The sequence below is a fragment of the Methanococcoides burtonii DSM 6242 genome (assembly GCF_000013725.1).
GTDB lineage: Archaea > Halobacteriota > Methanosarcinia > Methanosarcinales > Methanosarcinaceae > Methanococcoides > Methanococcoides burtonii.
In genome coordinates this window covers 284,824-342,494 of the sequence record NC_007955.1, presented here as the reverse complement: position 1 = coordinate 342,494, position 57,671 = coordinate 284,824, and the positions used below count along the sequence as shown (strand labels likewise).

The 57,671-nt window shown below is 38.8% G+C and carries 51 protein-coding genes, 1 tRNA gene and 3 pseudogenes (2 of these 55 only partly in view); 16 read left to right on the top strand and 39 right to left on the bottom strand.

Going from position 1 to position 57,671, the window contains the following annotated elements; all coding sequences use genetic code 11:
• The 16 genes from MBUR_RS01835 to MBUR_RS01765 form a co-directional block, all read right to left on the bottom strand.
• Positions 1-1,870: the 5' portion of a chemotaxis protein CheA gene (locus tag MBUR_RS01835; RefSeq protein WP_011498518.1), read on the bottom strand. The gene continues 824 nt to the left of window position 1, outside the view; only the first 1,870 of its 2,694 coding nucleotides appear in the window; the start codon lies at positions 1,868-1,870; its stop codon lies beyond the left edge, outside the window.
• Positions 1,860-2,915, bottom strand: coding sequence for a protein-glutamate methylesterase/protein-glutamine glutaminase (locus MBUR_RS01830; protein WP_011498517.1), 1,056 nt, complete (start codon positions 2,913-2,915; stop codon positions 1,860-1,862). Before MBUR_RS01830 ends, MBUR_RS01835 begins: the two co-directional genes overlap by 11 nt.
• Positions 2,916-2,929: 14 nt before the next feature.
• The gene (locus MBUR_RS01825) at positions 2,930-3,292 is read right to left on the bottom strand and encodes a response regulator (RefSeq protein ID WP_011498516.1); all 363 of its coding nucleotides are present in this window, start codon (positions 3,290-3,292) and stop codon (positions 2,930-2,932) included.
• Between the two features lie 17 nt (positions 3,293-3,309).
• Positions 3,310-4,110 carry a CheF family chemotaxis protein gene (locus tag MBUR_RS01820; RefSeq protein WP_011498515.1) on the bottom strand — a complete coding sequence of 267 codons (801 nt, stop codon included), beginning with the start codon at positions 4,108-4,110 and terminating at the stop codon, positions 3,310-3,312.
• Positions 4,107-4,568: a chemotaxis protein CheW gene (locus tag MBUR_RS01815; protein WP_232221928.1), complete on the bottom strand. Its 462-nt coding sequence runs from the start codon at positions 4,566-4,568 to the stop codon at positions 4,107-4,109. Before MBUR_RS01815 ends, MBUR_RS01820 begins: the two co-directional genes overlap by 4 nt.
• A gap of 59 nt (positions 4,569-4,627) precedes the next feature.
• A complete protein-coding gene (locus tag MBUR_RS01810) occupies positions 4,628-6,586 on the bottom strand; it encodes a methyl-accepting chemotaxis protein (RefSeq protein ID WP_011498513.1) in 1,959 nt (652 codons plus the stop codon).
• A gap of 547 nt (positions 6,587-7,133) precedes the next feature.
• Positions 7,134-7,295, bottom strand: a complete 162-nt coding sequence (locus MBUR_RS14070; protein ID WP_011498512.1) for a hypothetical protein — start codon at positions 7,293-7,295, stop codon at positions 7,134-7,136.
• A gap of 241 nt (positions 7,296-7,536) precedes the next feature.
• Positions 7,537-8,481 (bottom strand): hypothetical protein, encoded by a 945-nt coding sequence (locus tag MBUR_RS01805; RefSeq protein WP_011498511.1) that lies wholly within the window; start codon positions 8,479-8,481, stop codon positions 7,537-7,539.
• 1 nt (position 8,482) lies between these two features.
• Positions 8,483-10,102: an archaellar assembly protein FlaJ gene (gene flaJ / locus MBUR_RS01800; protein ID WP_011498510.1), complete on the bottom strand. Its 1,620-nt coding sequence runs from the start codon at positions 10,100-10,102 to the stop codon at positions 8,483-8,485.
• A gap of 14 nt (positions 10,103-10,116) precedes the next feature.
• Positions 10,117-11,949, bottom strand: coding sequence for a type II/IV secretion system ATPase subunit (locus MBUR_RS01795; RefSeq protein WP_011498509.1), 1,833 nt, complete (start codon positions 11,947-11,949; stop codon positions 10,117-10,119).
• Between the two features lie 31 nt (positions 11,950-11,980).
• Entirely contained in the window at positions 11,981-12,697 is a 717-nt protein-coding gene (locus tag MBUR_RS01790; RefSeq protein ID WP_011498508.1) for an ATPase domain-containing protein, read from the bottom strand.
• Between the two features lies 1 nt (position 12,698).
• Positions 12,699-13,172, bottom strand: coding sequence for a flagellar protein FlaF (locus tag MBUR_RS01785; RefSeq protein WP_011498507.1), 474 nt, complete (start codon positions 13,170-13,172; stop codon positions 12,699-12,701).
• Between the two features lie 4 nt (positions 13,173-13,176).
• On the bottom strand, positions 13,177-13,650 hold the full coding sequence (locus tag MBUR_RS01780; protein ID WP_011498506.1) for a hypothetical protein: 474 nt from the start codon (positions 13,648-13,650) through the stop codon (positions 13,177-13,179).
• Positions 13,632-14,396, bottom strand: a complete 765-nt coding sequence (locus MBUR_RS01775) for a hypothetical protein (protein ID WP_011498505.1) — start codon at positions 14,394-14,396, stop codon at positions 13,632-13,634. The genes MBUR_RS01780 and MBUR_RS01775 overlap by 19 nt, the downstream gene beginning before the upstream one ends.
• 117 nt (positions 14,397-14,513) lie before the next feature.
• Positions 14,514-15,074, bottom strand: coding sequence for an archaellin/type IV pilin N-terminal domain-containing protein (locus tag MBUR_RS01770; RefSeq protein ID WP_011498504.1), 561 nt, complete (start codon positions 15,072-15,074; stop codon positions 14,514-14,516).
• A gap of 14 nt (positions 15,075-15,088) precedes the next feature.
• Positions 15,089-15,661 carry an archaellin/type IV pilin N-terminal domain-containing protein gene (locus MBUR_RS01765; protein ID WP_011498503.1) on the bottom strand — a complete coding sequence of 191 codons (573 nt, stop codon included), beginning with the start codon at positions 15,659-15,661 and terminating at the stop codon, positions 15,089-15,091.
• An 881-nt stretch (positions 15,662-16,542) separates the two neighbouring features.
• Between MBUR_RS01765 and MBUR_RS01760 the strand changes: the two genes are divergently transcribed.
• Together MBUR_RS01760 and MBUR_RS01755 are read left to right on the top strand one after the other, a co-directional pair.
• Positions 16,543-16,731 carry a CxxC-x17-CxxC domain-containing protein gene (locus MBUR_RS01760; protein ID WP_011498502.1) on the top strand — a complete coding sequence of 63 codons (189 nt, stop codon included), beginning with the start codon at positions 16,543-16,545 and terminating at the stop codon, positions 16,729-16,731.
• Positions 16,732-17,472: 741 nt separating this feature from the next.
• Positions 17,473-17,778 (top strand): hypothetical protein, encoded by a 306-nt coding sequence (locus tag MBUR_RS01755; protein WP_011498501.1) that lies wholly within the window; start codon positions 17,473-17,475, stop codon positions 17,776-17,778.
• A 68-nt stretch (positions 17,779-17,846) separates the two neighbouring features.
• On the opposite strand, the gene MBUR_RS01750 is transcribed toward MBUR_RS01755, so the two are convergent.
• Positions 17,847-18,851 (bottom strand): hypothetical protein, encoded by a 1,005-nt coding sequence (locus tag MBUR_RS01750; RefSeq protein ID WP_011498500.1) that lies wholly within the window; start codon positions 18,849-18,851, stop codon positions 17,847-17,849.
• Positions 18,852-18,996: 145 nt separating this feature from the next.
• Complete coding sequence (locus MBUR_RS01745) at positions 18,997-20,286, bottom strand: hypothetical protein (protein WP_011498499.1); 1,290 nt, start codon at positions 20,284-20,286, stop codon at positions 18,997-18,999.
• 400 nt (positions 20,287-20,686) lie between these two features.
• On the opposite strand from MBUR_RS01745, the gene MBUR_RS13705 reads away from it, so the two are divergent.
• Both MBUR_RS13705 and MBUR_RS12795 read left to right on the top strand, forming a co-directional pair.
• Positions 20,687-20,830, top strand: coding sequence for a hypothetical protein (locus MBUR_RS13705; RefSeq protein WP_157196616.1), 144 nt, complete (start codon positions 20,687-20,689; stop codon positions 20,828-20,830).
• A gap of 78 nt (positions 20,831-20,908) precedes the next feature.
• Positions 20,909-21,190 (top strand): hypothetical protein, encoded by a 282-nt coding sequence (locus MBUR_RS12795; protein WP_052286177.1) that lies wholly within the window; start codon positions 20,909-20,911, stop codon positions 21,188-21,190.
• A gap of 40 nt (positions 21,191-21,230) precedes the next feature.
• Here MBUR_RS12795 and MBUR_RS01735 read toward each other — a convergent pair whose 3' ends face one another.
• Positions 21,231-22,169, bottom strand: coding sequence for a UbiA family prenyltransferase (locus MBUR_RS01735; RefSeq protein WP_011498498.1), 939 nt, complete (start codon positions 22,167-22,169; stop codon positions 21,231-21,233).
• A gap of 262 nt (positions 22,170-22,431) precedes the next feature.
• On the opposite strand from MBUR_RS01735, the gene MBUR_RS01730 reads away from it, so the two are divergent.
• Together MBUR_RS01730 and MBUR_RS01725 are read left to right on the top strand one after the other, a co-directional pair.
• Positions 22,432-23,733: a phenylacetate--CoA ligase family protein gene (locus MBUR_RS01730; RefSeq protein ID WP_011498497.1), complete on the top strand. Its 1,302-nt coding sequence runs from the start codon at positions 22,432-22,434 to the stop codon at positions 23,731-23,733.
• Positions 23,734-23,807: 74 nt separating this feature from the next.
• Positions 23,808-24,656 (top strand): methanogenesis marker 8 protein, encoded by an 849-nt coding sequence (locus tag MBUR_RS01725; protein WP_011498496.1) that lies wholly within the window; start codon positions 23,808-23,810, stop codon positions 24,654-24,656.
• Between the two features lie 76 nt (positions 24,657-24,732).
• On the opposite strand, the gene MBUR_RS01720 is transcribed toward MBUR_RS01725, so the two are convergent.
• From MBUR_RS01720 to MBUR_RS14595, 4 genes are read right to left on the bottom strand one after another with little or no spacing between them, the layout of a single operon-like run.
• Positions 24,733-25,131, bottom strand: a complete 399-nt coding sequence (locus tag MBUR_RS01720; protein WP_011498495.1) for a formylmethanofuran dehydrogenase — start codon at positions 25,129-25,131, stop codon at positions 24,733-24,735.
• Positions 25,132-26,376, bottom strand: coding sequence for a formylmethanofuran dehydrogenase subunit B (locus MBUR_RS01715; protein ID WP_011498494.1), 1,245 nt, complete (start codon positions 26,374-26,376; stop codon positions 25,132-25,134). It abuts the gene before it with no gap.
• A 16-nt stretch (positions 26,377-26,392) separates the two neighbouring features.
• Positions 26,393-26,851 carry a (Fe-S)-binding protein gene (locus tag MBUR_RS01710; RefSeq protein ID WP_011498493.1) on the bottom strand — a complete coding sequence of 153 codons (459 nt, stop codon included), beginning with the start codon at positions 26,849-26,851 and terminating at the stop codon, positions 26,393-26,395.
• A gap of 54 nt (positions 26,852-26,905) precedes the next feature.
• A complete protein-coding gene (locus MBUR_RS14595; protein ID WP_011498492.1) occupies positions 26,906-27,631 on the bottom strand; it encodes a ferredoxin-thioredoxin reductase catalytic domain-containing protein in 726 nt (241 codons plus the stop codon).
• Positions 27,632-27,754: 123 nt separating this feature from the next.
• Between MBUR_RS14595 and MBUR_RS01700 the strand changes: the two genes are divergently transcribed.
• Positions 27,755-27,952, top strand: coding sequence for a hypothetical protein (locus MBUR_RS01700; protein WP_048063146.1), 198 nt, complete (start codon positions 27,755-27,757; stop codon positions 27,950-27,952).
• Between the two features lie 106 nt (positions 27,953-28,058).
• Here MBUR_RS01700 and MBUR_RS01695 read toward each other — a convergent pair whose 3' ends face one another.
• From MBUR_RS01695 to MBUR_RS01680, 4 genes are all read right to left on the bottom strand, one after another.
• A complete protein-coding gene (locus MBUR_RS01695; protein WP_011498491.1) occupies positions 28,059-28,985 on the bottom strand; it encodes a NosD domain-containing protein in 927 nt (308 codons plus the stop codon).
• 22 nt (positions 28,986-29,007) lie between these two features.
• On the bottom strand, positions 29,008-30,159 hold the full coding sequence (locus tag MBUR_RS01690) for a COG1470 family protein (protein WP_011498490.1): 1,152 nt from the start codon (positions 30,157-30,159) through the stop codon (positions 29,008-29,010).
• A gap of 108 nt (positions 30,160-30,267) precedes the next feature.
• The gene (locus MBUR_RS01685; protein WP_011498489.1) at positions 30,268-31,248 is read right to left on the bottom strand and encodes a hypothetical protein; all 981 of its coding nucleotides are present in this window, start codon (positions 31,246-31,248) and stop codon (positions 30,268-30,270) included.
• Between the two features lie 300 nt (positions 31,249-31,548).
• A complete protein-coding gene (locus tag MBUR_RS01680) occupies positions 31,549-31,803 on the bottom strand; it encodes a winged helix-turn-helix domain-containing protein (protein ID WP_048063144.1) in 255 nt (84 codons plus the stop codon).
• A 287-nt stretch (positions 31,804-32,090) separates the two neighbouring features.
• Here MBUR_RS01680 and MBUR_RS01675 point away from each other — a divergent pair, with 287 nt between their 5' ends.
• Positions 32,091-32,423, top strand: coding sequence for a CGGC domain-containing protein (locus MBUR_RS01675; RefSeq protein WP_011498487.1), 333 nt, complete (start codon positions 32,091-32,093; stop codon positions 32,421-32,423).
• 219 nt (positions 32,424-32,642) lie between these two features.
• Complete coding sequence (locus MBUR_RS01670; RefSeq protein ID WP_011498486.1) at positions 32,643-33,323, top strand: DUF169 domain-containing protein; 681 nt, start codon at positions 32,643-32,645, stop codon at positions 33,321-33,323.
• Between the two features lie 121 nt (positions 33,324-33,444).
• Here MBUR_RS01670 and MBUR_RS01665 read toward each other — a convergent pair whose 3' ends face one another.
• From MBUR_RS01665 to MBUR_RS12790, 3 genes and pseudogenes are all read right to left on the bottom strand, one after another.
• Complete coding sequence (locus tag MBUR_RS01665) at positions 33,445-34,008, bottom strand: c-type cytochrome (RefSeq protein ID WP_011498485.1); 564 nt, start codon at positions 34,006-34,008, stop codon at positions 33,445-33,447.
• A gap of 114 nt (positions 34,009-34,122) precedes the next feature.
• Positions 34,123-37,307, bottom strand: a pseudogene (locus MBUR_RS01660) (type I restriction endonuclease subunit R).
• A 240-nt stretch (positions 37,308-37,547) separates the two neighbouring features.
• On the bottom strand, positions 37,548-37,862 hold the full coding sequence (locus tag MBUR_RS12790; RefSeq protein ID WP_052286176.1) for a hypothetical protein: 315 nt from the start codon (positions 37,860-37,862) through the stop codon (positions 37,548-37,550).
• A 104-nt stretch (positions 37,863-37,966) separates the two neighbouring features.
• Between MBUR_RS12790 and MBUR_RS01650 the strand changes: the two are divergent.
• A pseudogene (locus tag MBUR_RS01650) lies at positions 37,967-38,950 on the top strand (transposase); the annotation flags it as partial.
• A 47-nt stretch (positions 38,951-38,997) separates the two neighbouring features.
• On the opposite strand, the gene MBUR_RS01645 reads toward MBUR_RS01650, so the two are convergent.
• Both MBUR_RS01645 and MBUR_RS01640 read right to left on the bottom strand, forming a co-directional pair.
• Positions 38,998-40,122 carry an IS256-like element ISMbu6 family transposase gene (locus MBUR_RS01645; protein ID WP_011498484.1) on the bottom strand — a complete coding sequence of 375 codons (1,125 nt, stop codon included), beginning with the start codon at positions 40,120-40,122 and terminating at the stop codon, positions 38,998-39,000.
• 273 nt (positions 40,123-40,395) lie between these two features.
• Positions 40,396-40,731: a DMT family transporter gene (locus MBUR_RS01640; protein ID WP_052286174.1), complete on the bottom strand. Its 336-nt coding sequence runs from the start codon at positions 40,729-40,731 to the stop codon at positions 40,396-40,398.
• A gap of 116 nt (positions 40,732-40,847) precedes the next feature.
• On the opposite strand from MBUR_RS01640, the gene pncB reads away from it, so the two are divergent.
• Positions 40,848-42,065, top strand: a complete 1,218-nt coding sequence (gene pncB / locus MBUR_RS01635) for a nicotinate phosphoribosyltransferase (RefSeq protein ID WP_011498483.1) — start codon at positions 40,848-40,850, stop codon at positions 42,063-42,065.
• Between the two features lie 11 nt (positions 42,066-42,076).
• On the opposite strand, the gene MBUR_RS01630 is transcribed toward pncB, so the two are convergent.
• The 5 genes and pseudogenes from MBUR_RS01630 to MBUR_RS14250 all read right to left on the bottom strand — a co-directional run.
• A complete protein-coding gene (locus MBUR_RS01630; RefSeq protein ID WP_011498482.1) occupies positions 42,077-42,784 on the bottom strand; it encodes a zinc ribbon domain-containing protein in 708 nt (235 codons plus the stop codon).
• A gap of 12 nt (positions 42,785-42,796) precedes the next feature.
• Positions 42,797-43,609, bottom strand: a complete 813-nt coding sequence (locus tag MBUR_RS01625; RefSeq protein WP_048063143.1) for a PrsW family glutamic-type intramembrane protease — start codon at positions 43,607-43,609, stop codon at positions 42,797-42,799.
• A 49-nt stretch (positions 43,610-43,658) separates the two neighbouring features.
• On the bottom strand, positions 43,659-44,045 hold the full coding sequence (locus tag MBUR_RS01620) for a zinc-ribbon domain-containing protein (RefSeq protein ID WP_048063142.1): 387 nt from the start codon (positions 44,043-44,045) through the stop codon (positions 43,659-43,661).
• A gap of 18 nt (positions 44,046-44,063) precedes the next feature.
• Positions 44,064-44,396 (bottom strand): zinc-ribbon domain-containing protein, encoded by a 333-nt coding sequence (locus tag MBUR_RS01615; protein WP_011498481.1) that lies wholly within the window; start codon positions 44,394-44,396, stop codon positions 44,064-44,066.
• An 80-nt stretch (positions 44,397-44,476) separates the two neighbouring features.
• Positions 44,477-45,229: pseudogene (locus tag MBUR_RS14250) on the bottom strand (ISH3 family transposase); the annotation flags it as partial.
• A gap of 408 nt (positions 45,230-45,637) precedes the next feature.
• Between MBUR_RS14250 and MBUR_RS01605 the strand changes: the two are divergent.
• The 3 genes from MBUR_RS01605 (at position 45,638) to MBUR_RS01595 (ending at position 53,431) form a co-directional block, all read left to right on the top strand.
• Positions 45,638-48,169 carry a bifunctional aconitate hydratase 2/2-methylisocitrate dehydratase gene (locus tag MBUR_RS01605; protein WP_011498480.1) on the top strand — a complete coding sequence of 844 codons (2,532 nt, stop codon included), beginning with the start codon at positions 45,638-45,640 and terminating at the stop codon, positions 48,167-48,169.
• A gap of 338 nt (positions 48,170-48,507) precedes the next feature.
• Positions 48,508-49,986, top strand: a complete 1,479-nt coding sequence (gene tnpC, locus MBUR_RS01600; RefSeq protein ID WP_011498479.1) for an IS66 family transposase — start codon at positions 48,508-48,510, stop codon at positions 49,984-49,986.
• Between the two features lie 445 nt (positions 49,987-50,431).
• Positions 50,432-53,431, top strand: a complete 3,000-nt coding sequence (locus MBUR_RS01595) for a PGF-pre-PGF domain-containing protein (RefSeq protein WP_198003777.1) — start codon at positions 50,432-50,434, stop codon at positions 53,429-53,431.
• Positions 53,432-53,833: 402 nt separating this feature from the next.
• On the opposite strand, the gene MBUR_RS01585 is transcribed toward MBUR_RS01595, so the two are convergent.
• Together MBUR_RS01585 and MBUR_RS01580 are read right to left on the bottom strand one after the other, a co-directional pair.
• Positions 53,834-53,919, bottom strand: a tRNA-Ser gene (locus MBUR_RS01585).
• An 89-nt stretch (positions 53,920-54,008) separates the two neighbouring features.
• Positions 54,009-54,731: a peptidylprolyl isomerase gene (locus tag MBUR_RS01580; RefSeq protein WP_048063139.1), complete on the bottom strand. Its 723-nt coding sequence runs from the start codon at positions 54,729-54,731 to the stop codon at positions 54,009-54,011.
• Between the two features lie 397 nt (positions 54,732-55,128).
• Between MBUR_RS01580 and MBUR_RS01575 the strand changes: the two genes are divergently transcribed.
• Both MBUR_RS01575 and MBUR_RS01570 read left to right on the top strand, forming a co-directional pair.
• A complete protein-coding gene (locus MBUR_RS01575; protein ID WP_011498476.1) occupies positions 55,129-56,799 on the top strand; it encodes a sensor histidine kinase in 1,671 nt (556 codons plus the stop codon).
• Between the two features lie 238 nt (positions 56,800-57,037).
• Positions 57,038-57,671, top strand: partial view of a homocysteine biosynthesis protein gene (locus tag MBUR_RS01570; protein ID WP_011498475.1) — the 5' end (the start) only. Its footprint extends 869 nt past the window's final position; only the first 634 of its 1,503 coding nucleotides appear in the window; the start codon lies at positions 57,038-57,040; its stop codon lies beyond the right edge, outside the window.

Sequence of the window (57,671 nt, the reverse complement as noted above, 5' to 3'; positions counted from 1 at the left end):
GAACCAGAGGATCACTTATCTCGTCAAGGATGGTTCGATCCAGTTCAGTCTCCTGACCTTCGATTTCAAAAGCAATGTCTTTTCCGAATTTTCGGCTTAGATCTCTCACCATTCGGGGGAACTTTTTGAATACTTTTTCGATCTTGACCATCCTGATCATCATCACTTCATCTTGCAAACTTGTGATGGATTTATCCAGAATTGAAGTGGCTTCCTCAAGTTCGGGTATCTTATGTTCCTGGGAAATTTGAAGAAGGCAACCTTTATTGATAACAAGTTCTCCAACAAGGTTCATTATACTATCAATATTTGAAACTCGAACCCGTATTGTATCTTGTCTTTTGTTTCCAACATATCCTTTTTTAGTAGTATCCTGTATGACAGTATCATTTTCTTGAGTTGATTCTGTATTCCTGAAATCTACTACTTCTTGCTGGTTCTTTTCCTCTACCATTATTTCTGGAATTTCGTCTTGCTTTTCAATTTCCTCTGCAATTATTTCCGGAATTATTTCTTGCTTTTCAAATACCTCTGCCACTATTACCGGTGTTTCTTCTTGCTGGTTACTTCCCACTCCCAGAACACTTGAATTAGTATTTCTTGTAAAAATATTTATTAATTTCCATAATTTGTCTCTAAATCGATCCATACGACTTTCATTGTTTTGAATAGTGGTACCGAATATTTCGTGCTCCTCTTCAATATCTTCATTATTGAGGACATCTTCCTTTAGAGAATTATTTTCATTTTGAGAAATGTTTTTCATCTCTTCCAGATTAAGAGAATCTATTGTCTCAGGGACTTCTTTCTTGCAGGAAATAATTTCAAAATTTGCAATTTCAGAAATTTTGTTCATTACCCCTTCTACTTTCTCCGCATCTCCCCGGATGAATGCTTTAAGCGAACCCTTGAAAGTACTGTCGATCTCTTCTTCTATGGGTTCAGTTTTTATTACCTGCCCCACTTCTTTCAATGATTCTATAACCAGTATTGCTTTCAGTTCCTTTATGTCAGAATCATGAGCAATTATTACATTGAGTATGAGATTATGTTCTTCCTTATCCTGAGATTCGGTGATACTTGAGCCACCATTTTCTGGAAAGCTATCGTCACATTTTGTCTTATTTTCTTCTTGTTCACAGGAGATAATTTCAAAATGATCAATTTCAGAGATTTTGTTCATTACCTCATCCACTTTCTCCGCATCACTTTGGATGAATGCTTTAAGAGAACCCTTGAAAGTGTTATCGATCTCTTCTTCTGTGGGTTCAGTTTTTATTACCGATCCCACTTCTTTCAATGATTCAATTATTAATATTGCTTTCAATTCCATTATGTCAGAATCAGGAGATATTTTTACATTGAGTATGAGGTTATGCTCTCCGGCCTTCTTATCACAGTTCATACATTCTTCTGAAATACAATTTATCGTTTCTTCAGCTTCCTGAATTTCTATTATTTCGGGAACACAATTTACAGCTTCTTTCTGCTCTTGATCTTTGTATATTTCAAAAGCACTTAATAGATCATCGATTTTGATATCATCATTACCTTCACTTTCAATTTTCCCAACCATTTCATTTATTCGATCCACAGTTGAAAGCATTATATCTATAAGGTTACCATCGATCGTGATCTCGTTACATTTAATGCCACTTAAAACTTCTTCCATCCTGTGGCATAATCTTTCAAGCGATGCATATCCGAGGAATCCTGCCATTCCTTTAATTGTGTGTGCCACTCTGAATATTTCATCCAAGGCAGCAGTATCACCATTTTCTAGATCTACAAAGGCCTGATTGAATATCTCAAGATACTCATTGACTTCCTGAAGGAAATCATCCTTGTAAGCATCCATATCAGTTTCCATTGCATTTCACCTCTATCATCCTAACAATTTGTTCAGGTATTTCAAAAATAGGTTTTACAACATCAATCGCTCCGGCTTCGATAGCAGCCTTTGGCATCCCAAAAACAACGCAAGTATCTTCACTGCATGCTATGGTGGCTCCATTTGATTCATTTATTTTTTTGAATCCGGATGCTCCATCGACCCCCATTCCCGTAAGTATTATGGCGACTGAGTTATTCCCATACACTTTAACGAAACTTTCTACAGTTACATCGACAGAAGGCATAACAGCATGCATCGGTTTACCTTTTATGATTTTTATTCTAGTTACATCCAAGGCCTTCCGAATTTCCATGTGATATCCGCCAGGAGCGATATAAGCAACTCCAATTTTTACTTTCTCATTATTTTCAGCTTCTTTTACTTCAAGTTCTGATATAGCATCCAATCTTGCAGCTAGCTGGCTGCAAAAATTACCTTCTGGCATATGCTGTACTATAAAAACCGATGCTGGTAGATCACCTGGCAATCTTGGAATTATTTGTTCAAGAGAAGAAGGGCCACCTGTAGAAGAACCAATTAGTATTCCCAGATTTTGATCAGGACAATTCCAGTTTCCATTTATTACTTCACCCTTGAATTTTTTCAGGTTAAGTAATCGTATAATATTTACATTTGAATTGTAGAGATTGCGAACTTTTGTTACTAGCTCATTTTCGATCTTACTTATCTCTTGTAAGCCACTGGGTTTTGTTATAAAATCAATTGCTCCAAGTCTCAAAGCTTCCAGAGCTTCTATTGAACCTTTCTTGGTGAGAGAGCTAAACATTATAATGGGTATCGGAGTTGTTTTCATTATAGCTTTAACAGCTGCCAGCCCATCCATGATGGGCATATTAACATCCATTACTATAACTTCCGGCTTTAACTTATTTGTATTTTCAACGGCTTCTTTGCCATTTTTTGCAGTCCCGATAACTTCTATATCGTCAGCACTCTCAAGCATATCTCTTATTGCCCTTCTCATTAAGGCAGAATCATCAACAACAAGAGTTTTGATCATATTATCTCCAGGTTTTATGTGCCAGTAACTTTATTGATCTCTTCTACAACTTTTGGTGCCTGGAATGGTTTTATTATGTATCCTTTTGCACCAAGCTTGAGAGCTGTTTTCACGATCTTTTCCTGACCAATAGCAGTACACATTACAACCTTTGCTTCCTTGTTAATAGTTTTAATATTCTTTAAAGCATCAATTCCGTTCATCTCCGGCATAACTACATCCATCGTTACTACATCTGGATTTAGTGCCTTGTACATTTCTACAGCCTGCTTTCCATTTTCAGCTTCTCCAGCTATATCGTATCCTGCTCCAAAGAGTATGTTCTTCAAGAGCTTTCTCATAAATGCTGTGTCATCAACAATTAATACTTTTGGCATGTATTTTCACCTTTTGATTATAAATTTGGTATGTCTCCAACCATGGTCACTCCACGGGGGGTCAATTCTACTTCTTTTCTTACTTTCACAATTTTTGCCAAACCAGAATCAACCAAACGATCATAGTATTCATTAAGTTCGTTTGTGGTGATTCCGATCATATTCTCGATTGAAACAAAATCCAATCCAGAATATACGAGTGTCAAAATCTGCTTTTCCATATCTGTAAATTCGATCTGGGGTTTATGTGATTTAATGACCAGATTCAGATGATTTTCAAGCATCTCCAATGTGGTTTCCGGGCACATTAGCAGACTTGTAGCAACCTGCCCATCTTCAACTTTTGATATGACAAGCACTTTTCTCTGTTTTCCACCAACATTCCTCACATCCTTCGACACCGTACCCACATTATCAAACAGTATCTTCTGTTGCTTTTGTGGTGAAATAAACCAGAACCCTTCATCTGTCACACTGAAATAACCTTTCTCCCACTGAGATCCAGAGGTAACTACACCCCCGACTGTTGCCGAATCCAGATAATAAACCGCAAACCGATCAGATTTCAAATTAAATGCAAGAAATCGGAAAACCTGTGGCATGAGTTTCTCCGGGGGCCTGATGATAATCTCACCGTTGCTCTTTATCCTAATTCCACCTACGCCCTCCATATCAATATTGCCAATATCTTCAATTTGGTTTACCTGAATTTTGATATTTCCAATGCATAGAGTTTGTTCGGTAAGGATAAGCTCCGCATCAACCCATTGACCATTATACAATTTCGCAGGAGTCTGAAGGTGAACTTTCTCGCTCATCTTTGCATACCTTCGATTTCCTCTTCACTGAATACTTTATCCAGGTCCATTAATGTCAAAAGACCATCATCGAGTTTACCTACCCCGGTCAGGAATTTTGAATCGTCTCTCGAAGTAATAATACTTGGTAATTCATCTATATTCTTTGAAGACAGGTACTTGACTTCATTCACGGTGTCTACAATCATTCCAATAACTGCGTTTTCGTATTCTACTACAATAATTCTTGTTTCGTTGTCTGTCTCTTTTGTTTCCTTACCAAGACGCTTTCTTAAATTAATTATAGTCGTAATCTGGCCCCTGAGATTTACCACCCCCTCTATAAACTCAGGTGAGTTTGGAATTCTTGTGATCTTGGTTGGTCTGATTATTTCTTTTACCTGGGAGATATCAACACCATATATTTCTTCACCCAGGGCAAATACAATGACCTGTACTGTCTGGTCAATATCCATCATTTGATTATGAGGATTCATATCAATCACCTACAATAATAGTTCCAATGGGAGATTTCATCTCATTTGTTCTCTGAAAATTGGAAATTTTTCATGAGCATATCCGTTGTCTTCTGAGCTAGATCGTTAACATTCTTTATGGAGCCACTTACCTGCTCTGATGCTGCAGTCTGTTCTTCGATCGCTGCTGAAGTTTCCTCGCTGTTTGCAGCATTTTCTTCTGCTGTTGAAGCTACTTCCCCGATATTCTCATTAATACTCTCGATCTTCTCCATGCCCTCTTCAGCTTTCTTGTTTAATGAACCGAGCATCGAATTGATCTTGTCGACCATCCCTGTGATCTCACCGGACTTGCCTAGTGCGCCTCCAATATCCTTGTTTCCACTAATTACTTGTTCTTTGGCCCTTTCGATTGCTTCTGTGACCTTTTTAGTCTCTTTCTGGACATTAACCACAATTCCATTGATCTCAGCTGTGCTGCTTCTTGACTCCTCAGCAAGTTTCCTTACCTCATCTGCCACAACAGCAAACCCTCTTCCGTGTTCTCCTGCTCTTGCTGCTTCAATTGCTGCATTCAAAGCCAGGAGGTTTGTCTGGTCGGCAATGGATTTGATCTTATCAGTAACCTTGTCGATATTATCAACAGCACCATCAAGAGATGTGACAATTCCTGCGAGTTGCTCGATTTCATTCATGATCACTTCGAGGTCTTTCAGTGCACTGTTCGCGAGTTTTTGACTTCCATCGCTCATCTCTACTGCTTGAGCAGAGAAACTTGCAGATTTTGTTGCTGCTTCACTTAATTCCTTGAATATCTGCTCAGATGCCTTTACATCCAATGCCGCAGTATTGGCATGCCTTGAAAGATTTTCAGACCCTGTTGCAATCTGTTCTGCAGCAGTTGATATTTGTTCCATACCCGTATTCATCTGGTTGACAGCTTCAGTGGACTGTTTCACCTCATCCAATGTTGCATTCATGTCCCTCATCGTGGCTTGAACTATTTTGTTTAGGTTCTCTACAAACCCATTGAATTCGTCAAAGGTCTTCCCGAAATCATCGTCTTTGATCTTTTCAAGCTTGACATTGAGGTTTCCCTCACCGACCATTTTGATTCCATTTCCAAGGGCTGAAAGACAGTCATTAGTGTAATCAAGCAATTCATTTACTTCTTTTTCTTTCTGCTTGATATCTGTCAGATCAGTAAGAACTTCCAGTATTCCTTCAAAAACCCCTTCTTCATCAAATATAGGTGAAGCAGAACTTATTGTGTAGAGTTCATGGTCCAGCCCATGTAATTTTATAATTGCTTCTAAGGATTCCACACTTTCACGTGTATCCAGAACAGATTCAACAATTGTTTGGCTGGCTCCCAATTTCATGTTTGAATTATCTCCAACCAACGTAGTTTTCCCAATAATTTCAGAGGGAGATCTTCCTATGACATCTTCATCCGATTGGAATTGGCTCAGTTTAACATAATAATCGTTTATGTGCTTGACCTTGCCTTCAGGATCTACAAATATAGCAAGTGCAGGTTCGGGTATACTTTTTACAATCGTTTTCTGGGACTCTGCTTTTGCAATGACATTTTCTGTAATGTTCAGGAATACACCATCCAGATAAGCTGCATTTCCTTCGTCATCGTTTACCAGTTTACCTTCTTCCCGGATGTAAACAGTATCTCCATTTTTAGTTTTTATTCTGTAGTTAACTTTGTATGGTGCGTTGTTCTTCATTGCTATATCAATGGCCGCATCAATTTTTGGCACATCCTCAGGAAAAACAACATCTGACCATGTTAATTTTTTGCCAAGGAAATCTGTCTTGGGGTGACCTGTAAGATCATATACATTTTTGCTGATGTAGTATATATCCCATGATGCATTTATGTCACATCTGAAAATCGTGACTGGTAGATTGTCTATCAGCCAACTAATCTCTTCTGCCATTTTTGCTGCATCTTTACTGTCTGATTCCACAGTTGTGGTATTTTCTATAATTGCTTCTTTGTTACCCATGCGTACTCCTCTTGACATGTTGCATAATAATCATAATGATTATGATAGATGTCTAAATCTAATATGTAAGATGGAATATAAATACTTAGAGGTCAATATGTATGAATTTGCCATTTTTTAATTTAATTAGAAATATAATACGAATTGCATTTCATTACCTGGGATCATTTATCCAGAATATCCTTCATAAATGCGGGACTCAATTAAATTCAGTATCAATGAATTTGATCATTCACAATTTATTAAATTCGTTTTATTTAATGAGTGCAATAATACATGCTAATACTATGGTCCCAATCGATTTACAGATGATCATTGCAGTTATTACCATTCATGAAGAATCAAAAAGAGAAACGCGATTTTGTCAAAACTGATATTTCAGTTGATGTTGCTAAGTTCATTATAAATTGGTACAAGATACCAAACAAATTATTTCTGATGAAAAAAGATCGTATGCCTATTTTGGTTGAGGAATTCTACAGAGCAAACATCCATAATATAAAATAATTATATTAATAAGAGAATCAGATTCCAGATTTTAAACCATTTATTTTTTCAAAAGCATTAAAGAAAACGAAAATATTAAAAGTGCAGCATAAAAAACAACACTGTAATCAAGTCTGTTGTAAAGTGAAAGCCATTCATACACAAGCATTGAACCTGAAAACAATGCTAAGATTATAAGAGCTAAGTGTTTTGCATCTAACATATTTTAATCACCTTATTCTGATTTAAATGATACATCAATATTAAATAAAAATGTATTGTTAGTTACACCTGCATTAAATGAATGCCACAAATTTGAGTTTAGTACAACTGCTTGAAATTCGACCAGATGCCTTGTTTCAAATATTATTTTGTAAGTACCACCAATTATTTGAAAGAATTCATTGTTGAAACTGAATGAAATCAATCTAACAATTTGCATAACACTATAATTTTATGAGCCATCACATTTTTTTCAGATTTGCTAAAACTGTCTCAAGTTCAGTTTTAATTTCATCGATGTCCAAACTTACCCCCTTCAGCCCTGACATGAAGTTTACTTTATCCACCTCGTCAGCAATAATATCATTCTTCAATGATTCTATGAAACTATCACTGTCATCGTCAAGGTCAAAATCATCGCCGCCATCATCGAAAGAGAAATCATCGACAGCTACAACTTTTACGAGATCATCAGAAGAAGAATTATCCCCTGGCATATCGAAAGAAAAATCATTATCCAGACTATCATCTTGTTTGCTGCTATCCCCGCCAAAACCGAAGTCGAACTCACCCACATCAATAGACATATCGTTACTACCTGAGAAATCCGAAACCGATTCGTTATCTTCAATTTCAATACCGGAACTACCACCTGTAGCCATCTCATTAATCAGATTATCATCAAAATCCAATTCACCCTTTTTGTTTCCTACAATTTTATCTACATCAAAACTTATATCTGATTTTATTTCTGCAGAAGGAGTAAATGTGGAGGGAGTACTATCTTCAATTGCAACCTTTTTTACCCGTTCACTCCTTTCAGGTAAACTTAATTTAATGGATGACATCTTAGATATTAAATTGCTAAAAACAACTTTAATACCAGAATCATTTGACCCTGTATCAGCCACTAACTCTGGCGCTCCAATTTTATTTGAGTCGGAAGCCCTTTTAATTAATTTTTTGATCTTTTTATCCAAACCTACTAAAATATTCGACTCCTTAAGGCTGGAAAGACTAAACTGTCGCTCTGAGCCACTAACCGGATTTGAGATGGAAGTATTAGGATCGGTCGCCCCCCCTTCCTTATACTTATCATAACCGACAGCTATACCCATTACTATCAGACTGACAACGATCCCCAGTACAATAGAAGGATCTATTTCGGATATAATTGATAAATTCATTTCATATACCTCCATCCATAAATGAATCAAACGAAAAGAATATGTCTACCACAGGAGGAACAATAAGCATCATGATTCCCGAAAATATGAAAAATATTGACCCATAAAATACTAGAAGATATAAGGGGCCCCCTTTCACAAGATTCACTGCAAGAACATTACCCAGTGTCAATACTATAATTACCACTACAACAAATTGACCCAGAAGCTCAACTGGAACACCCCCAAATATACCCAGATTCATGCTAACACCGCCAGCACCACCTGCGATGGCAGATTCAGATATGTCATATTTTGTAAATAGCTCTGAAATAATGTTTGTGAACAACATCAGTATCTGTCCAATGAAAAGAAGAAGTGCCACCATTGCCAGATGAAGAGGTACTACTAGGAAGGTGAAAGAAGCAGAAATACGCTCCCTTTTCATCCTCAAAAGAACAAGTTCAAGATTTGAGGAACTTACAAGCTCTCCAACCGCTTCAGCATCACCTCCCAAATTAATGGAATCAACAAAAACACTTGTAAATTTGTGAATCAAATAGCTACCTGAGTCTTCCACAAATTGATTCCAGCACAGCTTTGAATCCATGCCAATCGTAAGCTTCCTATGAAGTTCGATCGTTATCTCCCTCAGTTCTCCAAGATTCTTAGGATCTATCTTCATTAGAGCCTTTGGAAGTGTTAGCCCCGAACCACTCACGATCGACCCAAGGCTTCTGATAAATGTCGTGTAACTTTCATCCCTTTTATTGACTTTGATAACATCTGTGCGAGCTGCAAGTCCAACCGGAAGCATTATCAGACCCGCCAGGATCATTCCAAACCCTTTGATACCAACATAGAAATCAACCGGATAAAAAAATGAAGGGATCAAGGTCAGTGTTACAACTGAGAGGACAGAAAAAATTATTGTAACTGGCAACCACTTGTAGATGTAGGTCTGTTCCTTTGATTTCTTATCCAAACTATGGATCATCGAATCCCTGGGAACGCCTTTGAATAGTAATGCTACACCTCCAAAAGACATAAGCGATACGATAAAAGCTGTGCCATAAAGCGTCTTTGAAGGTTCTCCCAAATTATATAAAATTACAGAAAGTAATACTATAATGGATACAAGAGATGTTGAAACAAGCAATGCAGTGTAAGCATTTGACCATTCTTTTGTAGTTTCAAGGTTTCTCTCGAATTCATCTTTTCTTATTGTTTTAAATAATTTCCACTCTTTCTTGAGAAACTCAACGTCGGGTTCACCTGAAGCAATTGAATTGGAAAATCTATTAAATAGTTCATGTAACTTAGCATTCTTGATCTTAACAGATACAAGCTCACATGCCTGAGCATAGTCATAATGCCAATCCTGAGCCAGATCTTTGACCTTTTTAAAATAAGTATGCGGACAATATTCAGTTTTCTCCGATATATTTGTGAATATCTTGTCCCTACTTACATTTGCAGTCGATATGGATGCCATATAAGTTAAGGAGAATAGCATATCGTTGCTAATGTAGAGATCTTTTTTAAAGTTCTCTACCTTGCGAGACCACATTTTTGACAACGAGTTTGAAGAATTCCCTTCATCTATTCTCTTAAATATATTTTTTAAGCCAGAAATATCCATACCAATTGCCTCGTTTAGAATTTAATTCTCAGTAACCCATGTTTTGTAATTTTAGAGATCGTATCAAAAAAATCATAGAAATTCGTGATACCTTCTTCTTGAAAACTTTCTAATATTTTAGCCCTTTTCTCTATTTCCTCATAAACAACATACTTTTTATTTGCAGGAATTCCTAGCCTTGTTGCAATTTTTTGTTCCAGAAGATAAGAACTACCGTGAGCATTGAAAACATGAGTATCAGTGATCGGATCCCAGGTATATGACTCTATGAAAGAAACACCCTTTTGGGCATCAAACCCAATAACTTCACTTACGCTAATTACCCTTCTCACCATTTTCCCATCGGGCCGTCTGACAGCAGATTGAATAATAACAAAATTCAAATTATCAACATATGTTTTGGGAATGCTTATGGGTTCTGCAGTGATCCTCTGTATTAATTTTTCAACACTTGCAGCGTGGAAGGTTGATACAACAGGGTGACCTGTCTGCATAGCCTGAAAGGCAACATTTCCCTCGACTCCTCTAATCTCACCCACAAGAATATAATTTGGTCTCTGCCTCAAGCCAGCTTTTAGAAGGTCGAACATCGTAACATCCGAACCAGTCCCTTCGCCAACACCACCACCTCTTGTGCTACCACGAGTCACCTCACGTGTCCAATTTTTATGAGGGATCTGTAATTCAGGAGTATCTTCTATAGAAACCAATTTTGCATCAGGACTTATAAAAGTTGTAAGGGCATTTAATGAAGTTGTTTTACCGCTTGCAGTTTCACCACAGATAAAACCACTCATCCCCTCAGAAAGAAGAATCCAGATATAAGCTGCGACCTTATAATCCATCGTACCCCTATCGATTACCTGAAGAATACTGAATGGAATATCATTAAATTTCCTTATTGTGAAGTTACTACCATTTTTGCTCACATCGGTTCCATAAACAATGTTAATCCTTGAACCATCTGGAAGTGTGGCATCCACAATTGGATCTTTAAAAGTAATAGGTTTACCGATCCTTTCTGCAAGCTTGATTATAAAGTGGTTGAGAACATCATTGTCAGTGAACTCAAGGACACTTCTTAGACCATCGAACACTTTGTGTTCCAGAAATATAGACCCTAGTCCGTTGCAGGTGATATCTTCAATATTACTGTCACATATATATGGAGCGAGAAAACCTAATGCGATCTTATCCCTAAGAAGAAGATATTTTAAGGCATAATATTTTTCTTGGGATAAATATATGTGTCCGTCCTCATTTTTTCTTTTATCCGGAAAGAGTTTTGCTTCAAGAGAATTTTTAAAATTCGTAAAAGAATCATCATTTTGTTCCTTTACTCCAATTACACAAATATCATCCAGAGCGTCGATCAATATTTTTGTTTTCTCTTCGACATCATTCGGATCAAACTCAATTCCCGTGAGGTAATCCAGCATTTTTATTTCCAATTCTTTTAGCAGATTACCAACACCGATGAGCAGGGTTGGTTCTATCGGAATATAATAATCCCTTACACCATTCTTGTTTGGATAAATATGTACATAGGTATTATCACTAGTTTTGTATATTAAATTGGGTTTTTCGAGATCACCATATTTAGATGTAAGATTGGAAACATATTTTGGAATTCCAATCGTATCGATCGGTAATATATGCAAATATTCCAAAAGATGACGGTTGTTTTCAACTTCTTTTTTCATTTCGGGAGAAAGTATCTTATATAGACTCGAATTTTTTATTTCAGAATGCTCATGCCCCTCATATTTTTTTGGTTTGAAAGGAAAGCAAGCTTTTAACCCCTTTTCAAACTCCTCGTCTATAAGTATGCCCTTAGATCCAGCCATATAAACCTCCAAAAACTAAAAATAATTATTATCACGTTTTTGCGTGAGAGATAGGAATAATTTTCAGCCCATACCCAGGTTGAACTTCAAAGCTCACAATATTACCCGTACGTATCTTTGCACCCCTTATCTTTGCAACTTCCATAACACTGATATAGCGATCCGAAAGCTGCTCTTTCCTGAGAAACAGGTGACAATCGCATGCGGACCTGATCCTTACAAGAGTGTCTTCCTTGAAAGCATGCTGATGCAAGGTGATAAAGATTGTATGACCCTGATCACACAAATTTTTAAGCTTGGTAAGGAAACCAAGAATACTATCTTCATCAGAATATGTCGTAAACATTGTGAGAGAATCTATAAATATAACCTGTTCCCTCATATTTTTAATATTCTCTGCCATTAAATTAAGAGTCCCTTTCATTTGTTCAGAAGTCCAATCAACACCAGCAAGTTGGACGGGCAATATTCTTAGATAACCCCAACTATAAAAATCGGATACATCCAGACTTAAACTTTCCATCTGCTTAAGTAGACTTTTGATGGTGTTCTCAGTTGAATAATATGCCATCCTGTGCAACTGATTCAATCCACCATGTACTAGTTGCTGACATAAAACACTTTTACCAGTATCGTTTTCACCCTCTATAAGTACAAGGGACCCCAGAGGTATGCCTTCTCCAAGTTTTTTATCAATTTCATTATTACCACTTGAAAGAATATTTTTTTTATCGTCAATATCCACCATTTTAACCACCAATTGTCCAGCCTTTAGAGGAAACTATGCCGTTTGGAGTTATAACTTTCAAAATGATAGCATCCCCATTGTTATATTCTTCCATTATCTCAATCTCCATTTCTTCGAGTGGATCTAGAATGTTGGGATTTAGCTGGCCATCATAGACATCCAGTGCCCACCTATTGCCACCCATATAATCGGCAGTACCGTTTTTAATAACAATAATATCCCATAGATCGAACTCACTTAACTTTGTCTCACCGGTATTTTCCACCATGAAATGAAGATGATTTTCCGTTGAATTAAACCAGATATTCTGTATTTCAATATCTGTTTGCATTTTATCTATTGTCGTTGTATGCATTGCACTATACCCATCAAAAGACGAATCTATGAATTCATTCATTCCGAATACGAGGGTGTTTGCTACAACTAACATAGTCGTAATAACAAAAAAGGCCACAATTACTGTATCAAGACCCATGCTATCACTTAGAAAATATATCCGACCCAGATACCCCATTATAAAGAACGAAATTTATATTGTAGGTGTCGCTGGGTAGAGTATCTAACTCGATGCTCGTTTTAATTGTTTCACCTGCATCCCATGTACTTCCATCACCATTTTCAAGCGTATAATCCCAGGTAGGAGCAGATGCATTTTCAAAATAAGGATGCCAGCTATTAGAAGAGGACGTGATGAAAATATCACTCATTCCAAGATATGATAAAGGAATCCGGGAAGAGCCAACATTTTTGACCCAAAGAGAAATGTTGTTTTCCTGAGTAGAAATAAAAATTATATCAATATCAGTTTTAACTTCAGTCCCCATTTCATGTGAAATAGCTGAGTAAGAACGCGACAACTCATTGATCGAAGGAACTACAGTATTAATGAGGGCTATGACAGCTACAATACTTGCGATTGTTAGTATTGATGTAGTTAGGACTTCGCTTGACATGTTTTCTCCATATTTTGTTCATTCAAAACATAATCCAGTACCATAGAGTCAAGGCTCGAATCATCAGGATTGAGTATACGAGAAAGCCTGAATAGATCCATAACTGATTCATCGAGATCATTATTTTCATACAGAATATTTGTAATTTTGAGTAAGATCTTTTTCGTATTCTCTGGAAGATAGCCCAAAAGTGAGAATATATCGAGTAATTCCGGCATGGTTTCAGAATCATATTTTTTGACCATATCCTTCCCCCAAACAATTGTCTTGTGGAGAGAAAGTGGATCAGTAAGTTTCAAGTCAGAAATACCATTTGCTTTTTGAGCATAATCATTGACACCCATAGCAAAATTTGCCTTATTGTTATCAGTAAAACCAGGAATATTCTGTGAGACTGACCTAACTTCACATGCATCAGGAATTGCATCCACAGGAGGAATATTCACAGGAGGTTCTATGGTCGGAGTATCCACTATCGGTTCAACTATTGGAGTGGTATTCACAGGTGGTTCAGGGGCTTGAGCAGTTACTGGAGCAGTAATATTGGCTAATGCCTGAACATTCTGAAAAGGATTTTCAATCGTGCTCATTGTTTCCCTGATATCCAGAAGGAGCTGTTTGACAGAACCTTTGATTTCAACTAGCTCTACCTCCAAGTCCGCAACTTTTGATTCGACGGTGTCTCCTTCAGCACTCGTCATCAGAGTATCAATCATTGACTGGTCGAAACCTTCTGCATCACCCATTGTACATCACCTAAAATATGACCATATATATAATAGTTAAATTGACGTTAATGACATCGATTTATAAATTGATATTTCTTATGCCTCATCCGAAAATAAAAAAAGATGAGACACTCATTAATAGAGTGTCATTATTGCGTCTATCTGAGGAGGTGCCGATCTCTGCAGAGTGTAGGAAGCTCCCTCAGGTGGCTTTATCTCAAACTGGAATTCATCGTTAGCACTTATAGAATAGCTGCTAAGATCAATGCGCACTTCGAATTTCTCGAATTTCTCAAGAAGGTTATCAGCATCGGCACCGCCATATTTTGCTGGCACGGTCATTTCGGGATCATCCATAGTAAAGGATGCATGGTTATTAAGATCCGTATATGTGATTATAGTTCTGTTCATATCAATAGGTGAACCTCCCGCAGTAAGTTGCACAAATACGGTCACATTTTCAATAGTATTAGCAGTAATGTTTCCAGATGCAATAACATCCCCACTTACCTCAAGACTACTGCTGGCCTGTGCCACGCCCGTGTGTACGACTTCCTGACTCTTCTGGGTTGTGTAGAACCCTGCTCCAAGCATGACATAACTGAAAACAGCAGCCACAACGACAAACGCTACTAAAACAATTGCTGCTTCAAGTCCAGTAAATGCTTTATCATCATTAAAGAATTTCTTAAACATTTTCCATCACCTTCTCAATAAACCGTATAATAACTATTTGCAGTAATTTCAGGAGGCATAGATCTTTCTACTATCAATACAGCCCCAGTTGGTGGCTTAAGTTCAATCTTTATCTTTTCGTTCACACCAGGCATGGTTGTAACTAATGACCCCCCAGCCCCCAATTCAGCTGTGATCTGATATTTCTCTCCCTTCTCAACCAACTCATCACTGTCCCCAATTATAGCTGAAGTGCTCCAATTACAGTTAGCTACAAAATTATCCGAATCGGTGTATGTCAAAATAGATTTGCTGAGATCTACAGGCGACCCTCCAGCTGTGGTTGATATATAGAAAGTAATATTTGCAACACTTCCATCAGACGTATGACCTTTAGCGACAACGTCCCCAGCCACTGCAACACTACTACTGGCCTGCGCCACACCTGTGTGTACGACTTCCTGACTCTTCTGGGTTGTATAGAACCCTGCTCCAAGCATTACATAACTGAAAACCGCTGCTACGACTACAAATGCAACCAGAACGATTGCGGCTTCAAGCCCAGTAAATGCTTTGTCATCTTTTATGATTTTGTTCCATTGATTCATACTTTTATCATCCCTGATTAATATTTAATTGGTTTTACTCGTAAATATACTTTTCTGATGATGATGGTTATGATGATGGAATGGTTTGACTTTTGAGGGCTTTATCCAAATACCATTCCAGAGTACAGAAATTGATCACCAGATATGAGGATAGCAAGATGATTACCACAATTATTCATCTTTATCGCAGGCATAATATTACTGCAATATTTTGCTAATCATTGATAGACATCAGGATTTTAAATCATATTTCTCGATCACTACAGTAGCAGCCCTTATTCTTGCCCATATGATTCAAAATCGAAGCATATTCACGTACTGGCATTTTCAGCTACAACTACTACCCGAAAAGTTTACCCCACAACCACTCGATAGACAACAGCAGACTTTGAGCCCATACCCAATCCTGATAAATTCACCCTTATTGCTAGCATGTTATCGGAAGAGTCGAGGTCTTTGCAATTATTGTTCTGTTAACACCTGGCATTTTGGAAGCATTGAACAGGACTATTATACCATGTAGAGGATATACTGAGCATGATAACGGTAGTGAGATAGAATTTTTTGAAATATCATGTTTCACATAATGAATTATTTCCCTGTATAAAAATTGAAAATAATGAATTTTTTCACAATAGATCAATTAAAAGATAAATAAATGATCCAAAAATAATCCACTGAAAGCCGATAAAAACAGAACCAAACGGCATCACAGCAATATTTTGAATTTCCAGTTCTCTGAAAAACCAACAGTGCTATATATAATCAGACCCTGAATTGAATAAGTCAACGAATCCATCAAGACCTCCCAAGAATAAGGTATCCCCAAGTGCGGCTCTTTTTGGATGAATTTGGTATAAAATATAAAGGGAGGAAAAGAGATGGAAAGAAGAAGCTTTAACGGCAGAGGCGGCGGAAGCGGTGGTTTCAATAATGGACCAAGAGAGATGCACAAAGCTAAATGTGCTGACTGCGGTCAGGAAACAGAAGTGCCTTTCGTACCGGACCCTGACAGGCCAGTATACTGCAAGGAATGCTACCAGAGCCACAGACCACCTAAACGATATTAAGTGGATGTGAATCTTACTATTATTTAAAACGATCAAGATAAAGGTGTGCGATCAGATAAAATATTCTGAAATGATCGCCGCTACATATTTTTCAATTAATTTTTGTGCGATACATTGTTTGCCAATACAATTTATCAACAATTTTAGGGGATGAGGATATAGAAGAATCATCGATTTTAAATTAAAATCAGGGGTCTTCCCTAACTAACTTTTACTAGTCGCCATTTATACATCCTATAACCCCACATTAAGCACAATGCAAAGTATATTGAATTTTAGAATAATATTCAACAAAAATTCGATATTTTTATAGCACATATATAGTTTTATTTCTGAGATAGATAACAGATACAGCCCTGCATATTTTAATACGTTTAATATAATATAATATAATATAATATAATAAACAACACTGTCCTCTAAAAAATAAGGAGACTGATATGAAAAAATCAATTCTTATTGTAGCAATTGTCTTATCATTGGCAATTTCCGGTTGCATCAGTCCACCTGAAGAAATTCCATTAATTCAGATGAGATCACAACAACGAGTACTGAAAACTTAAACATAAAAATCAACGATACTAACAAGGCAAAGATAATCCACCCAGAGCTTCTGACACTGACGAACCAGCTTTTATAGAACCCATCATTCCGAGCATTAGATGGCGACTATGATGCAGCCATGATGTTATTCACACAGATCCTGATGAAGCAACTGAAGAAATAAATGCTCTTGGTGACGTGTTATCATATTCACGTTCACAATATCCGGAAGAAAACGATATTATTATTATGGGGAATCTCAATGCGGATAGTAACTACTTTAATGTGGATGATACCTCTGCCCTGGACAATTACATCTGGCTCATAAATGATTCTTGCGACACCACTACCAAAAGTACCGATCGTGCATATGACAGGACCATTTTGACCGACAGTTCAGACATTATAGAAGAGTTTGGTGTTTTCAGATACGATACAAAATATAATTTATCCGAAAAAATTACCTTAGCCGTCTCTGACATTACCCAATCCATATGGAAATAAATTGTATTAAAGACTATGACGAGTAAAATACAATAAAAAAAGGGGTACCACATATCAATGGTACCCTTTTATTGCCCCACTAATGAAGTTAGCATGAACCCTGTTACCACCATAGCAATGATTCCTACGACCCAGAACTTGACTATCTCTTTCATAGGAATTGTAACAGACACCACGCCTCCGATCTCATTTTGTGAAATTGCCGGAGGGGCTGTAGCAGGCATATTCTGTACAAGTGTTGCTTTTTTGACAGGAGGTTCTGTTACAGAAGTATTTGCTCTTGCCTCAACTACAGGTTTAGCAACTTTTTGAACGGCTGCCTTTTCCACAACAGCGGGTTCTACTTTCAGTATAGCAGGCTTTTCTAGTTTAGGTTCAGAAACTGACCCCTCGCTTCCCTTATCTACATCTTTAACAAATATGCCATTATTTTTATCATCTGCAGACTCAACGAACATAATACTGTCCCGCTCTTCAGGAAGTACAGAAGATCCCTTTATTTCAGACTCCTCTGACATGCGTGCTTCAGCATCAAATCCAGAAAGTTCCTCAGGCTCTCCTTTCAGCCCTTTGGCCTTTGCATCTTCAAATGCCGTCCACTTGTTGCTTTTAATTTCAGGGTTCACTGATTCCAGCCCGTCCTGCGGCTCTTCTATTATGCCCACCACATCATCAGCAGGAACAATCTCATCCGTGGAAATTCCTGCCATCGGAGAATCATTTGAAAAGGATAAACTCTGTTGTGCAGGTACACTTTCTTCCTCTAAAATGGGGGTATCTGAACTAAAGTTTACAGTTTCAAAAGCTACATCATCATCTTGCTCAAAACCACTTGCAATACCTTCGATCTCATCTGCCTTTGCCCTTGAACCCAGTGCAGCATCTATTATTCCGAGTTCTTGCTGAGCATCCGCCATGAGTCTTAATGCCTGTACATTTCCGGGTTCTATCAGCAGGCATTTTGTGAAATATTTCACTTTCTTATCCAGGCTTTTCGTTTGAATTCCAAGGTCAAACCAGTTTTTAGCACTTTGATCCTTTTGTTTTTCCTTAAGCTTTTCAATAAAATCCATTTGAGATACCTCTTAGAACAAAACCTGCAATTTTGTAAGAACATATGCATGAGCAGGGTTGCTAAATATAATAGTCTTTGATAACTATAAAAATATGTGCCTTAGTAAATTAAAAAAACTCGTTTTCACCAGATCATTAAAGAAATTAGATATATTGATCGTATATTGCGTCAAGCTCTTTGCCAGAAATACTTTCCATGATACTTATGTGGTCATTGTTACCAACATGCCCCATATTGATGAATTCAATATTAGCGTCTTTAAAGATATCAATGTCAACCTCTTTATAGAGAGAATAAGTTAGAATGAATGCCTTTTTGTAATTTCGTTTGGTCTGATATGCATTACCTGAAACTAATTCAGAAGGTATCGACCAATCGGTAAGTGACCCTTCATTCATTTCAGGTTCTCCAATTTCATAGAGCCTGTCCAATTCTTTTGTGGCTTGCACTGGATCAAGTTTTTCAAGCACCATTAAAGCATAAAAATTAGCGTAGCCTTCATCCATCCACAATTGCTCAAAAGAACAGCTTTCTGTCCAGTAATGGGCCAACTCATGTATCAATGTTATATCCCTTGATGTATGAAGCAGCAATATCCCATTGCTCCAATTATTAAGCCCCCCATAACCACTAGTATCTTCCATACTACCTTCAATAATAGTTATGTCATAACCAGCAGGATATGCCACACCCCAACTATCTTCGAGCATAACAAGACTTCTGGATGTTGTATCCATGACATGCTCTGCCCACTGCTCTTCCCCATCCCAGTACTTGACTGTCACAAGAATATCCTTTTGTTTTAGTACCACAGTTTCAACCATACTGTTCAATTCGGTGTGCTTTACAAGATCAATCGTTATTGATGCAACATTTTTTCCCAGAATACCAGGATCAAGTACATAAATATCATCCAGATACGATGTTACGCAATCCTGATCAGTCGTATATAGCTCATATTCATTAGGCACGATAATCTTTGCAGTTGCGACATCACTGTTGTCCCAGATCTTGAAAACTGCAGTATTTTGATTAACAGGTATGTTATACTCGACTACAAATGAGTAAAACTCTTTATGCCAGACTCGTTCATTGAATCTAAAAACATAAAAATTCCCATCCCCTCTTGTATATTCCATGCTGCCCGAACTATCATATGCCCGGATATCCACAGCATTCTCCGGAATGTAATAATTGTAGGTGTCGTAATATCCTTGCCAGTAACGTGTACTTTCATCGACGTTATTGAATGTGACCTCTTTAGTTACATGCACAATATTCTCGTCATCGAGAAGTTCGTAACTAAGTTCAGCAGATGTGAAGATCCCATCTCCCTCGGCTGAAACGACCGTCACTGTTGCTACAAGCAGAAAACTGAACAAAAGTATTATTGCTGCATCAATTGCAATTATTCTCTTTTCAGACACCTTCATGATAAAGATGTTTTCATGGACATGGACTTAATTCATGTGGCGTAAATTTTGCAATTTATGTACATAATCCGACCGATATAAAATAAGATCAAATCAAATCTCAAATCCGATTATTTAATTTTCAAGATGCATCGATTGAATTTATTAAAATAATAACTTTCGGCTATGCATACATGAAATACATACATAACCCACCAGGATCTCTAAATTTACTGTAAGCAATACAGCAATACAGCAATACAGCAATACAAATAAGTATTAAACAAAAAAAATATTATAATAAGATCATTATTTGAGAGTTTATCAGGAGTGTTTTTGATGTTCGAGTTTACCATAGAAATGCGCCATATAAACTCACACCTTCACCACGCATTCTTTTCTTTAATGGCAGTTGCAAGCAGTGAGCACCATAATCGTCCTGATATCAATGATAACACGTGCACAGGAGGAACTTATGGAGATTACCATCGAAATTTCCCCACATGTCGTAATAAGTCCACACCCCGAAGATGGTGATGGACTTCATTCCAAATATCTCCTATAATTAATAAAAGGGAAAGAAGGAGTGAAATGAGTATCACCGTATCTTTCGTGCCAGGCTGTCCTTAAATACAAGGACAATGTGGAAGGAGCTCTTCTCAAAGGAATAGAACCGGAAGCTGAAGATCAGGTAATGTATGTCAGCAAAGATATTATTTCCGGAAGCTTCACAATGCTTGCACTTACAGGACATGGCATCGTTCTTGGTGATAGACTTGCAGATAACCTTGCGATAGGTATCGGTAGCAATGTAGAAGCGATCCATCCAGGTTCACCCACACAATCATTTAAAGTTGTAGGAATTATCAACACCAGAACTCTGCTCGATGAAAGTATTGAATGTGTTATCTGCCGGTTTAAATGAAAATGCCCAACTCGATGGCAGATGTTTACACGTTTGGTCCTCAAAATATCATAATGCCGATATCGAACGCATAAGGAACTAGTCTGGAGAGCACTATACCCACACAAACAAGGACTGCCCACACAACAGGCTCCCCTGCTGCAAGGATATAGCATCGGTGATCATTTCTTGACATTAGAACTTTGTCTTTGTATTTAATTGAATAAGCCATTACCAACATTATCATTAAGACAAAAATTGGCAATATTTTCATATAGACACCAAATGCAAGCAATATTAAGGTTACAATATTGAGCATTTTGAGAAAAGACATACTTTTGCCATGACCGAATATTGCTGGAATGGTCAACAACCCTTTTATCCGATCCCCTTCCATATCTCGAATATCGAACATTATCTGGATTCCCATCATCCTAAGAAATACAAAAGCTGATATGACCATTGCAGACATGTCTATTTGATACCCATAATAGATGAACATTATGTAGATGAGGAGACCCCATACAAGAGATACGAACAAATTCTTGAATGCGGGAAATTTTTTTGTAATGGATTTAAAGTGTGAATGGTACATAAGCCCCAGTATAAGGATCGAAAATCCAATGAGCATATTTTTGATATCACTGAAAATTAAATATGTGAAAGCTATTGCCACAATGGAACCATATATGGTACCGATCAGCATTTTTTCGTCATTTTTCTGCAGATATTCTGAACGACTTGAGTAATTTCCCTTGTCTTCCTCTGCACCAGTAAAATAATCATACACATATATTGAATAGAATATCAGGTAGATGATCAACATAAAATCCCAGGTTATCGGAATGGCAAATATTATCGATGCCATAATAGCTACGCAGATAGCCCCAAATGCAAAAATATGCCCACCGTATATGAAATCTTTCCATAGTGCAGCTGTAATATTGTGGAAGTTTAGATTATTGGTGCTATTTCTAAATAATACAGATTCTTTGCTCATTGACAACCCTCAAATAAAAAATGTTTGCACACGTATTAGAACTGCATGTCCATAAAAACTAAAATTATGTACAAATAATATAGATTTATAAATATTTTATTAAACGTATGTGTTATGGCTTCATACATTCGCAAAAAAGAGAGACTTTAATACACTGTATTTTGATCAATTGGATAATTTCCATGCCCTGCAAGACATTAAAAAAAGTACAGTAAATCATTTAAAGATTGAATTCATTCAGATGTGAAAAGGTGATCACATCATGAAATACTGGCAGCCAAAATATGAAACGATGAAACATGATGAGCTTCGTGAACTGCAATTGAACCGCTTGAAAAAAACGGCTGCATCTGCCTACAATAATGTGCATTTTTATCGAGAGAAATTTGAAGCACTTGGCATAACTCCTGAAGATATAAGATCACTAGATGATATCAGAAAGTTACCAATGACCAAAAAGACGGACCTGCGTGACAACTATCCATTCGGTCTTTTTGCAGTCCCAAAAAGAGACGTTGTGCGCATTCACGCCTCTTCAGGAACAAGTGGAAAACCAACTGTTGTTGGATATACTGCCAATGATATTGAAACATGGGCAAATATGATGGCACGTAATTTTACAATGGTAGGGCTGGACGCAAACGATGTTTTTCAGAATGCTGTCAATTATGGTCTTTTTACAGGCGGACTGGGTTTTCACTATGGTATCGAACAACTTGGCGCCATGGCCGTACCAAGCGGGACTGGAAACACAGCCAGACAGATCGAAATGATGCAGGACTTTGGCGTTACTGCTATTCATTGTACACCTTCTTATGGACTGTACCTTGCAGAAACCGTCAGGGAAATGAATATCATTGATCAATTATCATTACGTGTCGGATGCTTTGGTGCAGAACCATGGTCATCCAGTACCAGAAAAGAACTTGAAGATGCTTTTAATATTAAGGCTTATGATTCCTATGGACTTTCTGAGATGATGGGACCTGGCATCGCATTCGAGTGTCAGGAACAGGATGGCCTTCACATATGGAGCGACCATTATCTTGTTGAAGTGCTGGACGAAGATGGAGAGCAGGTTGCTGAAGGTGAAAAAGGAGAACTTGTACTCACATCACTTACAAAGGAAGCGCTTCCTATGATCAGGTATCGTACAGGAGATATTACAAGACTTCTTAAAAGTGAGTGCGCATGCGGACGTACGAGCAATCGCATCTCAAGGATACTCGGAAGAGCAGATGATATGCTTATTGTAAGAGGCATCAATGTTTTCCCATCACAGATAGAGAATGTTCTTGTGAGGATCGAGAAGATCACCGACCAGTTCGAGATATATCTTGACAGGAACAAGAATAAACTGGATGAGATAACAGTCAGAGTAGAACTCGATGAAGGTGCATTCACAGGTGAGATAAAGGACCTCGAATCAACAAGAAGACTTGTTGAAGGTGAGCTTAAGAGCGTATTGAACATCAGGGCCAATGTAGAACTTGTGGAAAAGGGGACAATCCCAAGAACCACAGGTAAAGCTAAGAGGGTCTTTGACAGAAGGGAAGCTATCTAAGTCCCTTTTCTATTTTACTATTGAATATCCAATTAGAACAATTGTTCTCAAAAATCAGTTATGAGGTTACAATAATGGCACATGTAATGGAAATCCTTGGAAAGACGAAAGTCGTTGTAGAGAATGGCAAAGTGGTTGAAGTCGGTGAACCGGAGATCGACTGGTGCCCACTGTTCGAGAAAGCAAGAGGCATCAAAAAGATCACACGAGAAGCTGTTAAGGAGAACATGGAATTTCGCATAAAAGATTTTGGTCTTTTTACAAAGGACCGTATGCTTGAGATGGATGTTTTCGTAGGTTTTGGTGCTTCCGAAGTCATGATGACAGGACTTGGAAGGGACATTCTCGATACCACCGTGACAGTTTGTGATGGGGCAGGCACTGTTATCACGAATAATCCTGTGCTTGTTCAAGGAATGGGTGCAAGGATATCGGGACTTGTGGAGACCGAACCTATTGATGAGGTCATAGATCGTATTGAGAAGATGGGCGGTATTGTGCTTGAACCATCTAAGGCCATCATCGACCCAATCGGCGGAGTACTAAAAGCAATTGAACTCGGTTTCAAGAGAATTGCGGTTACTGTTGTTGACCCGGAAACTGCCAGAATACTTCGTGAAATTGAGAGTGAGAACAACCTTGAAATGATGATAATCGGCGCCCATACTACCGGCCTTAGCAGGGAAGATGCACTTGAGATAGTAAAGTATCTTGACATCATTGCTTCCTGTGCATCAAAAGCGATACGGGATATCATCAAACCTCTGGCACAGGTCGGGACTGCAGTGCCTCTTTTTGCACTTACGCAAAAAGGAAAAGAACTTTTACTTGAACGTGCAAAGGAAGTTGAAAGTCCCATTCTTGTCAATACTATGCCATTGCCAGTATTACCAGAAAAAAAGCAGCCTAAGGAACTTATCTGAACTTTAGTCGGGCTTTGCACCCAAACTGTTGATAGCCAACGCCTAGAATAATTTATTCATAAATCAAAAAATGAGGTCACTCATCAAAACTAGTGACCTTTTCATCCTTTGCATCGGAGATGGATGCAATTATCATTTTGAATTTCGGAACTCCTGAGCCACCTGTCTCAGAAGATACCAGTGCATTTGACCAGGGGCTGTTGGTCATGTATCCGATGCCTTCATGCCCTTTCTCGTAGTCGGAAGGTCTGAGATGCACAACAACTCTTCCGAAGTTGTTCTTAAGAACTGCCTTTCTTCCAGCCTTAAGCACCATTTTCTTCATGTCACCTTTGTCCAGCAGAATTACAGCTGAACGTTCGGCATATTCATCCCCACATCCTGATGATTCAAGAGCAGTGCTTTGGAAGACATCCCTGTATGTTATTATCTTGATATCGTATTCAGGAGCTTTAAGAAATTGTCCAAATCCCATTTATAATTCCCCCATAATGCGTTCCAGTATCTCTGCATCACACATTCGATCAGTTTCAATCATGGCTTTGAACTCAACTTCAACACCATCCATCCTGACAGCAGTTCCTCCACACTCCGAACCTGCAGTGGCAGCTGGAATTGACACTTTTGCTTTTCTGGAGGTCAGAGTATTGCAGGGGTCAATCGTGATGACCGGAATGTCCAACAGCTCTTTTGCAATACTACCTGGAAGACTTGACATCGGGTCAGACCCTATTATAAGCGCTGCATCAACGGTTCTTTTCCTCAGCAATTCCACAACAGAACAGTGTGGTCCATGTTCAACATCATCCCCTGTGAATTTGACACGGTTAATATATCCAGTTTCCCCGTGTAGGTTATGATTGGATCCCCGCATATTATACTGACCGACCATTGGGATGAGATGGAAGTTCGAAACTTCATTGAGCTTATCCATTAGACGGACTAGCGGTTCAATTTCCTCAAGTGAATAAACAAGACCCAAGCCAACACAGATCACCCCGAATTCAGCTTTTTTAAGCATATTCGCAAGTTCAAGTATCTTCTTCGGACTCATTCCGAAAGAAACCTTGGGGACCTTGCCGGAAAGACCATTTGTGAGTGCATTAAGCAACTCTTCATCTGCCTGTGGTGGTATCTGGTAGAACTTATCACCGCAGATAGTAGCAGTATCAGACTTTCTCACATCGATACAAATTGCCGTACGATCTTCTTCCCAGCCGCGTTGCCTTTCTTTTCCACGGGGAAAGTAGGTGTATTTGGATAAATGTCTCGGGTGTGAGTTAGAGGGATCTGCACCCCAGTAAACGATAACATCCGCCTTGTCTTTTACCTCATCAAGTGTGCAGGTCCTTATCCTGCTCTCAAGTATTGCTTCAACGATAGGCCCCTGACAGAAAGAAGAAGTATCATCAAAATAAGCATCCGTTTTTTTTGCCACCTCAATAGCATTTTTTTGAGCCTGACTAGTCGAGTTTCCCATCCCGAATATCACCGGAGATTTGGCTTCTTTGAGTATTCGAGCAGCTTCTATGATAGCAGCTTCAAGAGTTGCAGGTTCGTTGTTTATCCTGCACTCAGCAGGCCTATCACATTTTTTTAAGCGAGCTACACCTTTTAGACATGCATTGTTCACCTTTGAGACCTTACCATTTTCTAGCTCGATCTCTATATCATCACAGAGAAGTCCGCACCCTGTACAAACGTAATATTCAGTTTCCATTTGTTTCACACCATGATCAGACGAATTCAATTGCTTTTGTAGGACATGTGACGATGCAACCATTGCATAGTATCTTATTTTCACCAAATCGACGACACTGACTTACATTGGAGAGACGTACAACACCATCTTCCACACGAAGGATGACATTGTCACTGGTAGGTGCTCTCCCTGATCCCGCACCATGAGGATCTTCAGCCACATTAACAGGACATGCAACAACACAGTTGCCACATCCAATGCATTTTTCAGTATGCACTATCATACCAGACTCCGAAGCCTCTCCTGCAGGCGTGATGATCTCGGAAAGTTTTTCATATTTATCTTTGAACTTGTCCTCTTTCAGAGGCGGACAATCATCGACCACTACCTCTCTTGAAAGAAGCGCTGCTGCAAACGCCATACAGGTCGCTTTTCCACACTGTTTGCAATTTGTTTTTGGTAGTAACTGGTATATTTCTAATGCATTTGCCATAAATTCACCTGAAAAATATTAAAATTTAAAAAGAAGGGATGCGATATCTTCGTTTCAGTCCTTTTTCTTAAAGAACAGATCACAATGACAGGAACCACCATCATTAATCTCATCCTTATGATATATACATGGACAGATTATCTTTTTGTCCTCCTGCTCATCGCCAGTCACGATCCTGCAAGGACAGTAATTCTTCCCATGTTTGTTCCTGTTCCTTGCGAGTCCTTCAAGAACAAGATGCAATGACTCTTCATCAGGATTTAACATATATCCTGCCTTATCAGCATATTTGGCGGTCCATGCGTGCATGTCTTCTTTAGTAGATTCATTATCTGTCATGTTTATCACTTCTGATGGACTATTTCCTGACAATTGTTCCAGCAAGTTATCAAGATGTTCCCTGAACTTATCCTCATTGGTGAATCCAACAACGTTATTCTGCAGATTCCCATCTTTGAAGAAAAGAAGAGTGGGTACACCTAATATATTGAATCTTTTTCCAATCGCAGGTGAAGCTTTGAGGTCTATCTTAATAAACTTTACCTTCGATTCATATTCGCTGGCCACTTTTTCGAATACTTGACCCATCTTTTTGCAAGGTGGACATGTCTTTGTAAAGCAATCGACTACAACAGGCAAGTTTGAATGCTCCACCTCTGCCTCAAAAGCAAAAGTGTTTATCAAAAAGAGATTCGTGTTCAACTCCACAATCACAGGTCCAGTAACTTCGCCTTGATTAGATCTCCCAAAAACACTTCCGATAAAACTTTCCAATCCCATTTATAACACCTTTTTTTAAAATGTAATTTCTGCTACTATTAATCATATGCACATAAATTATTTAACATTGCACATTTTGAGTTGAGGCTCCATTTAAATAATATCAGATTATAGAGAATTATTATGGCAATAAGAAATATTAGTACAAAACAAGCACAATATGTAGGATACTCCATATTTATATTCCTTTTTGTGCTGATAGCATTTCCCCTGCTCATCCCCATGGGCTTCAAGATGCTGATCCTTGTACCACTTGCTTTTGCTATCGGCATGGTGGGCTACTGGCTTGGCGGTTTTATTCACAGAAGGATGAGTGAATAAATCAACTGATCAGTGAATAGAGAGATGCATGAATGAATACATATATAAAAAATTGACAATATGAAAAAAGTATATAATAAAAATGAAAGCCACATTTTGTGGGCGATCATGAATTCGTTTTCTTATTGAACACAACAAATATTCCCATTAAAAGCAATATGGGAAATGCTACTGTTGGAAATTCAGGGATCTCTTCAGAAGTTTCCTTTGAAGGCTCTATAGGGTTCTCTTTTACTAAAACTATTGTTGGTCGTGTTGATCCTATGCTTGCAAGAGGATAGTTGTCAACTTCATTTTTTACAGGTATCTTGTAAGGAACATCTGATACATCATCATGATCTTTATCAATGAAACCTTCACTTTCTTCATCGAAGAAACTATAATGATTTCCTTTATCCACACCGTCATCCCATTGATTATTTCCATTGGAGATCACGACATTCTCAATGATGCTGTTCAGATACAACTTATTATCATCAGAGGAAATAATTCGTATCCCGCCACCATTATTGTTGATCATATTATCGGTTATGATATTATTATCACTCTTAAAAAGCAAATACACCCCATATCTTTGGTTGTGCTCGATAACGTTTTGTTCAATAACATTTCCTTTTGATCCAAACAGATATACCCCATATTGATTGCCTTTAAAAGTATTGTTCGTTAGAATATTGTTGTCTGATACAACATATGAACCACTTCTCCCATTACAAAGAACAAAACCATCTACAACTAAGCTTTCTGCATAAAGGCTAAGGGAATTACCCACTCCCATTCCATCTATGATAGGACTACCCACTCCCTGCAATATTATTTGTTTGTCCAGAATAACATTTTCTTCATAAATACCACTGTGAACAATGACCTTGTCACCCTCATTTGCATTGTTCACAGCATCCTGGATATGTGAATACTCTTGCCCTTCCCCCACCTCAAGGATAGATGCACTCGCCTGTGTCATTAGAATAGCCATGAATAATGGCAATAGAATTATTTTTATAATTCCATTGGTTTTATAATTAATACTCATTATCGTACCCACCATAATCATATTAAGTTCTGCGCCTTAGTAGCAAAAGTACCATCATTGCGATCATCAAGCTTACAACACCAAATCCTGGTACAGCCTTATCTTCAACTGACAATGGAATATCCATTATAGGAGTTTCCTTTCCCCCAAAGATCACTTGTCCTTTAATGAGATATTCGCCTTCTTCAACTGGCTTAAAATAAGATTCAAGTACTATTTTTTCAGTCTTTTCTACCGTAAGCTCATCGCTTTCGATCATATCAATAAGCACATCATCTCTAAAGATCTCGGCTTTAAATTTAGCATCTGCTTCTATATCTCCGGTATTCTGGAAATATGCCCTTACCTTAAGGAGATTACCCGGTGCTTTTTCACCCTGTATCAGAATATCCGTAAGCTCCCCCTGTCTTGAAAGAGAACCTACTGAAAGGATCTTAAAATCGATGACCTCTGAACGCAAAAGTTCGTCACCTAAGAATATATCGATCTTTGCACTATAATCACCAGGTATAGTTGAGATAGTAGTATCCCAATTAACCAATATAGTTCCGGATGCAAGAGGAGCTATTCCAGACTCATCATGAACAAAAGTACTGATCAGATCACCGTTGCTCAGGATACTTACTTTTATTATTGGCTTTGCTACAACATTTCCGGTATTTTTAAAGATCGTTCGGATCTGAGCTGAATATCCGGGTTCAGAATCATCTACATGTATGGCATTTACAACACCTCCAAGTATCTGTTCACCTGTAACTTCAATGTTCACACTTGCAGATGCACCGATAGCCATTGCACTTCCAGAATCTTCAGAATCCAGCTCATTGGGAATGCTTTGAACAAGTACAGTTCCTGAATAATTGCCATTTGCAGCATCTTCAGGCAAAATAAACCTGATGACCACATTGGTCCGGCTCTGTCCTTCAATAGTAACAGAATCAATACTGGCATTATCACCCTGATAAAAACTTATCCAGTCTTCAATATCTCCGGAAGCATCAAGTGAGAATGTTGTAGTTTCAGGACCGGTATTAAAGATAGTGAGCGACTTTGTATATTCATACCCTTTCAATCCATCATAAATATCGATCTCTGCGGGAGACACACCAATGCCTATTGCAGATGCGGGATGGATCATTGCTAACATTATAATTAAACTTAAGATCACTTTCATGATTTTACTCCCCATAATTATTCATTGTGAATCTATGACAGATGATGTATAGAGTATAGTTTTATGGTCCAGAAATAAAGAAAAAAGAGGAGAAAAGTCCTCTTTATCTTACGGTGCAATAGTAATTGCTATGTCACCGGTATAGCTATCTGCTGCAGTTCCTACAGGAGCTGTGATGTCAAAGCTGATCTGTGTTGGTGTGCATGGCATCAGGAATCCCTGAAGAGTTACAGGAGATGAAAGGTCATAGACATGCTCGCCAAGAAGTTCAACGCTCAAAGCTTCTGCACCAATGCTCTGACCAAGGTTAGTACCAATTAGATCTGTTGCATCAACAGTGATCTGAAGTGGCTGGTTACCCTGATTTTTGATAGTTGGTTTTTCTGGGGTTAACCAATTCTCATCACCGGCTACCCACTTTTCAACATTGACCATGATAGGGCCGTAGTTGACCTGTGTGAAATCAAGCTCAATTGCTTTGAGTGCCATGTAGTCAAAATAAGTATAGCCGATCATGTAGGCACCACCTGTATCTACAGCCTTGAAATAGACAGAATAGTTACCAGGTTCATCATGGTTTGTCAGTGTATTTGCTACTTTGAACATCTTTGCCTGCTGTTTGAGTGGATCAAGCATCCAAAGCAGGTTATCATATTCAGCCTGTGTGATCAAACCCATCTCAAGTGCTGCAAGAAGTGCTGCATCCTGATCTGCGGTATTGGTAATATCTGCACAGGTAACTTCAGGACCCAATTGTGCATCGGTTGTACCGAAAAGCTTCTCATAAACTTCTACAATATCCTGCATTCCGTTTGGATCAGAAACAACGATGAACTTGTAGAAATCTGTTATTACTTCATCACAAGCAGCACCAGGGTTTGGCATGATCTGAGTACCGGCTTCTAAATGATCCAGATCACCAGATTCATTGTATTGTGCATTTACCATATCCATAACGAACATCGATTCAATTACTGGTGGATTACCAGCAGAACTGATAGTTGCCGTTACATCTACTTCATCAGCTGTAGCGAATGGAACTGTTATTAACATTGCTACTACTGCTAAAAGCATTATTATGTTTCTCATATCGTATCCTCCATTTGATTATGTACTTTGCACCTGTTCAGAGGTAGAACTAGTTGTTACCACCACACAAAGGGATCACTTGGAATGACCCCCACTCCAGTTGCAATTAATACAACGTAAAAAAAGGTAATAAAGAGGAATGAACTATAGTTTAGAATATATAATTCTTATTTATTGTCAGAACTGGGGGTTAGAACCATAGGTAAGGTGCAAGAGGAAGAGACAATGATCGAATTCTGTGATAAATATCTGTAGATAAAACTAAATTCTAAAAAATACTCATAAAAAGAGAAAATTTGATCAAAAACTGTTGTTTTCCAAAGAGAACATCATATTAACGTCATTTATCTTGTGAAGATATTCAGATCCAAGATCAGTAATAGAATATTTGTTAATATCTTTTTCTACAAGACCAATACACATCATCATTATGAGATATTGGTTAGCCCTGTTGAAATTCAAGTTTGCATTGTAAACAATTGCTGTTTTCGTTGCATCTGATTTTCTTACGACATTGAGAATGTCTACTATTATTTCCAATTTTCCACGGCGCATATTTCCCACAACACCCTATGTATATTTAAATAACCCAAATAACTCATAGAGCACTCAATATTTAAGTATTACGCAATCATTATATCTGCTTATAATGATGAGAAGCATAAAGCCCACGAAAATGATAGATACAAAACACTGTATATCATTATTAGCTAATATAGGCTCTGTAGAAATCCTCAAATGATGTAAGGGGCTAAGATTAAATAAAAATTTCTTGTATATCATGTGACTACAGGAATTTAATAAGTTAGAATATTTATACAAATAAAAAGTGGTGCTTTATTTTGAAAATTGGAATAATTCGATGTAGGCAAACAGAAGATATGTGTCCTGGAACTATGGATTTTAAAATAATAAGAGAAAAGAAATGTGCTTTTGAAGGCATTAAAGAAAACATTGAAATAATAGGCATGGTTTCTTGTGGAGGTTGTCCTGGCAAAAAAGTTGTAACCAGAGCCAAAGAAATGGTTAAAAGAGGTGCTGATACTATAGTACTTGCGTCCTGTATCACTAGAGGAAATCCTATTGGTTTTCCTTGTCCGCATGCAGCAATAATAGAGGAATCCGTAAAAAATAAACTTGGTGAAAAAGTTCAAATAATTAATTACACTCATTGAATTTTATTAAAATGAAGGATTTCTACAGAGCCATTATTTTTCATTCTTTTTTAACCACAATAAGCACAATTGATAGTAGTGAATAGTGTTTACCATACATAGAAATACTTAAATATCATCAGTTGTGTACATTTGCACCATAACCATAATAAATCTACTGAATCACTAGCTATATACGGTTCAGATCATAAATATAGTATAAATATGGAGTAAATCAATATGGATCTCAAAGAGCTAAACGAATTCGGTAAAATACTCACAAAAAAACTCAACCTAAAGACAAAACCTGTTGCTGTCTCACTTATTCCGAAAGGGTATGCTATTCCTGAAGGTATTGAGAAGCTCGATGAATCTACAAGGCACTGCCAGATGGTGGACATGGTCAGAAAGACCGGCAGAGAGTTCTATGCAACCGCAGATGAGCAGGCATGTAAAGGCGGTTCCGCAATAATGGGACTTAATGAAATGCCAAGCAAGTTATCTACCGGTCAAACCTATTTAAATCTAAACCGTTTTGACACTATCAATGCAGCAAGACGCACAATGGAAAGTGTTACTAGATTAGAGGCTAATTCCATTAAAGCTGTTGTTTATGGCCCTCTTGAGAATGCAACATTTGCTCCGGATGTAATTGTAATAATCACTACACCAAAGCAGGTAATGCAGCTTTCACAGGCACTTATATACAAGCACGGCGGCAGAGTAGAAACAAGTTTTGCAGGAATCCAGAGTGTTTGTGCCGATGGTGTTGTAAAACCATACAAAGAAGGAAAGGTCAGCGTAACCCTTGGATGTGGTGGCAGCAGAAAGTTCGCAAACATCGCAGAAGACGAGATGATCATAGGAATCCCTGTGGAGAGAGCCCACGACCTTCTTGAAGCAGTTAATGAGATGCTCTGATACGAGCATCTTTGAATTTCTTATTTTAGAATCCTAACGGTCTTTGAAGATCGTATCTATCCATAAACTTGTTTTAATAAAAAGGGTATGCAACCTTGCAAAAATGCAAGACCGGCAATAATTAAAGCGTCTTCAGATAATTGATGAGGTCTTCAATATCATCATCTGACATATCCCATCTTGGCATTGTATAATCCAACTCTTCTCCATCAGGTTCGATCCCATCCCTTATGGCTTCTTTTATCGTTTCATCGGTATAGGCAGGGTGTTCATCATGTCCACCTGCAACCTCATTTGCAGGTTCATCTTCAGCAGTCAAGGTGCTGTACCTTATATCTGAAGGGATATCAGTCCCCATCATTATAGGAATCCCACCTTTGCCACTAACTCCATGACAGCTTACACAACTGCCACCATGCACATATAGCCAGTGTGGACCACCGCTTGCCGGAATCAGTTGCCCTTCCTCATTATACCCTGTATAATATATCAGTTCACCATTCGAATCGAATTGTGAAGCGATATCTGAAGGCAATGATCGGTCGTACTGATTAGGATACATATATCCCGGTTCATGCCAGAAGTATTCCTGAGATGGTCTGTCGTATGAATCCCCCATCAGGTTCACACATCCGGATACTACTATAGCGATACCAAGCAAAAATAATAGAATTGGTCTTTTCAAAAGTTATTTCCCCACGCATAGAATAAGTCTAAAAAAGAATATGAGGTGGAGATTATTAATGCATTGTGATTGGTTTTGGGATGATTGAAATCGACCAATTTTAGATATTATATCTTAATGTGTCCACGAATTTGAAAGCGTTTCAGCTTGCTTTAATACTAATTCGATGGCTTCCGGAGCCATATCCGGCGGATATTTATAACGTTGTAATGTTCGGCGAACGAGTATGCGTAATTTGGCTCTCACACTATCACGTACCTGCCAATCCACTATCGTGGATCTACGTAGCTTTTCGGTGATCTCTACAGCGATCTTTTTGAGGGTTTCGTCCCCTAGCTCACGTACAGCACTTTCATTGTCTGCCAATGCATCATAGAATGCTATTTCATCAGGGTTCAGACCAAGAGCTTTTTCATGTTCCAGTCCTTCCCGGTAATCTTTTGGGATCTGGATAAGTTCTTCGATAACCTGAGCTGTTTCGATGGCACGATTATTGTATTTGCGTAAGGTTTCCTGCAAACGTTCACTGTATTTTTTTTCCTGAACAACATTATTGGACGATCTTGACCTTATCTGGTCTTTTAGCAGCTTTTCCAATAATTCAACTGCTAAGTTACGATATTTCATGTGCCTTATGTCTTCCAGAAATTCATTCGATAATAGGCTTATCTCTGGTTTTTCCAAACCCGCAAGTTCGAATATATCAATGACACCTTCGGCAATTACAGAATTGTCAAGTATCTGTTTAAGGATAGAGTTCTTTTCTTCCTGTGTCCGTTTTTTATCAACAGATGTGAACTTGCCAATGGCTGCCTGATGGCTGCAAAAAAGGCGATCTCAGCATGAAGTGGCTCAACTTCATCCAGAGTACTGCACAATGAATATGCTTTGGTGATGGCGAGTACTGTGTCCAGATAACGCTTTTTGCCGTCATCAAGTCCTAAGATATGGTTTGCTGCGGGTACAAGCAGTTTGTAGGCATTGCTCTCAAAGGCACTGTAATCGAAGCCGTGGAAAAGCCCACGCACGATATCTATTTTTTCCAGTAGTCTGGAATAGGCTTCTTCAGCATTCCTTGTGGGTTCACCTCTGCCTTTGGCTTCGGTGTAGTTATTGAGTGCGGTTTTCAGTTCGTTCGCAATCCCGATGTAATCTACTACCAGCCCCCCGGGCTTGTTGCCAAATACCCGATTGACTCTTGCGGTGGCCTGGATCAGATTGTGATCCTTCATGGGTTTGTCAATATACATGGTATGGCAGCAGGGTACGTCAAATCCTGTGAGCCACATGTCACGTACTATGACCAATTTTAGCGGGTCAGCACTGTCCTTGAAACGGTATTCAATATCCTTTTTGACCTGTTTGCTGTAAATGTGTGGCTGTAGTTCCTTTTTATCGGATGCTGAGCCGGTCATTACTACCTTTATAGCACATTTTTTTGGGTCAGTATCATGCCAGGCCGGACGCAATGCCACTATTTCGTCATAGAGGTCCACACAGATCCTACGGCTCATGCCTACGATCATTGCTTTGCCTTCCATTGACTCATTGCGTTTCTCAAAGTGCTGCACAAGATCGGCAGCAATCTGCTGAATACGTGGTTTTGTCCCTACAAGTTTTTCCAGACGACTCCATTCGCTTTTGGTCCTTTCACGATCAGAGATATCTTCTTCGTCTTCTACTATTTCTTCGACCTTTGAGGACAGTTCCTCGATCTGGGCATTGTTCAGGTCAAGCCTGGCCAGGCGGGATTCGCAATAAATGGGCACGGTCGCACCATCATCCACAGCATCCTGAATATCATATATCGAGACTTCCCTTCCAAATACATCATAGGTGTCTTTGTCCTGTGATGAGATAGGTGTGCCTGTAAACCCGATGAATGAAGCATTTGGTAAAGCATCCCTCAGATATCTGGAATATCCGAATACCGTTTTACTGCCGATCACATTGCCGTCATAATCTTTTATGTCAACCAGGCGACCCTTGCTACCATACTGGCTGCGGTGGGCCTCATCCGAGATCACCACGATGTTGTGACGGGAGTTAAGGATCGGATGTGTGGTCTCATCCCCGATCGGTGAGAACTTCTGTATGGTGGTAAAGATTATCCCGCCGGATTCCCTTTCCGATAGCATCAGACGTAGCTCTTCCCTATCCTGAGCTTGCACCGGTCTTTGTTTGAACAACTCTTGCAGGTTGGAGAAGGTCTTGAACAGTTGTCCGTCCAGATCATTACGGTCGGTCACTACCAATATGGTAGGATTGTTCATTTCCGGCTGCTGCAATAATTTACCTGCATAGCAGCACATTAAGATGCTCTTCCCGGACCCCTGAGTATGCCAGACAACCCCGGCCTTTTTGCTCCCAGGTACTACTTCTCTGCCATAGGTTGCACGCTCATCATAAGCAATATGTTTATCCGGCGGCTGTGAGGCTATTAGTGTTGCCTCCACTGCTGCACGCACAGCATGGAACTGATGATACCCGGCTATCTTCTTAACAATGCTTCCGCCATCGTTCTCAAAGAGTATAAAATACCGGAGGTAATCAAGCAGCAATTCCCTATCAAAGAACCCCCGCACAACTGTCTCCAGTTGCCATTCCAATAACGGTTTATCATTCTCACCCGAAATAGTACGCCAGGGTGCAAACCTTTCCTTATTAGCTGTCAGTGACCCAATACGTGCATTGAACCCATCACTTATTATCAGGGCCTCATTGAAAACAAAAAGATCGCTTATCTCATCCTTGTAGGTCTGCAACTGACTGTAAGCATCCCAGATATTCACGTCCTCATCATTCGGAGTCTTAAGCTCCAACACAGCAATAGGCAACCCATTGATAAAACAAACAACATCCGGCCTTCGGGGCTGCTTTACCCCCTGAATTGTAAACTGATTGACCGCCAGAAACCGATTGTTCCCCAAATTCTCAAAATCGATCAAAAACGCCCGATCCGAACCCACTTCCCCATCGGTTTCGCCCCCATCACCATTTTTACGATACTCGACCGACACCCCTTCCAACAATAACCGATGAAAACCCCGATTATTGGTGGTCAGGTCCAAACCTTCCGGCTTTAAAACAACCGCTAAAGCCTGCTCAATGGCACTTTCCGGCAAGTCCCCATTGATACGCACCAATGCTTCCCGCAAATACTGCTTTAGAACTATCTCATGGTAATCACTGCGCTCAGGATTATTAGAATCTGGAGCAATGTCTGGACCGTAGAGTACATCCCAGTCTTTTTCCCTGAACCAGTCAAGGCAGAGTTGTTCAAGTTCGTCTTCATTCATCGGTAGCATTCCTTTGTTAGTTCTGGGTATTTACTTTCAGCACTTTCAACGTTTTTTAATTTTAATAATGAATTATGCATCCGCTTCGTCAAGTTTGATATTTTCAACTGATAGTTCACCGGAAAGGAGTTTTGGGAGGAGGGTGTCACGCAAATTGCTTAGTCCTTTAATTTCTTCCTCAGCATTTCTCATAAACGCATATAATGGAGCTATTGAAATGTAAAATGCATCATTAATAAATTAACCAGCATTAATAAACGGAATACTATTCATGTTTTTTTGATTTAACTTCAATTGAACTGCACCTGTTACATAAACACTTATATTTTGGTTTTGCATAAACAACATTAGATGTTCAGTAGAAACATTATTTGTTCCTTGCAAAACATGCGCATGGTTATTTACCCAAGATTTTCCCCAAATATATTGAATAAATGGCGAACCATCATCTTTTAAGACTGAACCATCTTCACCAAGTAAAAGGTAAATACCATCAAAAATAGATTTATTGTAACTATTCAGCCACCTTTGCGTGCTAAAATCCCCCCACCTCAATCTATTTCATCTTCTGACATGGATTTTTACGAAAAAAGCAAGTAGTAGCATTCTATTTAAGTTCACACCCAAAAAATCAATTGGTTTTGCCAAACAGGAGGTGAATGAACACGAAACGCAAAGAAATCCTAGCAGTTTATGAACAAGGTCCCGAAGCAGTTGTCACTCTTGTCACTACATTGTACGACATCATTGCTGAACAACAAAAGATCATAGAACTACAAGCTGCCAGAATAACCGAACTCGAAGAACGAGTTAAAAAGTTGGAAGAGCAACTCAAAAAAAACAGCCGAAACAGCAGTAAACCACCTTCAACTGATGTTTTTATTAATGAGAAACCAAAAACAAAAAGCAGACGAAAAAAGAGTGGAAAGAAACCAGGTGGTCAGAAAGACCATCCTGGAACTACTCTCAGAATGGTAGATGTTCCTGACGAAGTTATAATTCACAAAGTACACAAATGTAGCAATTGTGAGAGATCGCTTGAAGATTTCGAACAGCAGATCAAGAACTTCTTAATAGAATCTCCTGTGATAAATTGTGATGAAACTGGTATGAGGATAGAAGGAAAACGACAGTGGTTACATGTTGCTTCTACAAACAAAATGACATGTTATTATCCTCATCAAAAAAGAGGCTCTGACGCAATGAATGCGATGGGAATCTTACCAAATTTTAATGGTACAGTAGTTCATGATTTCTGGAAATCATATTACAAATATGATTGTGATCATTCGATCTGTAATGCTCATCTATTGCGAGAATTAACAAGTGTAAGCGAGAACGATGATCAATTGTGGTCAAAAGCTATGAATATTCTACTTATTGATGTCAAAAAGTCAGTTGACCAGATCCGAGAAATGTCTGGTTGCATGAAACCAGAGAGAATTAAAGAGTTTGAAGATTGGTACGGCCAGATAATTCATATTGGGATAGAAGAAAATCCTCAACTTCAAGCCAAATCAAAGAAGCGAGGAAGAACTAAACAAACCACAGCAAAAAATCTGCTGGATCGGTTTATTGGTTATAAAAATGATATTCTCAGGTTTATGCATGATCTAAAAGTTCCATTTGAGAATAATCTTGCAGGTAGTGTCCCTTAATTGCTGTAACTTTATCCTGTACCCCTCTATGCTTAGTCTTCCATCGTTAAATATCTATTTCCCGTAATCCAATTTTCATTTTGATCGATCAATACTGCAATCACTAATCTCATCAATGATTCATCATTTGGAAACGCTCCAACAACTTTCGATCTTCTTTTGACCTCTTTATTCAATCTTTCAATCATATTTGTTGTCTTTATCCGTTTCCAATGTTCCTTTGGAAATGCTTGATAATTGGTCAATCCATGCTGAAATCTCTCAATTGTTTCTGCTGCTTTCTCAAATCCAGGTCTATCCCATTCAACCATCAATCCCAAGAGTTTTGTTTGATCATCCTGTACTTCTTTAAATGATTCCATCGCTTCCTTGTGATGTTTTCTTGGTAATTTCTTTAAAATGAGTCTTTCCAAATGTACTATACACATTTGCCAACTTGCTCCTAAGAATTGCCTTTCAACAGCTCTTTGGATACCCTTATGCCCATCTGAAATGACTAGTTCTACCCCTCTTAATCCTCTTTCTTTCAGATCGGTAAACATTTCCTCCCAAAACATAGCCTCTTCACTGTCAGCAATCTTAACACCTAATATCTCACGATATCCATCATTCTTTACACCTGCAACAATAAACACTGCTTTGTTTACATATCGTACTCGATCTCTAACTTTTAGATAAGTAGCATCAACATAAAGATACTTAATTTCATGCTCAATAGGCTTGTTCATAAATCCATGAACAGTTTTGTCAAGATCTTGAGCAATCCTTGAAACACGTGATCTTGAGATACTTTCCACTCCTAATTGTGAAATTATTTTTTCAACTTTTCTTGTTGAAACACCTTGAACATATGATTCAACAATGGCATTTTCGATTGCTTTTTCAGTTCGAGAGTATCTTTCAAATACTTGGGTCGTGAACGGAAAGTCTCTTAGTTGTGGTTTTTTGAGTGTAAGTTCTCCATGTCTTGTTGTCAGTGACCTATCACGATACCCATTCCTATGAGCTGTTCTTGTTATGCTTCGTTCGTGCTTTCCTGCACCAGATTGTTCTATTGCTTCCTGTTCCATAACTTCGTTTAAGAAGTATGTTATGAGGGGTTTCAAGGAAACGTTGCTGTCGTTAAGATAATCTGATATTAAATCGTATAATTCCATTGTCCTGTTCCTTTTTGTTGTTGTAAACCTAACAAAGGTACAGGACTAATTATAATTTACAGCAATTTAGTGACGCTATCCTAAAATCAGAATATATCACAAATTATAGTTTCTACATAACATAAATTAACATAAATTTTTAACTTAGTAACAACTATTAAATTCTAAAATGCTAAAAAATAGAGCTGTCAAACTTGGGAAGTATCAGTAATCCGACTCCAACAAAAGCAATGACTGCCCCCAGATATTTGATGAATCTTGAAAATGTGCGCCTTAGCGTATAACTATGAGCAAGAAGAACACAGGCACGGTAGCACCTATTAGGGATGCGTTCGTGGCCGTTGTATAGGTGAGTGCCACATTTTCAAACATGTAAAAACTTGTAATTCCCAGAAAACCGGCGATCATGACGTATTGTAGTTCTTTTCTGGTATAATCTGTTTTTTTTCTGCAAATGACAGACAGAAGTATTGTTACAATCAAAAAACGTAAGAAACCTATGGTCGCAGGATCCAGATAATTCAACAGGGCCTTTGTACCTATGAACGAAACCCCCCAGAGTATGACGGTCGTCAGCATGTAGATAATGCCTTTTGTCCAATCATCCATTATTTTGCCCCCGTTATTTCCGTTTTATAGCGAGTTTCTTTTGAGAGCCTGTCCTTTTATATATTGGTTTCGATATGTAGAATCCTATAGGTAATTCAAATCAGGGAAGACCTCAAGTGATCCGATCGATACTGGACAATGACCTTTATAAGTTTACAATGCAAATGGCAGTGTTAGAACTGTTTCCAAATGCACGTGCTGAATACCGTTTCATCAATAGGGGCGCTCAGAGTTTTACAAATGATTTCGTGAATGAGCTTCGGCGTATCATCAATAAGGATATTTCTAAAATCGCACTTTCCGAAGATGAATACATCTGGCTCAAAGATAATTGTCCTTTTTTTAAACCTTCATATATTGAATACCTGAAGAACTTTCGCTTTAATCCTGAAGAAGTGAAGATCGTTCTGACAGAAGATAATGAACTTGAACTATGTATTGAAGGTCCCTGGCACAGTTCCATATTGTGGGAGATCGTACTCATGTCAACCATTTCGGAACTTTATTTTACTGTAACGGATAACAAAGGAGAAGAAATCTCAGCTAGCAATGCCAATGATCCTGAAAATACTCTAATGGAGGAGTATAGCAGTTTTATAGGAGATATGGGAAAGGAACTGGATGCCAAAGGCTGCATCTTCTCTGAATTTGGAACTCGCCGCCGAAGAGGATTCAAATTACATGATAAAGTGGTCGAAGTTCTCCATGAACTGGATTCTTTTTCCGGCACTAGCAATGTATATTTTGCAAAAAAGTATGGTGTGAGGCCGATAGGTACCATTGGCCATGAATGGATAATGGGCAACTCCGCCCTTGTTGGTCTAAGGAATGCGAACAAGTTTGCTTTTGATAACTGGGTAAAGGTGTACAAAGGTGATCTTAGTATTGCTCTTAGTGATACTTTCGGTTCAAAGCCTTTCTTCCAAAATTTTAGTATTGGTCTTGCAAAGATCTATGATGGGGTCAGACATGACAGTGGTGATCCGATCAAGTTTGCAGATGAGGTCATTGAGCATTACAAAAAGCTTGGCATTGACCCGATGAAAAAAGTGCTGGTTTTCAGTGATTCCCTTCATGTAAGTGATGCTGTAAAACTTAAAGAATATTGTAGTGGCAGGATAAATTGCAGTTTCGGTATTGGCACAACCCTTACGAACAATCCGGACTTTTTCAGCTACAACCCTCCCCTGAACATGGTCATCAAGCTACACAAAATAGATGGCATACCGGTGGTGAAACTTAGCGATTCAGTAGAAAAGGCTACTGGGGACAAGGATGCTTTGAGGGTGGCTAATTATATATTTGGCAGAAAAGGGCTGGATGAGCAATTTTGACCACAGTTCTTTCACAACAACCGATTACCACATTTTGAACAAAATTTCGATCCCGGGATTACCTTTAAACCACAATTGTTACAGAAATTTATGATCACTTTCTTTTTATTATTATTCTTATTGTTATGTTCAATGATTCCGATATCACCTGAAGGACGATTTTTTCCATGGTTGTTACTGCTTTCTTCTGGATTTGAGGCAGTATTTCCGTGATAATCTCTATTTGTGGTGTTAGATATATCAGGCTTAATATTTCCATTCCAATTTTGTTTCTGTGCTCTTTGTTTTGTAATTTCATTAATGGCTTGTTCGATATGGAGGAATGAATCACTCTGGTCCGCAGAAAAAGTTATATTTTCCGGGAATAAATTCATTAAATAGGACCAGATGTTCTTTTTCCGATATTTTATCTGGATCTTATTGCAATTATTCTCTCCTTCTATAATCTCAACTTTAACTTCACCCAGATCATCATAAGGGATATCTAGCTGATTGGTCACTCTGCATATAGTTCCATCTTCATGAACGATCTTTCCTTTATCGAAGTATAGTTCATAGGATTCATTATCCCATGGAAGTTTTGAATCAAATTTGGTGATGCGTAGTACATTCTCGAATAGTTCTACAAGTGATTTATCGTCCCATGTTGCTCCTCCACCATCGCCAGCATCCGATGTTTGCCGGTATCCAAATGCTAATATTTGAAGATTTTTTCCCATATTAACACACCCTTATTTTAAAATGGAACCACATTTGGGGCAAAATTTAGATGGGTCTTCGATTCGTAGTCCACAATTCCCACAAAACATATTTTTGTTGTTTCCATTATTTGAAGAAGCATTTTCTTTGGAACCCACGACATCAGATATTATGTGATCAATGGATTTTTGATCTTTGGATTGGAGTGCAGATTTGAGAAGGTAAACAGGTCCGATATCATCCATGGATGAAAGATCATCCGGGAGATAGTAGTAAAGTTTGTAAAATACATAACAAACTACAACAAGACCAACAATGAACAGAATCCATATAAGGGACAAGAAATTGTAAAAGAAATGAAAAGCCATTGCTATGGCAACGAAAGTAAGGAGATTTTTTGTCTTTAGATTGTTAACAATAATGTTCAGATTCAAAGAACTCCTGTCAAAATCCTTATGCGCAAGAAACACAAGTCCCATTCCTGCTGTTGCGGAGGCACACACATGCATAAGTACCGGGAATACAGAACGTAATAATACGGCATCAGGAGCCTGAAAGAGATATACTATATTCTCAACAAATGCAAATCCAATCCCTGCGAGAACTCCCAATGTAGCTCCCTTTTTTTTATTTGTAAGAGAGGATGGGTAATAAAGAGCAAGATAAAGTATACCTATTACTTTACAAGGCTCTTCAACAAAAGGAGCAATAAGAGGAGCTATGCCAAAGATGCTTCCAAGAAGTGTATTTAATGGCAAGGCGATGATGATGACACATAATATACCCCCGAGCAACGCTATGATCTCGGGAATCAAAGGTCCTAATTCTTTTTTGTCTTCGTACATATTACCACCACGTTAATAAATTCGGACAATTTTGTAATTGAATGTATTTTCACATCCTTTCAAGAGGAACAAAACCTGGTTCTCCCACTCCTTTTTTATAGACATCGTAAGCAAGGGAGATGTTGCAAGCAAATAACACCAGAGTGAATATTCCTGAATATAAAGTTAGGAAGAAAAGTATAAATTCCAGTGCTATTAAAAAATACCATGGATATCCATAGATCGTTTTAATATCCAGATACCAGTATCCAAGACCCCATAATATGAAAAAGTTAAGAACTACAGCTATCACTGGATTTTTAGCTTTTTGCACTGTCAATGAAGATCTTGAAGTAGAATTTGATGAATCCTGATCACTTAAACTAAAATTAGTACCACAACTGACACAGAATTTAGAATCATCCCTGTTCTCAGCTCCACATTTTGGACAAAACATATTCAACCTCCTTTGAAATTATCTTAGATCTGTACCACAATTGGTACAGAACATAGCTCCTCCCCCAATCTCAGAATTGCATGAGGGACATCTATGTGACATTGAAGAGGAAGATTTATTTGCAGAATATTCCTCTGATTTTAGAAGAATGACATCACCTGCGGCAGAAATTCTGCTCCAAGGAGCCTCAGATTCATTTCCGTCCTCATCTTCTATAACAAGAGCCTGATCTGGTTCACCCACAACAAGAGACAGCTCCTTCACTTTACCTCTAATATAGCCGGAACTGTCTATAACCTGCATTCCAATGATTTTTTCTTTCCTCAATGTTTGTTTAGCCTTTTTTTCCATTGGTCAGTGCCTCCATCATGACACATTAATAATATAGAAAATGTATGTGCTAAGCAAATATATATTTTCCGATTGTATCATTCAAGAACTGTAGAGCATTTCCCATACTCCTTTCGTGTTCTTCAAGCATCCTTTTGATCCTTTTGTTTGATTTTGCAGCGATGATATAATCCACTTTTTGATTATCCAACTCTGAAGTCACATCTAAATTGAAAAATTCTCGATCCATAAAAACGGTGCCAATCTTAACCCCAATTTTACCAACTCTTTCAATCAATGATTCTATAAGGATAGAATGATTTTTGCATAATCCATTTATGTCAATTACATCCAGAGTAATTTTATTCTTCCCAATGATGTCTAAAGTACAAAACGAACGACCCCATGAAGTTCCATTTTTTGGTTTCATACCTCTCACTCCTGCACTATTTTTGTCGCCATAATATGGAATATCATGAAAATCAATCGCAATGTCTTGAACTGTATTTTCAAATTTCATCATTTTTAAAATCTCAAAACTCATATTCCTGAATTTATGAAGAATATCTTCCACATTATTGTACATGATATATTCGAAAATGGTATAATCGGATGGTATTTTTTTGAGTAGAGCTTTTAAATATTAAATCATTACTTACCGATTCAAGAGAGTTAGTAGAGGATGTTGCGACATATAGCATGACTGTGGCAACATCTTGGCAATCAAATATTACATTTGATGGCAAGGTCATTATATCATTTTTACTAAACAATTCTTATGACACGGCTAGTAAGTTGGCAGTGTTTCCAAAATTCATGGAGTTGTTTTTTGTTATCGCATAGAACAATTCCATGTTTTTAGAAAAAGTGTTTTTGAAAAAATCATTGTAATTGGATAGCATAAGCTTTGCAGTTTTTAAAAAAGAGCAGTTAATCGGAACTAAGGTCATTCGGAACTACTGTGTATATCAATATCGGGGATGTAGGTGCAAATCAACTCATAATTCCTTTAATAGAACTCGTGAGAATTCATCGTTATCCCTGGTAAGTACTGGTAAGTACTGGTAAGTTGCACTCTCGTCCTCAACTTGTTCCATTTACTAAAGATATTTATTTGTTACTCCGTTAATGTCATATACAGCAAACACGATAATCAGCGTCATATCCCATTTAACCAAGTGCTTTTTTACAAGGAAACAAGACAAGAAAAGCTACTCAGTTGCCAATGCAACAAAAACGCAATTTCTCATGGAGGATAAAAGATGATCGAAGCTTATCTAATACACGAAGAAGAGAGGAAAGCTCAGGGTATTCCTGCACTTCCTCTGAATCCGGAACAGACTTCTGAACTTTGTGAATTGTTACAAAATCCTCCTGCAGAACAGGAAGAATTCCTTCTCCACCTGTTCACGGAACGGATATCTCCTGGTGTAGGCCCCGCTGCAAAGGTCAAGGCAGATTTCCTTGGTAATATACTGACAGGAGATGCCTCTTCACCACTTATAGACAAAAAGGAAGCCATCGGGATCCTGGGAACCATGATCGGTGGCTATAATGTCAAGTATCTTATCGAAGCACTCGGAGATTCAGAAGTAGCAGATGAGGCTACCTGTGCGCTTTCAGGCATAACCCTGGTCTACGAAGCATTTGACGAGGTACTGGAACTGTCAGAGACAAATGAAGCTGCCAGAAAGGTTCTTGAAAGCTGGGCTAATGCTGAGTGGTTCACAAGCAGACAAGCGATCCCTGAAACCATCACTGTCAGAGTATTCAAGGTTGATGGCGAGATCAACACCGACGATTTCTCCCCTGCAAGTGCTGCATGGAGTCGCCCCGACATACCTCTTCATGCACTCGAAATGGGCACTACCCGCTTCCCCGGAGGCATTGAAGAAATTGCAAAATGGCGCGGAGAAGGACACGAAGTTGCCTTTGTCGCTGATGTGGTAGGAACCGGATCCTCCCGAAAATCCGCCTGCAACAGTGTGCTCTGGCACATAGGCAAGGACATACCACATGTTCCAAATAAACGCCGTGACTGTGTGATCATCGGTACTGCCATAGCTCCTATCTTCTTTAACACGGCCGAGGACTCCGGTGCTCTGCCTCTGCAAATGGATATCAGCAAACTACAACATGGCGATATCATTACAATCAACACCGTAAAGGGTGAAGTAACAGATGAAGAGGGTAATGTACTTTCCACTTTATACCTCAACCCTAACACCCTTCCGGACGAATACCGCGCAGGCGGTCGTATTCCTCTCATAATTGGCAGGTCACTGACCACACGGACCCGCGAGGTACTGGGTCTGCCTGAGACAGACATTTTCGTTAAACCCGATAATCCGATTCCAGAACCGGGGCAGGCTTACTCCCTAGCACAGAAGATAGTTGGTCAGGCATGCAGTGTAGATGGAGTTCTGCCTGGTACAGCCTGTGAGCCAATAATGACCACTGTAGGTTCCCAGGACACCACCGGTCCCATGACCACCGATGAGCTCACAGAACTTGCCTGCCTCAAGTTCCAAGCTCCCATGTTCATGCAGTCATTCTGTCACACAGCAGCATACCCCAAGCTTACCGACGTAAAGATGCACAGGACACTGCCTGATTTTGTATCTGATCGTGGCGGTGTCTCCCTGAATCCCGGAGATGGAATTATCCACAGCTGGCTTAACCGCCTGCTGGTTCCGGACACAGTGGGTACTGGTGGTGACTCTCATACAAGGTTCCCGATCGGCATATCATTCCCGGCAGGTTCCGGGCTTGTGGCCTTTGCCGGAGCTCTGGGTTTCATGCCTCTGGATATGCCTGAATCCGTGCTGGTACGTTTCAGCGGAAAACTTAACTCTGGCATTACACTGCGTGATGTGGTCAACTCAATACCATACTATGCTATCCAGCAGGGTCTGATGACCGTACCAAAGAAAAATAAGATCAATATCTTCAACGGACGCATTCTTGAAATAGAAGGGCTACCCGACCTCACGGCCGAGCAGGCATTCGAGTTGACAGACTCTGCGGCAGAGCGCTCAGCCGCAGCCGGTTGTATCCAGCTTGATGAGAAGCCCGTAGCCACCTATCTGCGCTCCAACGTGGCATTGATGAAAAAAATGATAGGAAATGGGTATAGCGATGCACAGACTCTCCAAAAGCGCATAGAAGCTGTTGAGGAATGGCTGGAAGATCCGAAACTACTAAAAGCAGATCCGAATGCAGATTACGCCGCTGTCATAGGGATAGATCTTGCAGATATCAAGGAGCCGATCCTTGCATGCCCAAATGATCCTGATGATGTCAAACTGCTTTCCGAGGTTGCAGGCACCCCTATTCAGGATGTCTTTATAGGCTCATGCATGACAAACATCGGGCACTTCCGCGCTGCAGCCGAAATCTGGCGTGACCAGAAGTTCAACTCTGATGTCCGCACCTGGATCTGCCCTCCTACCCGGATGGACCAGGCAAAGCTCAGGGAAGAGTCAGTTTTCTCCGTGTACGGTCAGGTTGGTGCCCGCATCGAGATAGCGGGATGCTCACTATGTATGGGGAACCAGGCTCGTGTACCGGATGAATCCACCGTGTTTTCCACAAGCACCCGTAACTTTGACAACCGTGTGGGTGACGGAGCCCAGGTCTACCTTGGCTCAGCGGAGCTTGGAGCGGTTATCTCCAACCTTGGCAGGATACCCACGGTAAATGAGTACATGGAAATTTACATGGAGAAGATCGAGCCAAAGCAGGACGAGATCTACAGGTATCTTCAATTCGATGAAATGGAAGAATACCTGTAATACAAACTATAAAACCATCTGTGGACACTATTAAATGCGTAGCTTAAAGCGCATTTAGCAATAATGGGCACACAACGCCCATTCTCCACATTTTTAATTTGTACCTTATTTCTTTAAGAGTTCATCAAATTAGAATGGGAGGATTTACATGCTAATTTGATGGACTCATTATATTCTAAAAAAGAAGAAGTAACTATTCAGCCACCTTTGCGTGCTAAAATCCCCCCACCTCAATCTATTTCATCTTCTGACATGGATTTTTACGAAAAAAGCAAGTAGTAGCATTCTATATAAGTTCACACCCAAAAAATCAATTGGTTTTGCCAAACAGGAGGTGAATGAACACGAAACGCAAAGAAATCCTAGCAGTTTATGAACAAGGTCCCGAAGCAGTTGTCACTCTTGTCACTACATTGTACGACATCATTGCTGAACAACAAACGATCATAGAACTACAAGCTGCCAGAATAACCGAACTCGAAGAACGAGTTAAAAAGTTGGAAGAGCAACTCAAAAAAAACAGCCGAAACAGCAGTAAACCACCTTCAACTGATGTTTTTATTAATGAGAAACCAAAAACAAAAAGCAGACGAAAAAAGAGTGGAAAGAAACCAGGTGGTCAGAAAGACCATCCTGGAACTACTCTCAGAATGGTAGATGTTCCTGACGAAGTTATAATTCACAAAGTACACAAATGTAGCAATTGTGAAAGATCGCTTGAAGATATAGAAGTTAAAGATCATGAAAAAAGGCAAGTATTTGACATACCTCCCATTAAGCTTCAAGTAACAGAACATCGTGCTGAAATCAAGTCCTGTCCTCACTGCGGTTGCAAGAACAAAGCTACTTTTTCAGAAAAGGTTAAACAACCCACGCAATATGGCTTACGTCTTGCATCATTAGCAGTCTACTTACATGATTATCAATTACTTCCTTATGAACGCAGCTGTGAATTGCGAGCTGATGTTTGTGGATGTGAAATAAGTCCCGCTACTTTGGCCAGGGCAGAAAAGACATGTTTTGAAAAACTTGAAGATTTCGAACAGCAGATCAAGAACTTCTTAATAGAATCTCCTGTGATAAATTGTGATGAAACTGGTATGAGAATAGAAGGAAAACGACAGTGGTTACATGTTGCTTCTACAAACAAAATGACATGTTATTATCCTCATCAAAAAAGAGGCTCTGAAGCAATGAATGCGATGGGAATCTTACCAAATTTCAATGGTACAGTAGTTCATTATTTCTGGAAATCATATTACAAATATGATTGTGATCATTCGATCTGTAATGCTCATCTATTGCGAGAATTAACAAGTGTAAGCGAGAACGATGATCAATTGTGGTCAAAAGCTATGAATATTCTATTATTGATGTCAAAAAATCAGTTGACCATCCGAGAAATGTCTGGTTGTATGAAACCAGAGAGAATTAAAGAGTTTGAAGATTGGTACGGCCAGATAATTCATATTGGGATAGAAGAAAATCCTCAACTTCAAGCCAAATCAAAGAAGCGAGGAAGAACTAAACAAACCACAGCAAAAAATCTGCTGGATCGGTTTATTGGTTATAAAAATGATATTCTCAGGTTTATGCATGATCTAAAAGTTCCATTTGAGAATAATCTTGCAGAAAGGGATGTGAGAATGATGAAAGTACAGCAGAAGATATCGGGTACATTCCGAAGTATGCAAGGAGCATTAATTTTCTCGCGGGTAAGAAGTTACATTTCTACTGTTAAGAAGAATCAGGTTCCTGTGATGGATGCAATTCGAAATGCAATTGCTGGAATGCCATTTATTCCAACAATTGTTTGAGCTTCTAATCTTTTTGTGTAAAGGTTGGTCATACAGGATTGACTCTAGGTAGGCTGAATAGTTACGATTTATTTAATGACACTCCTCCGTTTTCGATTGATAAATTATATATAAGATACTATCTTATGAGGGTTTATTATTATTATTATTATTATTATTATAACATTTGGGTTGTGGTTGTGCATTATACTTTCAAAGAAAGCACCAATATGGCTTAGATTCTAATAAAATTAATATTTCGAATAAGTACGATCACATCAATATTTAGAAATATATATTTAATAAATTAATTTAATATGGTTTTCCCAGGTCAAGGATAAGTGTATTTCTGCTTGATCTGGTCTTAATGTAGGGTAAATCCAAAAGTATTGGAGGATAAATGATGCATAATAGATTCAGTAGATGGGGTAATAAAACTCTGATTGTGTTGGTTTTTGTAATTCTTGTGGTACTCGGTATATCTGTACAAGCATCTGTTCCGAGTTTTACAAATTTAGACAATTCAACGATCGAAGAGCAGAATATATCGATCATGGACAATGATCTTGCTATCACTAATTCAGATGGGACTGGTTATGGTGATGGGTATATTGAGTTTATCCTTAGCAATTCTAATTCTTATGATGATTTTGATCTAAACAGTTCTTCTTCTCCGAATTCAAATGGTGAAATTTCCATCAATGGTAGTGATGTTTTTGTTGGGACTGGCAGTGGAGTTGTTAAAATCGGTATCATTAATGCAACATATGATGGTCAGGATGGTCAAAAACTCCGAGTTGATTTCGTAACAGAAACAGCAAGTTTGCCCACTAATAATAATTTTGAAACCGGTAATATGGATGGATGGGCTATCAATTCAAGTATATCTTCTATCCCGGACACTCCTGAACTAAGAGCAGTTATGTACGAAACTGTTGACGGTAATCCTGATGTTGGGGGGGGCTATGATTTCAACAACATATTGGATAGTGCTAGTCAATTTGCAACTGCAGATACTGATGCTAGTCAGGGGACCTACAGTTTGAAACTATCCAATCGTGGGACTACTAACCTGGGTTTTGGTTATATTTGGGGTCCTTCCGCAATAAGTTCAAACTTTTCAGCTGCTGCGGGGGATAGAATATTGTTTGATTGGATGGCAACTCAAACAAGCGATTATTATGTGGCCTATGCAATACTGATTGACAACACTAACTCTGAGACCAGCATATTGTTTGCAGACCAGGGGTCAAGCAGCACATGGCAAACTCAGCAGGTACTTGTAGCAAAGAACAGTTCTGATCTACAATTTAAATTTATTCTTGGTAGTTATGATAATAGTGGTGGGAGGGCAGTTGGTGCAACAATGCGTATTGATAATATTCGAGCGCAGTTGTTGACTGATGACATCGTTAGTTCCTTAGCTCGTTCACTGACTTACAATTACACTGACAGTAGTCCTTCAGGTGATGTTATTTCAGGCAGAACCTATACTATCACAGTTAAAGATGGGGATGGGGAACTTGCTTCTGGCACTTCTACACTGTTTGTCTATGGCAATGCTCCAGTGTTTAATTCTGCTGATAATTATTCAGTAGCTGAAAATGAAACGAGTTTGGCATTAATGTTGTATGATACACAAGCAGACAATGGTGATGGTGGTCTAAATGATTCCAATATCACATATTTATTTGCAGGAGGGGATGGACAAAGTCTGTTTGCCATCGACTCAGATGATGGTGAAATACGTCTGACTTCCTTGGGTACTGTCACTTTGGACTATGAGGCAAAAACAAACTATACTCTTCAGGTCCTTGTGACCGATCAGCAAGCTGCTAATAACACACTCATTGAAAACGTCACAGTCAATGTAATTGATGCCAATGACCCTGCAATAGCCGCGTCACCACTCTCCCAGGGTGCAGTTAATGGTACATACGTTCCTATGATCCCTGAATTTAGCTGGACCTTCTCTGATATCAATGCTGGCGATGGCCAGGCTGCTTATCAGTTGCTCGTATCATCTTCATCTTCAAATCTAACGTCCGAAAATGGTGATATGTGGGATACAGGTAAATTGATGAGTAGCTCATCAAATAACATTACTTACAATGGTTCCTCTCTAAATGGGGGACAAACATATTACTGGAAAGTAAAATTATGGGATTCCTATGACGATACGCGTTTTTATTGCCCTGGACAAACGTTTTCAACACGTGGTCCATCACTTATCCTTGGAAATGTTGTTAGCATTGAACAGGACTGGGGAATCAATTTCAACATAGATCATTCTGTAACTAGCACTGAAACAGATGCTGACAATGTTAATGTTACTTATAATGTTCCGTGGTTAACTGGTTCTTCCTTGGGATCAATTAACACTGATGACTTGAAGTGGTGCAATCATACATTGTTGAACTCAACGGTCGCAGAGAACGTCATTAGGGTCTATTCTAATACTACACAAACCAGTGCATCCAATGATTCTGAAGTATTCTACATAAACATCACTAAACGAGATATTGAGGTTGTAATTTCACCTTCTTCTCAATCTATTGCTCCAGGTGCTACTATATGGGTAAGTGCAACTGTGGAAGGGGAATATGGTGAAACTTTCATTGGGAATGCAGTGTTCTTGAGGGATGGTATTGGAATTGGCACAACACAAGCAGTTACTGATGGGAATGCAAGTTTTAATACAACAGAATCTTCGTTGGGAACACACATCTTCTCGATCGAGTTCTATAATACGACACTTTACCACAACACTTCTGCTGTCTCCTTGGTCACAGTAAGTGATCCACAAACAAGTGATAATGGAGTAAGGGTTCATACAAAGTTAGGTCAACCTTCTGAAAATGTTAGGTCAACAGTTTCCGAACTGAAACATGTCATGGGTGGCAATAAGGTAGAGTTTACGTTCTCGGCTGGTGATGCTCCTGTCCTTGGGGTCAGCTTTGATGCAAAAGACAATGAAGGTGTTGTTGTTGCATCCGTTCAGGTGTTGAATGAAGTTCCCGATGACGTTGGGTCGCCATCTGGTATATCCTATGAGTTCATGAGCATTAATGTTGGATCTGATGGAATGATCTCAGAACACAATGCTGACAATATCGTAATCAACTTTAAAGTTAGTCGGGAATGGATCAAAGAAAATAACATTGATCCATCTACAATAAGACTTTCACGATATCATGAGGTGTGGCAAGATCTTCCTTCTTCACAGACCCGGGATGACGATGAGTTCCTTTACTTCGTTGCTTATACTCCGGGCTTCTCATTTTTCTCCATTGTCGGAGATGAAGTTGGAACCAGTGTGTCTGAAGAGGAGGTCGTCATAACTCCACAACAGACAATAGAGGACGAAGAACCGGTTGAAAAGGATAAACCAATACTTGCAGTATTTGGCATAGCAATTGTATTGGGAATGGCGACAGTGATAGTAAGCAAAAGAAATAAAAAATGATGTGGGCAGTTTATCTGTCCTTCTTTCTTTTTTTCATGTGAATTTTTCACGAAATGCAAGTGTTCGCGATTGGGAACCAGTATCAAAAAAAGATGATATATACGTATGTTTATCGGGAGTGAATGAATCAGGCAGAAGTGCTGTGATATACTTCAGTGTAGACAAAAAATCAGATGCTACACTTTTGAATACTGGCAGCAAAAATAGTATTTTCAAATTCAAAAATGGGTTCTTTATTCTTGGTAGAATAATTAGCATCATCAATTTACTTTTCAGCAATTGATATTTTTTTCATACTTGTACAGTTCCATGCTTGTCACCTCCACACATGAATTAATTCTGCATCATATATACAGAATCCAAGCGGGGTGAAAGTAAGCAAGCACTATACTGCTGATTTTACGCTGAGGAAGAGATTCGAACTCTTGCAGCGCGTTAGCACTACCGGTTTTCAAGACCGGCGCCGTAGTCCACTTGGCTACCTCAGCAAATGAATGGTTTCTAAACAGCGTTTTCAGGTATAAAGCTTTTGCTTTAAAAAGTATTGAACATGTTTAAAGAAAGGGTGTGAAGAGGATTACTCTTCACTTTCTGTTACTTCTTCTTCGTTTGCTTCTTCAACAACCGGTGTAGGCATCTGAACTGGGTATGATTCGATGTAGCTTACTTTTTCGAGGCCAAGGTGCTCTATAAGTTCGCTTGCTACTCTTCCCTTTGCCATTAACCAGCGCTGGTTGAATGAAAGCATTGCAGGTACCTCAATGGATACTTTGTTGTCCTCGATAGCAACCTCGAGGTCAGGAACACCTGTATATAGTGCAAGGAGGCCTTTTACTTTCTCTATAGGTTCCTCGATCTTCTCGTCAATGGAGTATTCGTAGTTGATATCTTTTCCTGCGAGCGGGTGGTTGAAATCGACACGTACTCTGCGACCGATGACTTTTACAACAGTTCCTCTTTTATCATCAAGCTCAACATTCATGCCAGGGAATGCTTTCTGGTCCTTGAACTTTGTCAGGGATATGTTCTCCACAAGCTTTGGGTCATGTTCGCCAAAACCTTTCTCAGGTGCAATAATAACTGTGCCTGAGTGGCCGACCTCTTTACCCGCAAAGTCTTCATCAAGACCTGCAATGGTGTGTCCTGCGCCTACGATAACTACATCTCCACCGTACATGCCGCGTGGATTATAGATCTCGTTTGCCTTTGCAAGCTCTTCGTCGGTCGTATCAAAGATCTGGTCTCCACCGAACTTTCCGGTGTATGATACTTTAATGATATCTCCTTTTTCTATTGCCAAGATGATCAACTCAATTGGATTTTATTAATTTAATTAATATTTATAAGGAATTTCTTCTCGGTATACTCGTTTGTCTTTAATAAGTTTTTGGGACAAATTGGGTCTATTAAACAATGGTTGTTTTATCTTCTGATTTTGCATCTCATGACCAGGGAATCTAAATGTAAACACAATATTTATATGTTGGTTCTTATAATATAATATAATATAATATAATATAATATCAACGCATAAAACCAATCAACAGTTTTCATCTAAATTATTTATGAGTACTTTGCAATAATTATTTCGCATCGCATTAAAAGTATATTATATAATGAAAAACATATACACATTTATATATGTGAAGGGATATTCATTATATATAGTATAGTATCTGACCATTGGGATGGGTCATATGAATGATGAACATAAAATGCTTAAGGGTATAAGTAGTGATCTTGAATCTGCGCTTCGTCAATCCCTTGAAGAAATAAAATTGTCAGCCGAAACAAAAATTCGGTTAGAATCTGTTATTAGCAAGAGTCCTGCTGTTGTATTTTTCTGGTGTGCAAAAGATGACCGTCCGGTCGAGTTCGTGACCGATAACATTGAAAGGTTCGGTTACTCAAAAGAAGATTTTGTTACTGGCACATTACTTTATGACAGCATCATACATCCGGATGATCGTGATGGTGTCAAGGACATAATTTCGGAGTCTGTCAATGCCGGGATAGATGAGTTCAATTGTGAGTACAGGATCGTAACAGAATCCAATGATATAAAATGGGTCTATGAAACGACAGTGATACATCGAACAACTGATTCAACTGTCGATCACTTCTATGGTATCCTTTTTGACATAACTGGCCGAAAGCGTGCTGAACAATCGATTGCAGATCATGAACGTGATATTTCTGTACTTTATTCTGCTGTGACACTTGCATCAGAATCCCTTGATATTGATGATCTGCTTGCTGAAATTCTAATGGAACTTGGGGACCTTTTCAAGATCGATGCTGGCGGTGTCTACATAATCGATCATGATCAATATAAAGCAAACCTCAGGGCGAACATTGGTACGGATGATGTGCTTGCGTCTACTATCCACTATTCTCAGAATGAGGATATGTTCAAGAACGTGACTAACCTGCCTAAAAATACTATTGTTTCGGATGAGCTCATACGTCAAGGTTCTCGTTTTGTAACAAAAACAAATCTAACTTTTTATCTTCATTCGAGGGACAAGGTCGTAGGCTTTGTCCTGCTTGTACTTCCTCCCGGATATCCTCTATCTGAGAAGAACTTGCAGGTCCTTGAACATGTTGGAAAGCATATTGGTATCGCTATTGAGAATGCACAATTGTTCGAAAAGACTCAAAAAGCCTATGATGAACTAAGGTCGCTTGACAACCTTAAAAATGAATTCTTTGCAAACCTGAGCCATGAGCTAAAAACGCCCATGATCTCTATCAAAGGCTTCAGTGAGCTTCTGGGTGATGGTAAATTTGGTCCGCTTAATGTTGAACAGAAAAAAGCTAATGATGCAGTTGTGCGTAATGCGGAGCGATTGAAAGACCTTATCGATTCACTGCTTTATATGTGTATGGAAAAAGAGGGTAAGTATAAGTATGATTTTGTCCCCCTCCCCATCAAGAGATTAATTCTTAATTCCCTTGAAAAGGCCCGTGTTCAAGCTGGCAGCAACAACATTGTCTTCAGGGATGAAATTCCTGAAAATATTCCGGTCATCTATGGGGATGAAGAAAGGCTGACAACCGCATTGAACAATATTTTGGACAATGCTGTGAAATTTATGTTGGAAGGGGAAGTTATCGTCTCGGTACAAGATGAAGCTGATCATATCCATCTTCGGATCAAGGACAATGGCATCGGAATTCCAAAAAACAAAGTGGATAAGGTATTTGACAGCTTCTACCAGGTCGATGGTTCACTTACTCGGATGTATGGTGGGACTGGTATAGGTTTGCATGTATCAAAAAGGATCATTGATGTGCATAATGGAAAGATCTGGTTGAAGAGTCTGGAAGGGTTTGGTACGACAGTCCATATACTGTTACCAAAATGAGTATCTTTCTCGTCTCATTCATTCATTCATTCATTCATTCTTTTTATTTATTTCAATTTGAATTATGTTTTGATCATTCTGTTGTTTTTATTCTTCTTTTCTACTCAATTTGTTTTTGTCTTTCATCTTTTTTATTATCTTGTAGGCTATCATTTTGACCTTTAATTAATGTCTGAAATAACCGGAAGTAATATATGCACCGTTGATTATTACTCGTTAGCAGGCAGAGGTAGTAGATATGGTCAAAAAAACAATACATGAGATCAATGGCAGGATTCGTGACGGTAGTGTCAATGTAGTGACTGCTGAAGAAATGGTAGATATCGTGGGTGAGTTAGGTGCAGAAGGTGCGGCAAAGGAAGTTGATGTCGTAACTACCGGTACTTTCGGAGCCATGTGTTCTTCCGGCGTATGGTTAAATTTTGGTCACTCGGAACCTCCTATCAGAATAAACAAGCTCTGGCTTAACGATGTTGAGGCTTATTCAGGTGTTGCTGCAGTCGATGCATACCTAGGGGCCACGCAGGCATCCCGTTCCAAAGGTCTGGAATACGGTGGTGCTCATGTCATAGAAGATCTAATCCGTGGCAGGTCCATCGATGTACATGGAACTTCTCCTGGAACGGACTGTTATCCACGAACGGTTATCGATACCACCATCAACATTTATGATCTGAATCAGGCTATTATGCTGAATCCTCGTAACGCATACCAGAAATACAACGCTGCTACTAATAGTACTAATCATACTCTGAATACCTATATGGGTACTCTACTGCCGAATCATGGCAATGTAACCTTCTCTGGTGCCGGAGTGCTTTCTCCAATGCACAATGATCCGAACTATGAGACCATAGGCACAGGCACACGTA

Excerpts from the sequence above, each read along its gene's own strand:
- MBUR_RS01725 (WP_011498496.1), top strand. The coding sequence starts at position 23,808 with ATGGCACATGTAATGGAAATCCTTGGAAAGACGAAAGTCGTTGTAGAG.
- MBUR_RS01765 (WP_011498503.1), bottom strand. The coding sequence starts at position 15,661 with ATGAATCAATGGAACAAAATCATAAAAGATGACAAAGCATTTACTGGG.
- MBUR_RS01720 (WP_011498495.1), bottom strand. The coding sequence starts at position 25,131 with ATGGGATTTGGACAATTTCTTAAAGCTCCTGAATACGATATCAAGATA.
- MBUR_RS01745 (WP_011498499.1), bottom strand. The coding sequence starts at position 20,286 with ATGAAGGTGTCTGAAAAGAGAATAATTGCAATTGATGCAGCAATAATA.
- MBUR_RS01795 (WP_011498509.1), bottom strand. The coding sequence starts at position 11,949 with ATGGCTGGATCTAAGGGCATACTTATAGACGAGGAGTTTGAAAAGGGG.
- MBUR_RS01810 (WP_011498513.1), bottom strand. The coding sequence starts at position 6,586 with ATGGGTAACAAAGAAGCAATTATAGAAAATACCACAACTGTGGAATCA.
- MBUR_RS01775 (WP_011498505.1), bottom strand. The coding sequence starts at position 14,396 with ATGGGTGATGCAGAAGGTTTCGACCAGTCAATGATTGATACTCTGATG.
- MBUR_RS01825 (WP_011498516.1), bottom strand. The coding sequence starts at position 3,292 with ATGCCAAAAGTATTAATTGTTGATGACACAGCATTTATGAGAAAGCTC.
- MBUR_RS01830 (WP_011498517.1), bottom strand. The coding sequence starts at position 2,915 with ATGATCAAAACTCTTGTTGTTGATGATTCTGCCTTAATGAGAAGGGCA.
- MBUR_RS01815 (WP_232221928.1), bottom strand. The coding sequence starts at position 4,568 with ATGATGGATATTGACCAGACAGTACAGGTCATTGTATTTGCCCTGGGT.
- MBUR_RS01820 (WP_011498515.1), bottom strand. The coding sequence starts at position 4,110 with ATGAGCGAGAAAGTTCACCTTCAGACTCCTGCGAAATTGTATAATGGT.
- MBUR_RS01625 (WP_048063143.1), bottom strand. The coding sequence starts at position 43,609 with ATGTACGAAGACAAAAAAGAATTAGGACCTTTGATTCCCGAGATCATA.
- MBUR_RS14070 (WP_011498512.1), bottom strand. The coding sequence starts at position 7,295 with ATGTTAGATGCAAAACACTTAGCTCTTATAATCTTAGCATTGTTTTCA.
- MBUR_RS01615 (WP_011498481.1), bottom strand. The coding sequence starts at position 44,396 with ATGGAAAAAAAGGCTAAACAAACATTGAGGAAAGAAAAAATCATTGGA.
- MBUR_RS01710 (WP_011498493.1), bottom strand. The coding sequence starts at position 26,851 with ATGGCAAATGCATTAGAAATATACCAGTTACTACCAAAAACAAATTGC.
- MBUR_RS01715 (WP_011498494.1), bottom strand. The coding sequence starts at position 26,376 with ATGGAAACTGAATATTACGTTTGTACAGGGTGCGGACTTCTCTGTGAT.
- tnpC (WP_011498479.1), top strand. The coding sequence starts at position 48,508 with ATGAACACGAAACGCAAAGAAATCCTAGCAGTTTATGAACAAGGTCCC.
- MBUR_RS01695 (WP_011498491.1), bottom strand. The coding sequence starts at position 28,985 with ATGAGTATTAATTATAAAACCAATGGAATTATAAAAATAATTCTATTG.
- MBUR_RS01670 (WP_011498486.1), top strand. The coding sequence starts at position 32,643 with ATGGATCTCAAAGAGCTAAACGAATTCGGTAAAATACTCACAAAAAAA.
- MBUR_RS01735 (WP_011498498.1), bottom strand. The coding sequence starts at position 22,169 with ATGAGCAAAGAATCTGTATTATTTAGAAATAGCACCAATAATCTAAAC.
- MBUR_RS01645 (WP_011498484.1), bottom strand. The coding sequence starts at position 40,122 with ATGGAATTATACGATTTAATATCAGATTATCTTAACGACAGCAACGTT.
- flaJ (WP_011498510.1), bottom strand. The coding sequence starts at position 10,102 with ATGGATATTTCTGGCTTAAAAAATATATTTAAGAGAATAGATGAAGGG.
- MBUR_RS14595 (WP_011498492.1), bottom strand. The coding sequence starts at position 27,631 with ATGGGATTGGAAAGTTTTATCGGAAGTGTTTTTGGGAGATCTAATCAA.
- MBUR_RS01630 (WP_011498482.1), bottom strand. The coding sequence starts at position 42,784 with ATGGGAAAAAATCTTCAAATATTAGCATTTGGATACCGGCAAACATCG.
- MBUR_RS01605 (WP_011498480.1), top strand. The coding sequence starts at position 45,638 with ATGATCGAAGCTTATCTAATACACGAAGAAGAGAGGAAAGCTCAGGGT.
- MBUR_RS01770 (WP_011498504.1), bottom strand. The coding sequence starts at position 15,074 with ATGTTTAAGAAATTCTTTAATGATGATAAAGCATTTACTGGACTTGAA.
- MBUR_RS01790 (WP_011498508.1), bottom strand. The coding sequence starts at position 12,697 with ATGGTGGATATTGACGATAAAAAAAATATTCTTTCAAGTGGTAATAAT.
- MBUR_RS01785 (WP_011498507.1), bottom strand. The coding sequence starts at position 13,172 with ATGGGTCTTGATACAGTAATTGTGGCCTTTTTTGTTATTACGACTATG.
- MBUR_RS01760 (WP_011498502.1), top strand. The coding sequence starts at position 16,543 with ATGGAAAGAAGAAGCTTTAACGGCAGAGGCGGCGGAAGCGGTGGTTTC.
- MBUR_RS01575 (WP_011498476.1), top strand. The coding sequence starts at position 55,129 with ATGAATGATGAACATAAAATGCTTAAGGGTATAAGTAGTGATCTTGAA.
- MBUR_RS01805 (WP_011498511.1), bottom strand. The coding sequence starts at position 8,481 with ATGAATTTATCAATTATATCCGAAATAGATCCTTCTATTGTACTGGGG.
- MBUR_RS01620 (WP_048063142.1), bottom strand. The coding sequence starts at position 44,045 with ATGTTTTGTCCAAAATGTGGAGCTGAGAACAGGGATGATTCTAAATTC.
- MBUR_RS01640 (WP_052286174.1), bottom strand. The coding sequence starts at position 40,731 with ATGGATGATTGGACAAAAGGCATTATCTACATGCTGACGACCGTCATA.
- MBUR_RS01680 (WP_048063144.1), bottom strand. The coding sequence starts at position 31,803 with ATGCGCCGTGGAAAATTGGAAATAATAGTAGACATTCTCAATGTCGTA.
- MBUR_RS01700 (WP_048063146.1), top strand. The coding sequence starts at position 27,755 with ATGGCAATAAGAAATATTAGTACAAAACAAGCACAATATGTAGGATAC.
- MBUR_RS01730 (WP_011498497.1), top strand. The coding sequence starts at position 22,432 with ATGAAATACTGGCAGCCAAAATATGAAACGATGAAACATGATGAGCTT.
- MBUR_RS01750 (WP_011498500.1), bottom strand. The coding sequence starts at position 18,851 with ATGGATTTTATTGAAAAGCTTAAGGAAAAACAAAAGGATCAAAGTGCT.
- MBUR_RS01685 (WP_011498489.1), bottom strand. The coding sequence starts at position 31,248 with ATGAGAAACATAATAATGCTTTTAGCAGTAGTAGCAATGTTAATAACA.
- MBUR_RS01780 (WP_011498506.1), bottom strand. The coding sequence starts at position 13,650 with ATGTCAAGCGAAGTCCTAACTACATCAATACTAACAATCGCAAGTATT.
- MBUR_RS01690 (WP_011498490.1), bottom strand. The coding sequence starts at position 30,159 with ATGAAAGTGATCTTAAGTTTAATTATAATGTTAGCAATGATCCATCCC.